This is a genomic window from Streptomyces sp. NPDC090106 (genome assembly GCF_044747265.1).
Classification (GTDB): domain Bacteria; phylum Actinomycetota; class Actinomycetes; order Streptomycetales; family Streptomycetaceae; genus Streptomyces.
Genome location: NZ_JBIVDS010000027.1, coordinates 1 through 55,125, shown reverse-complemented (window position 1 = coordinate 55,125; position 55,125 = coordinate 1). Strand labels below are relative to the sequence as shown.

At 68.4% G+C, this 55,125-nt stretch carries 51 protein-coding genes; 12 read left to right on the top strand and 39 right to left on the bottom strand.

The window, feature by feature from the left end; translation table 11 throughout:
- Positions 1 to 1,367: 1,367 nt before the first annotated feature.
- The 10 genes from ACIPSE_RS45240 to ACIPSE_RS45195 all read right to left on the bottom strand — a co-directional run bounded on the left by ACIPSE_RS45240 (position 1,368) and on the right by ACIPSE_RS45195 (position 12,096).
- Positions 1,368 to 1,967, bottom strand: coding sequence for a hypothetical protein (locus ACIPSE_RS45240; protein ID WP_401675652.1), 600 nt, complete (start codon positions 1,965 to 1,967; stop codon positions 1,368 to 1,370).
- Between the two features lie 161 nt (positions 1,968 to 2,128).
- Complete coding sequence (locus tag ACIPSE_RS45235; protein ID WP_401675650.1) at positions 2,129 to 3,025, bottom strand: hypothetical protein; 897 nt, start codon at positions 3,023 to 3,025, stop codon at positions 2,129 to 2,131.
- A gap of 13 nt (positions 3,026 to 3,038) precedes the next feature.
- Positions 3,039 to 4,229 (bottom strand): NlpC/P60 family protein, encoded by a 1,191-nt coding sequence (locus ACIPSE_RS45230; RefSeq protein ID WP_401675648.1) that lies wholly within the window; start codon positions 4,227 to 4,229, stop codon positions 3,039 to 3,041.
- Positions 4,230 to 5,018, bottom strand: coding sequence for a hypothetical protein (locus ACIPSE_RS45225; RefSeq protein WP_401675646.1), 789 nt, complete (start codon positions 5,016 to 5,018; stop codon positions 4,230 to 4,232).
- A 4-nt stretch (positions 5,019 to 5,022) separates the two neighbouring features.
- Positions 5,023 to 7,059: a hypothetical protein gene (locus tag ACIPSE_RS45220; protein ID WP_401675644.1), complete on the bottom strand. Its 2,037-nt coding sequence runs from the start codon at positions 7,057 to 7,059 to the stop codon at positions 5,023 to 5,025.
- 2 nt (positions 7,060 to 7,061) lie between these two features.
- Positions 7,062 to 7,673 carry a hypothetical protein gene (locus ACIPSE_RS45215; RefSeq protein ID WP_401675642.1) on the bottom strand — a complete coding sequence of 204 codons (612 nt, stop codon included), beginning with the start codon at positions 7,671 to 7,673 and terminating at the stop codon, positions 7,062 to 7,064.
- Positions 7,670 to 10,219, bottom strand: coding sequence for an ATP-binding protein (locus ACIPSE_RS45210; protein ID WP_401675640.1), 2,550 nt, complete (start codon positions 10,217 to 10,219; stop codon positions 7,670 to 7,672). The genes ACIPSE_RS45215 and ACIPSE_RS45210 overlap by 4 nt, the downstream gene beginning before the upstream one ends.
- A complete protein-coding gene (locus tag ACIPSE_RS45205) occupies positions 10,216 to 10,779 on the bottom strand; it encodes a hypothetical protein (protein WP_401675638.1) in 564 nt (187 codons plus the stop codon). The genes ACIPSE_RS45210 and ACIPSE_RS45205 overlap by 4 nt, the downstream gene beginning before the upstream one ends.
- On the bottom strand, positions 10,779 to 11,126 hold the full coding sequence (locus tag ACIPSE_RS45200; RefSeq protein ID WP_401675636.1) for a hypothetical protein: 348 nt from the start codon (positions 11,124 to 11,126) through the stop codon (positions 10,779 to 10,781). Before ACIPSE_RS45200 ends, ACIPSE_RS45205 begins: the two co-directional genes overlap by 1 nt.
- A gap of 85 nt (positions 11,127 to 11,211) precedes the next feature.
- Positions 11,212 to 12,096, bottom strand: a complete 885-nt coding sequence (locus tag ACIPSE_RS45195) for a conjugal transfer protein (RefSeq protein ID WP_401675634.1) — start codon at positions 12,094 to 12,096, stop codon at positions 11,212 to 11,214.
- Between the two features lie 279 nt (positions 12,097 to 12,375).
- Here ACIPSE_RS45195 and ACIPSE_RS45190 point away from each other — a divergent pair, with 279 nt between their 5' ends.
- A complete protein-coding gene (locus ACIPSE_RS45190; RefSeq protein ID WP_401675632.1) occupies positions 12,376 to 12,924 on the top strand; it encodes a helix-turn-helix domain-containing protein in 549 nt (182 codons plus the stop codon).
- A gap of 407 nt (positions 12,925 to 13,331) precedes the next feature.
- On the opposite strand, the gene ACIPSE_RS45185 is transcribed toward ACIPSE_RS45190, so the two are convergent.
- Entirely contained in the window at positions 13,332 to 15,602 is a 2,271-nt protein-coding gene (locus ACIPSE_RS45185; protein ID WP_401675630.1) for a hypothetical protein, read from the bottom strand.
- A gap of 179 nt (positions 15,603 to 15,781) precedes the next feature.
- On the opposite strand from ACIPSE_RS45185, the gene ACIPSE_RS45180 reads away from it, so the two are divergent.
- Positions 15,782 to 16,228, top strand: a complete 447-nt coding sequence (locus ACIPSE_RS45180; protein WP_401675628.1) for a hypothetical protein — start codon at positions 15,782 to 15,784, stop codon at positions 16,226 to 16,228.
- On the opposite strand, the gene ACIPSE_RS45175 is transcribed toward ACIPSE_RS45180, so the two are convergent.
- Together ACIPSE_RS45175 and ACIPSE_RS45170 are read right to left on the bottom strand one after the other, a co-directional pair.
- On the bottom strand, positions 16,225 to 16,806 hold the full coding sequence (locus tag ACIPSE_RS45175; RefSeq protein ID WP_401675626.1) for a hypothetical protein: 582 nt from the start codon (positions 16,804 to 16,806) through the stop codon (positions 16,225 to 16,227). The genes ACIPSE_RS45180 and ACIPSE_RS45175 overlap by 4 nt on opposite strands.
- Positions 16,807 to 17,422: 616 nt before the next feature.
- On the bottom strand, positions 17,423 to 17,896 hold the full coding sequence (locus ACIPSE_RS45170; protein ID WP_401675624.1) for a hypothetical protein: 474 nt from the start codon (positions 17,894 to 17,896) through the stop codon (positions 17,423 to 17,425).
- Positions 17,897 to 18,021: 125 nt separating this feature from the next.
- Here ACIPSE_RS45170 and ACIPSE_RS45165 point away from each other — a divergent pair, with 125 nt between their 5' ends.
- Positions 18,022 to 19,308, top strand: a complete 1,287-nt coding sequence (locus tag ACIPSE_RS45165; protein ID WP_401675623.1) for an XRE family transcriptional regulator — start codon at positions 18,022 to 18,024, stop codon at positions 19,306 to 19,308.
- On the top strand, positions 19,305 to 19,853 hold the full coding sequence (locus ACIPSE_RS45160) for a GNAT family N-acetyltransferase (RefSeq protein ID WP_401675621.1): 549 nt from the start codon (positions 19,305 to 19,307) through the stop codon (positions 19,851 to 19,853). Before ACIPSE_RS45165 ends, ACIPSE_RS45160 begins: the two co-directional genes overlap by 4 nt.
- An 80-nt stretch (positions 19,854 to 19,933) precedes the next feature.
- Here ACIPSE_RS45160 and ACIPSE_RS45155 read toward each other — a convergent pair whose 3' ends face one another.
- The 14 genes from ACIPSE_RS45155 to ACIPSE_RS45090 all read right to left on the bottom strand — a co-directional run bounded on the left by ACIPSE_RS45155 (position 19,934) and on the right by ACIPSE_RS45090 (position 28,612).
- Positions 19,934 to 20,266, bottom strand: a complete 333-nt coding sequence (locus ACIPSE_RS45155) for a hypothetical protein (RefSeq protein WP_401675619.1) — start codon at positions 20,264 to 20,266, stop codon at positions 19,934 to 19,936.
- A 143-nt stretch (positions 20,267 to 20,409) separates the two neighbouring features.
- Positions 20,410 to 20,820, bottom strand: coding sequence for an ATPase (locus ACIPSE_RS45150; RefSeq protein ID WP_401675617.1), 411 nt, complete (start codon positions 20,818 to 20,820; stop codon positions 20,410 to 20,412).
- Positions 20,817 to 21,119, bottom strand: a complete 303-nt coding sequence (locus ACIPSE_RS45145) for a hypothetical protein (protein WP_401675615.1) — start codon at positions 21,117 to 21,119, stop codon at positions 20,817 to 20,819. The genes ACIPSE_RS45150 and ACIPSE_RS45145 overlap by 4 nt, the downstream gene beginning before the upstream one ends.
- Positions 21,120 to 21,127: 8 nt before the next feature.
- Positions 21,128 to 21,601: a Pycsar system effector family protein gene (locus ACIPSE_RS45140; RefSeq protein ID WP_401675613.1), complete on the bottom strand. Its 474-nt coding sequence runs from the start codon at positions 21,599 to 21,601 to the stop codon at positions 21,128 to 21,130.
- Entirely contained in the window at positions 21,598 to 21,903 is a 306-nt protein-coding gene (locus ACIPSE_RS45135; protein ID WP_401675612.1) for a hypothetical protein, read from the bottom strand. Before ACIPSE_RS45135 ends, ACIPSE_RS45140 begins: the two co-directional genes overlap by 4 nt.
- Before the next feature lie 829 nt (positions 21,904 to 22,732).
- Positions 22,733 to 23,254, bottom strand: coding sequence for a hypothetical protein (locus ACIPSE_RS45130; protein WP_401675610.1), 522 nt, complete (start codon positions 23,252 to 23,254; stop codon positions 22,733 to 22,735).
- Between the two features lie 238 nt (positions 23,255 to 23,492).
- A complete protein-coding gene (locus ACIPSE_RS45125; RefSeq protein ID WP_401675608.1) occupies positions 23,493 to 25,712 on the bottom strand; it encodes an FtsK/SpoIIIE domain-containing protein in 2,220 nt (739 codons plus the stop codon).
- A gap of 77 nt (positions 25,713 to 25,789) precedes the next feature.
- A complete protein-coding gene (locus tag ACIPSE_RS45120) occupies positions 25,790 to 26,095 on the bottom strand; it encodes a hypothetical protein (protein WP_401675606.1) in 306 nt (101 codons plus the stop codon).
- On the bottom strand, positions 26,092 to 26,331 hold the full coding sequence (locus ACIPSE_RS45115) for a hypothetical protein (RefSeq protein WP_401675604.1): 240 nt from the start codon (positions 26,329 to 26,331) through the stop codon (positions 26,092 to 26,094). The genes ACIPSE_RS45120 and ACIPSE_RS45115 overlap by 4 nt, the downstream gene beginning before the upstream one ends.
- Positions 26,328 to 27,599, bottom strand: coding sequence for a DUF2637 domain-containing protein (locus tag ACIPSE_RS45110; protein ID WP_401675602.1), 1,272 nt, complete (start codon positions 27,597 to 27,599; stop codon positions 26,328 to 26,330). Before ACIPSE_RS45110 ends, ACIPSE_RS45115 begins: the two co-directional genes overlap by 4 nt.
- Positions 27,596 to 27,832, bottom strand: a complete 237-nt coding sequence (locus ACIPSE_RS45105; protein ID WP_401675600.1) for a hypothetical protein — start codon at positions 27,830 to 27,832, stop codon at positions 27,596 to 27,598. The genes ACIPSE_RS45110 and ACIPSE_RS45105 overlap by 4 nt, the downstream gene beginning before the upstream one ends.
- Entirely contained in the window at positions 27,829 to 27,999 is a 171-nt protein-coding gene (locus ACIPSE_RS45100) for a hypothetical protein (RefSeq protein WP_401675598.1), read from the bottom strand. Before ACIPSE_RS45100 ends, ACIPSE_RS45105 begins: the two co-directional genes overlap by 4 nt.
- Positions 27,996 to 28,280: a hypothetical protein gene (locus ACIPSE_RS45095; RefSeq protein WP_401675596.1), complete on the bottom strand. Its 285-nt coding sequence runs from the start codon at positions 28,278 to 28,280 to the stop codon at positions 27,996 to 27,998. The genes ACIPSE_RS45100 and ACIPSE_RS45095 overlap by 4 nt, the downstream gene beginning before the upstream one ends.
- Positions 28,268 to 28,612, bottom strand: a complete 345-nt coding sequence (locus tag ACIPSE_RS45090; RefSeq protein WP_401675595.1) for a hypothetical protein — start codon at positions 28,610 to 28,612, stop codon at positions 28,268 to 28,270. Before ACIPSE_RS45090 ends, ACIPSE_RS45095 begins: the two co-directional genes overlap by 13 nt.
- 258 nt (positions 28,613 to 28,870) lie before the next feature.
- On the opposite strand from ACIPSE_RS45090, the gene ACIPSE_RS45085 reads away from it, so the two are divergent.
- Entirely contained in the window at positions 28,871 to 29,629 is a 759-nt protein-coding gene (locus ACIPSE_RS45085) for a GntR family transcriptional regulator (protein ID WP_401675593.1), read from the top strand.
- Positions 29,630 to 29,741: 112 nt separating this feature from the next.
- Here ACIPSE_RS45085 and ACIPSE_RS45080 read toward each other — a convergent pair whose 3' ends face one another.
- The 4 genes from ACIPSE_RS45080 to ACIPSE_RS45065 are packed head-to-tail and all read right to left on the bottom strand — an operon-like array spanning position 29,742 to position 30,802.
- On the bottom strand, positions 29,742 to 30,017 hold the full coding sequence (locus ACIPSE_RS45080) for a hypothetical protein (RefSeq protein ID WP_401675591.1): 276 nt from the start codon (positions 30,015 to 30,017) through the stop codon (positions 29,742 to 29,744).
- On the bottom strand, positions 30,014 to 30,328 hold the full coding sequence (locus tag ACIPSE_RS45075) for a hypothetical protein (RefSeq protein WP_401675589.1): 315 nt from the start codon (positions 30,326 to 30,328) through the stop codon (positions 30,014 to 30,016). Before ACIPSE_RS45075 ends, ACIPSE_RS45080 begins: the two co-directional genes overlap by 4 nt.
- 43 nt (positions 30,329 to 30,371) lie before the next feature.
- Positions 30,372 to 30,503 carry a hypothetical protein gene (locus ACIPSE_RS45070; protein ID WP_401675587.1) on the bottom strand — a complete coding sequence of 44 codons (132 nt, stop codon included), beginning with the start codon at positions 30,501 to 30,503 and terminating at the stop codon, positions 30,372 to 30,374.
- A gap of 11 nt (positions 30,504 to 30,514) precedes the next feature.
- Entirely contained in the window at positions 30,515 to 30,802 is a 288-nt protein-coding gene (locus ACIPSE_RS45065) for a hypothetical protein (protein WP_401675585.1), read from the bottom strand.
- 731 nt (positions 30,803 to 31,533) lie between these two features.
- On the opposite strand from ACIPSE_RS45065, the gene ACIPSE_RS45060 reads away from it, so the two are divergent.
- The 3 genes from ACIPSE_RS45060 to tap are packed head-to-tail and all read left to right on the top strand — an operon-like array spanning position 31,534 to position 34,680.
- A complete protein-coding gene (locus ACIPSE_RS45060) occupies positions 31,534 to 32,406 on the top strand; it encodes a hypothetical protein (RefSeq protein ID WP_401675583.1) in 873 nt (290 codons plus the stop codon).
- 16 nt (positions 32,407 to 32,422) lie between these two features.
- A complete protein-coding gene (gene tpg / locus ACIPSE_RS45055; protein WP_401675582.1) occupies positions 32,423 to 32,968 on the top strand; it encodes a telomere-protecting terminal protein Tpg in 546 nt (181 codons plus the stop codon).
- Positions 32,969 to 32,979: 11 nt separating this feature from the next.
- The gene (gene tap / locus ACIPSE_RS45050) at positions 32,980 to 34,680 is read left to right on the top strand and encodes a telomere-associated protein Tap (protein WP_401675580.1); all 1,701 of its coding nucleotides are present in this window, start codon (positions 32,980 to 32,982) and stop codon (positions 34,678 to 34,680) included.
- Positions 34,681 to 35,843: 1,163 nt separating this feature from the next.
- Here the strand turns inward: tap and ACIPSE_RS45045 are convergent.
- Both ACIPSE_RS45045 and ACIPSE_RS45040 read right to left on the bottom strand, forming a co-directional pair.
- On the bottom strand, positions 35,844 to 36,944 hold the full coding sequence (locus ACIPSE_RS45045) for a hypothetical protein (RefSeq protein ID WP_401675578.1): 1,101 nt from the start codon (positions 36,942 to 36,944) through the stop codon (positions 35,844 to 35,846).
- 247 nt (positions 36,945 to 37,191) lie between these two features.
- Positions 37,192 to 37,644: a hypothetical protein gene (locus ACIPSE_RS45040; RefSeq protein ID WP_401675576.1), complete on the bottom strand. Its 453-nt coding sequence runs from the start codon at positions 37,642 to 37,644 to the stop codon at positions 37,192 to 37,194.
- Between the two features lie 352 nt (positions 37,645 to 37,996).
- Here ACIPSE_RS45040 and ACIPSE_RS45035 point away from each other — a divergent pair, with 352 nt between their 5' ends.
- From ACIPSE_RS45035 to ACIPSE_RS45020, 4 genes are all read left to right on the top strand, one after another.
- Entirely contained in the window at positions 37,997 to 38,638 is a 642-nt protein-coding gene (locus ACIPSE_RS45035; protein WP_401675574.1) for a plasmid partition protein, read from the top strand.
- Positions 38,635 to 39,567: a hypothetical protein gene (locus tag ACIPSE_RS45030; protein WP_401675572.1), complete on the top strand. Its 933-nt coding sequence runs from the start codon at positions 38,635 to 38,637 to the stop codon at positions 39,565 to 39,567. Before ACIPSE_RS45035 ends, ACIPSE_RS45030 begins: the two co-directional genes overlap by 4 nt.
- Before the next feature lie 218 nt (positions 39,568 to 39,785).
- Positions 39,786 to 41,138 (top strand): ParB/RepB/Spo0J family partition protein, encoded by a 1,353-nt coding sequence (locus ACIPSE_RS45025; protein ID WP_401675570.1) that lies wholly within the window; start codon positions 39,786 to 39,788, stop codon positions 41,136 to 41,138.
- A gap of 119 nt (positions 41,139 to 41,257) precedes the next feature.
- Positions 41,258 to 41,626 carry a hypothetical protein gene (locus tag ACIPSE_RS45020; RefSeq protein ID WP_401675568.1) on the top strand — a complete coding sequence of 123 codons (369 nt, stop codon included), beginning with the start codon at positions 41,258 to 41,260 and terminating at the stop codon, positions 41,624 to 41,626.
- 458 nt (positions 41,627 to 42,084) lie between these two features.
- Here the strand turns inward: ACIPSE_RS45020 and ACIPSE_RS45015 are convergent, their stop codons facing one another.
- The 6 genes from ACIPSE_RS45015 to ACIPSE_RS44990 form a co-directional block, all read right to left on the bottom strand.
- Positions 42,085 to 42,609, bottom strand: coding sequence for a hypothetical protein (locus ACIPSE_RS45015; protein ID WP_401675566.1), 525 nt, complete (start codon positions 42,607 to 42,609; stop codon positions 42,085 to 42,087).
- Positions 42,610 to 42,737: 128 nt separating this feature from the next.
- A complete protein-coding gene (locus ACIPSE_RS45010; RefSeq protein WP_401675564.1) occupies positions 42,738 to 43,292 on the bottom strand; it encodes a hypothetical protein in 555 nt (184 codons plus the stop codon).
- A gap of 808 nt (positions 43,293 to 44,100) precedes the next feature.
- Positions 44,101 to 44,568 carry a hypothetical protein gene (locus tag ACIPSE_RS45005; protein WP_401675562.1) on the bottom strand — a complete coding sequence of 156 codons (468 nt, stop codon included), beginning with the start codon at positions 44,566 to 44,568 and terminating at the stop codon, positions 44,101 to 44,103.
- Positions 44,562 to 45,470, bottom strand: a complete 909-nt coding sequence (locus tag ACIPSE_RS45000; protein ID WP_401675560.1) for a hypothetical protein — start codon at positions 45,468 to 45,470, stop codon at positions 44,562 to 44,564. Before ACIPSE_RS45000 ends, ACIPSE_RS45005 begins: the two co-directional genes overlap by 7 nt.
- Positions 45,471 to 45,684: 214 nt before the next feature.
- Complete coding sequence (locus tag ACIPSE_RS44995; protein ID WP_401675558.1) at positions 45,685 to 46,782, bottom strand: TniQ family protein; 1,098 nt, start codon at positions 46,780 to 46,782, stop codon at positions 45,685 to 45,687.
- A 196-nt stretch (positions 46,783 to 46,978) separates the two neighbouring features.
- Positions 46,979 to 54,346, bottom strand: a complete 7,368-nt coding sequence (locus tag ACIPSE_RS44990; RefSeq protein ID WP_401675556.1) for a DUF3560 domain-containing protein — start codon at positions 54,344 to 54,346, stop codon at positions 46,979 to 46,981.
- Positions 54,347 to 55,125 lie beyond the last annotated feature (779 nt).

The window sequence follows — 55,125 nt, the reverse complement described above, 5'->3', positions numbered from 1 at the left end:
CCGCACCGCGAGAGCGCGAGCCGGGCACTGCGTGCCCGGCTCCAACAGGCCCGCTGTGCGGGCCCGTTGGACTCCGGCCGCTACGCGGCCAGAGCAGGGGCCTTCCGCTGCGCTCCAGGCCCCGAAAGGCGCAGCGAGGAGAGGGTGGCCGGGGTGGTGGGGCAGGCGCGGGAGCGGAGCGCGTGCCGCCGGAACCCTGACTTCCGGTCAGGGTTGGATCCGTGCTTCAAACTTGGAGCCCAGATCTATACTGGACTGAGCACCTCTCACCGACACCATTCCTGAAGGTGCATGAAAAACACTTCGCGCTGAATGCTGGAACCGCTCGCCGGTGAGACTCTCCGTGAAAGTGCTTCTTTTTCTCGGGGTGGATGGATTCTGGAATGGCCCGGTATTGTCGCTGCACTTTCCCCGCGGCATTCCTCGGATGACCTGACCCCGCAGCATATCTTTTGACGGCCGTAGGCCGTTTCCATTGCCCCGCAGGGGCGGGCCCCGGCGCGAAGCGCCTTAGAGGGGCCCACCGCGATAGCGGCGGGCCGACAGGCCCGGTTTCTTTCCGTCCCGTGACCGAAGGTCACTTAAGGGGGCGGATTTCCATTCGGGGCCCGCGAAGCGGGACCAGGCCGCCCGTGGCCGAAGGCCACATAAAGGCGGCCCAGCCCGAAGGGCTGTCGATTGGCCGCGCATTTGGGCAACGAAAAGAGGGTGGCCGATGAATGGCCACCCTCTTTTCGTTGCCCAGTCGTTACCTAGGCGTTTCTGTCAGCCCGCCGTCATTTGGTCGAGCCAATCGGCGGGTTCCATCCCGTCTTCTGACTTGCCATAGGCCGCGATTGCGGCGCGGACCTTTTCCGCGTCGAGGCACCCAGAGTGCCGGAACATCGAGGGCGGGTTGCCGTTCCGCCCGCGCAGGTGTGACCAGTAGCGAGGGCCCTGCCACCCGCAGAGCTCGCACCGGAGGACCCAAGGGTTATCGGCCCCGGGGTATCCGCCGAGAGGAGTCCAGAGGAATTCCGCAAGTCCGGCCATTGCCTTACCCGCCGCCTCGATATTCCGAGGTGTTGCGGGCATCCTGGCGTGCAGAAGCGGCACGGGACCGACGAGGAGACCGGGCATTACTGCCTGCTCGTCAGTCTCAGGGTGCGGGACGAGCTGTCGCAGGTCGTACATTGCGACGAGGTATGCGGCGGAGAGTTCCTTGCCTGCGCTTCCGGCACCAGTTCGGATCTCTTCCGAATGCCCAACCGGGGCGGCGTACCAGGCGCCATGCCAACGGTAGATGCGGCCGATGTGGAATCCGTCGATGCGGACGGGGTATCGGCATTCCTGGTCTGGAGTGCCGAGGTGGTATCGAAATTCTCCGCTCACTTGGCGTGCTCCATTTCCGGGATGTAGAGACCGGCTTTCATGGCGTCGAGAACATCGGCGACGGCCCACTCAAAGGCGTTCAGGATTCCCGCCTCGAAATAGGAGTCGAGGGGTTCGTCGAGGTACTCGCCGAGGTACTCGTGAAGCCTCTGGCGAGCCTTGACCGGATCATCTACCTTGCCGAGCGTGCCGGTGTCGTCGACGACCCAGACCTCGAATCCGTCGAGGTCGATGTCGCGGCGGTCGAGGAGGTTTCCGCACTCGGGGCATCCGAACAGGCCGTCGGGCCGAATTCGGTAGGCCGAGAGGCCGCCGCATTGCGGGCAACAAATTGGGGTCACAGAAGTGAGCGCCTTTCGTGTGTGCTTCCGGGGCGTGACCCAGGAGGCCGCACGGCGCGGCGTGTGCTTTTCGGCCCGGTGCGCGCCGAAGGCGCAGGGCCGAAAACCCTTTTGCCGGTGCGCGCCGAAGGCGCAGGCAAAAGGGCGGTCCGCGAAGCGGACCGAATCGGCGGTGAACGCGCCGAAGGCGCCCGCCGATTCGCCCGGAGGGGCCGCCAGGCCCCGCAGGGCGGTGCGCGGCGTGCCGTGTGGCACCCTGGGCCACGCCCCGGAAATAAGGGCCCGTGAGGGCCTCTAAGGCGGTGTGGCGCGCCTCTGCTGCTCCCGCTGCTCCCTGGTGCGCACGGACGCTGAAGAAGACAGATGGGCCCCCTCCCAATCGGGAGGGGGCCCATCTGCGACGGCTGTTGCCGTGGCTATGCTGCGCCGCTCTCAATCCAGCCGACGACGGATTGTGCGCGTCGGCGGTGCTCAGGTGCGGGGAGGAAGGCGAGGAGGGTCAGGAGGGCGTCGGCAAGGTCACGGGCCGTCTCGCCATCCTGTTGGATGAGGAGAAGCCAGCTCCCGTGTGCGTTCCTGATCGTGCGGGCAGTCTCGCTCGTGTCGGGGGCTTTCGCCTCATGGCGACGCTGCGCCGTCTCGACGAGCAGCTCTGTCGCTTCTGCCCACTCGTTTGTGTGGGTGGCTGAGAGCAGGGTGAGCCAGGCGCGGACGCTCGCGATGTTGATGCTGTAGGCGTGGTGGGGGCCGTACTGCTGCTTGAGGGCTGTTTCGAGGTGCCCGGCTGTGGTGGCGCCGTCCGGGTAGGCGCCGGCTTGTACGCGAGTGGTGAGCTGCGCCCACAGGAGGCCGAACTCGGCAGGCAGGGAAGCACTCCAGAGGTCGAGGCCGGAGGCAGTCCGGGCGATCCGTTCGGGGTCTTGTCCCTTCCAGTCCGGGCGTTCTTCGCGGCGCATTGCGACCGTTGGCTCTCCTGCGTCGAGGAACTGAGGGACACGCGGCGCGGGCATGGGCGGCATGGCGGGTTCCGGCGCTGGTGTGGGGTGCGGGTGGCCGAGGGTCGTCACGGTGCCGTCCTCAGCGACGATCAGGGGCCATGCTGCGCCGTCCGCTTCTTTGGCGATAACTCGTACCGGTCGACCGGCAAAGGCGGCCTTGATGCGGATCTCGGCGAGGGCCGCTATGCGGGCCGCGGCGGGATCGAAGCCAGGTCCGGTGATCTCCTCGCCGTTGACCGAGGCGGCCCCGGTCGCGGTGACAGTGATTGTGTAGATCGGTGTGAGGGGAACGGCGGTGGGTTCGATTTCTGCCATGGCTGTTCTCCGCTCATCCACCTTTGGGGAAATAGGGTGGCGCCCATCCTAGGTAGGTTGCCCCCCACTTTGTTTCGATGTCCGTTGCCGGAACTACGTCAATATAGCCCGGATTGACAATGTCATTGCTCGCGATTTGTCCATCTCCTAGATAGATGGCGACGTGACCAGCCCTTTGCCCGGTGTCCCAGTACATTAGGGCGCCCGGCGGTGGGTTGCGGTCCTTGTCGTGCTTCATACTCGCGGGCATTTCCTTGTAGTGGTCAATCGCGTAACCCACGCCTGAGTAGGTCCACCCGTACGTCCTGGCCACGAATGCCAGGCATGCGCGATACCAGGTGCCAGCGCCGAACTCAGCTTCGTGCTTGGCCCACGCGATGGCGTCCGCGGTGGAGCGGGGGTTTGCCACCTCTGCGGGCCAATCCGCGGCCCCGTCATGGAAGGGATCTCCGGGCGTTCCGTCCGCGCCGTCCTCGGGATAGCAGGAATCTTCGGCCTGGCCGTCATCGCCGTTGGCGTCGTCGTCGGCCTGGCCGTCGTCGACTGCACCGTTCTTGGCAGGGCGGTCGAGGTCGATCCCGGCCTCGTGCGCGATCTGGCGGGCTGCGGTCTCCTGACCGGCGTAGAGCTGCTCGTACTCTTCCGCGGGATGCTGGACGGCTGCGGCAGCCTCCCACATCTGCATGGACTCCCAGCCCGGAATGTCTGTCAGGCCGTCGATGCCGGCGGCGGAGTCTCGGTCTGAGCCGAAGAAGAACATTCCCGCGGCGTACTTGGGTTTCATGATGTCTTCCTTCGACCCCCATCCCTGCGATGGCCGCTGCTGGAAAAGTCCGAGCGAGTCGGCGTGGCCGTAGTCGATGTTCAGGAGCGTGCTCTCCTGAAGTGCCGTCATGAGGGCAATGAGGGTTGCCCGTCCGGAGAGGCCGCCGCTTTCGGCTACGTCGTCGATCGTCTCAGCGTTGGCTATCTGCTGTTCTCTGGTGTCTGCGTCGCCCGGGTTCTGGGCGTCGTCGCCGTAGTCCACATCGGGGGTTCCGCGGTCGCCGCACGAACTGCCGTAGGCCTGTCCCCCGCCGCCGCCGATGGCGCCGACGAGGAGCAGGCAGACCGTGAACACGACGAACGCGGCTCCCATCAGCTTGTACTTGAGGAGTCCTCCGCCTCGCCCGGCGATGGCGAGGGCGAGCTTTCGTGCGTCCACCTACAGCCCCAGGATTCGGGACACGCGCCACCCATCTTCGGTGGTGGTCAGTTCGAGGTTCAGCTCGTGCGTCTCGCTGTAGTCGGTGTATCCCTCAATGTCGACCTTCGTTGTGACCGTCCGCCAGACCCGGAGGGGTGTGTCGATAGGGAGGTCATCTCCGGCGGGCCCGGCTTTGGCCGTGCGGACGGTCGCGACTCCGCCGCGGCTGACGAGCTTGCCCCAAGAGGGGTCTTCCTGACTGGCGAGGTTGTTCGTCAATGCAGGGGTGAGATAGGGCGCGGCTCGACGGATGGATGCTGCGTGGTCCTTGTCCTGTGGAGGATTACGGGTGAGGTAGAGCCGCACGGCTTCCTCGGCGACGTGGTCCGGGTCGCCGAGGTCGACCGTCGTAGACGGCGACGAGCTCGGCGTCGCCGAGGTTGGAACCGGGCTGGCCGCAGGTTTGCCGTCGTAGCCGCTGGGGGCCGCTGTGGCTGTGGCGGTGACGTGGGTTCCCTCGTTGGTGCTACCGCCGAGGAGGCTTGGCCATACGTACTTGGTCACCACGCCGGCACCGAGGAACACCGCAACAATGATCAAGGCGACGGTGGGGCGGATGGGTTCCCGCCGCCGCTGTTCGCGCACCCACTCTTTCGCGTCTTCACGGACCTGGTGGCGGTGCTCTCTCTTGGCTTCTCGTCGTTGCCCGCGGCGGCGGCTGATCTTGCCGATTTCATCCGGGTATTGGTAGGACGCCAGGATGTCGCGCCACTCCTGGGGGGTGCGCTCTTCACTGTCCTTGGCCATTGGTTCACCCCCTATTGGTGGTCGGGTTGCGGCGAGGTGTTGCCGGAGGCTCGCGCCGGGTGGGTGCAGTGACTCTGGCTGGCGGAGCGGTGCGGGCCGGTCGTGGCGGTGGTCCATTGGGCGTCGACCGGATGACCGTCGCAGGGATGACGCGGATTCCGCCGTCGGGACCGGCCGCCGGCGCCTGCCGGAAGGCGTAGTTGGGATCGCCGTCGGGACGCATTGATGGTGAGCCTCCGCCTGTGGGGCGATGGGGTGTGGGGGTGCCGGTCGGCGCTGGGGGCAGGGCGGGACGGGTGTGTGGGGGCAGGGGACTGGTCGCGCCTGGCTGACCGTCGCGGGTAACGGTGATCAGGGGGGCATCCGGGCGCGGGCTGCCTGTCCGGCCAGGAGGGAGGGCTGGGCTCGGTCGGCCGGGTGGCAGCGTGGGCCCGCCAGGTCCCGGGGTGGGGCCTCCGCCAGCGGGCCCGGGAAGGGGTCTGGGCAAGGGGGGCCGGGGCCGGGGCACGCGAGTGACGGTGATAGTCGGGTCATCGCCGCCGCCACCGGGCGGAAGCGCGGGGTTGTCGGGCCCCCCGGGGCCACCAGGTCCAGGGCCGGGAGGAGTGGGCGGGCGCCGGCGTCGCCGCGGAAGCGTGATGGGAGGCTGCGGGATGCCGAAGCCTCCTCGTCGGCGTCGCGTGCCGGAGTTGGAGCCGCGTCCTCTGGTCAGCAGGGCCGCGGCCATCATGCCGTTGGTGGTGCCGCGTACGCCGAAGATCTGCGCGACAACCGCCCTGAAATTCGCGCCGACGACGGCCACGGCGATGCTCAGGCCTGCGGAGGGGAGCCAGCCGTATTGGCCAAACATCGTGGTGGTGGCGGTCTGGAGTGTCAGCACCGCGCCGAGCGTCATGGTGGCGATCGTCGACTCAAGTGCGCGGGCTAGGAGTTGGTCGAACCAGGCGAATCCCCATTCCCGGGGCCGCCCCGGGATCACCCAGAGGCACGCGAAAATTACGCCCGTCAATAGAAGCATGAGGGCGCCGAGGAGGCTTGCCAATGAAGTGAAAGCGAGCATGAGAATCAGCGCGGCAAACAGGAGGATGGAGGCCAAGGAGGGAAGGACGACCATGATTCGACCGACCGGGCTGTGTCCCTGACGCCATGTCACGCTTCCGTCGCCGACGGCTTCCGTGGTGACAGTTTCTTGCAGCCACTCTTTACGCTCTTGCTTGTCGACTCCGATGTCGAGTAGGTCAGCCCCGTATTTCTCGCAGACTTCAAAGCTTCCAAAGTTGGCTACGCACCAGGGACTTGCCACGTATGCACGCCACACGGCGTCACTGGATTTGCGGAGCATGTTGTCACGGTTGTTTTCCGTGAACTTCGGATCGTGGTCCATTTTAAATGGATAGTCTTGGGTGCCGTCGCCGAGGCCTTCGGCTGTGGCGTTCATGGTGATTGTGGCGCCGATTTGCCGGACGCTGTCGAGTCCAGCTACCCAGACTTGAGGGCTGGTCAGGAGCGACATGGAGACTACTCCGGAGACGAGGACCCACGAGATTTGGGACAGGCCTCCGCCTCCGCCGCCCTTGCGGTGCTGCACAAACGCGATCAGGCCGCCGACCGCGAGTGCGCTCGGGAGGAGGGTTGCAGTCAACCCCTTGGCGGCACCGCCAATGCTGTTGGTGATGGCATTTTCAAGCGCGGGAATCGTGGTGAGCTGGAAAATCCACTGCACGATGACGACGCAGGCTTGACCGAGGGCGGCGATGATTCCCATGCCGACATCGGCAACGAATTCGGCCATCGGGTCGAGGAAGTCCCACTCTCCGAAATCGGAGTCGAGTTGCCACAGATTCGGGTTTCCGTAGGTCTCGTAAAGGGTGCCTTCCCCCTGGGGAACCTTGCTGTCAGGTGACGGCATCAGGTCGCCGATTCCGGCGGGGTCGATGTCTGCGGCGTGTGCGTTGCCCGCGATCAACATCACTGTGGTGACCGCGAACAGAACCGGGATGACCACGTTCCGCATGCGCGGCAGGTGGCTATAGACGTGCACGGTTACCCCCCTGACAGGGCGGTGCGGACCGGCGAACCGTGGCCCGTGTCGCCTGCTTGTACGTCCTCGTGTTGGTCGACAAGCCATCGCCCGCCCTCGTCGACCAGGCGCAGCGCGCGGCGTGTGGTGGTGGCGTCTTTGCCCGGCCATTGCACGGTGTAGGTGATCAGCACGCCGTACCCGGCCGGGTGGTCTCCGGCGGCCGGAACTTGCACGACGCCCGAGGCGGAGACGGTACCGGTGGTGGCTCGGTCGGGGCCGCTAGGCGAGCTGGAGGCGATCGGGTCGGGTGTCGAGCCGTCGGCGTAGGTCGGCGGCGAGTACGACGGTGAGGGACTCGTCGGGTTCGCGGCCGGTGCATCCTCGGGAGTGTTGCGCTCGACGCAGTCCGCGACGGAGCCGTGCCTCAGCCGCGGTGTGCTCAGGTCGCACGCAGTGTGCCAGTCAAGGGAGTTGGCTGCGGACTGGTAGGCGCCGGCCGTCTTGAGGACTGCGTCGGTGGTCGCCTTGTGCGACCCGTTCCCCTTGTCGCTGTCGCTGCTCGACGAGGAGCATCCGGCCACGGCCAGGATGCTAGCGGCGAGGACGCTCATCGCTGCTGCCTTGCGCGTCATACGTCCACCTTTTCCATGGTCACGGGGCCGCTGGTGGGCTGAGTCGCCTTGGGAGAGGTGTCGAGGAGTTCCAGGAGCTCATACGACGGCACGTCCCACTGGACCGTGGCGCAGTTGAATCGGCGGTCTCGAATCACGCTGTGCCCGTGCCTGATCTCTCCATCCGGCAGGAGCCCGATGGACTGAATCAGTGCCCGGGTGTGGGCGTCCTTGGGCAGGCCGAGAAGCTCGGCTAGGGCGTCTTGTTGATCCCTCGTGGTGAGCTGGAAGCCAACCACTGTGTTGAGCTGCTCAATGACGCCAACAAGTTGGAGGATGCTCTCCGGGTCCTGCGTGTCGAGCAGCATCCCCGTACGCAGGGCTCGACCAACTCGGGCGACGTACGACAGGAAGTTCGCTCCTTCCCGAGTCGCCGTAAGAACGTGGACCTCTGGCACGCACACGGTCTTACGCAGGCCGCGCAGGTCTCGGCGGCCCGCGGTCGTGACGCCGTAGGCAAGCATCGAGTGCATGAGGGCGACGGAGAGGCGTTGCATGGGGGTCCAGTCGCGGCGGCCTGCGTCCGGTCCCGGCAGGGAGAGGCCAGGCATCTGCACGACCCAGATCCCCGGGGCCGGTACGAGGGGCGGTGCACCGCCGACCGGGCGACCCATGAAGGGTGCGCCCAGACTGTTTTGGCTCAGCTCGTAAAGAGCGTCGCCGGTCTCGCGGGCGAGCTGATCGTCACTGTGGCGCAGGTGCTCAATCACCTTCCACGTTGCGGGCTCGCCGCCGCTGATCACCTCGTTCACGGCGCGGGTGATGGGGGTCTCGGCGCCCCGCTCGCGCAGCCACTCCGGAATGGCGATCGAGAGTTGCGCCGGCACCTCGCCGCGGGCGACGTCGATACCTTCGGCGGCAAGGAGACTGAACAGGTCGGCAACTCCGGCGAACTGCGGGCCGGTCTCGATGAGGTGCGCTGTCAGGCCGTAGCGGCGGGCAGCGGTGACAACTCCCCCGAGGTCGCCTTTGAAGTCGAGGGCCAGGCAGTATCCGCCGCGGAATCCGGCGTCGAGCATAGACAGCATCATTGCGGTGGTCTTGCCGCGGCCCGACCTCCCGCAGTAGAGGGTGGTTGTCGCGTCGCCTCGATCGGACCCCGCTGTGACGTCGTTACGGAAGACGCCGGGGGTAGAGCCGGTGAGGTATCCGACGATAGGGCCGTGATCGTCACCGACCTTGGCGCCGCCCCACCACCAGGAGCCGGAAAGTGCGGTGACGTCTCGTGTGTGGCCGAGGTCGGGCACACGGATTTGATCGCCGGGCTGCGACTCAAGCCACAATTCGCGCTGCTCCTCCTCTCCGATAGTGACCTCGATACCGAGTCCGCCGTAGTGGGTGATCACTGCGTCGATGCGAGCGCGTAGATCATCGAGGGAGGTCTCGCTCATCACGACCAGGCGCGGGTGGTCCTCAACTAGCGTGACGTCCTCACGCCGCATCTCGCGGGTGAGTTCGGCCATGACCTCTTCGGTCTCTTCAATGTCACGGCCGGGGTCCTCGGCGGAGGCGCTCGCGGCGCTGCGGCGCTGTTCCTTGGCCAACCGGCGGGCTTCGTCGACCTTTTTGAGCGCGTCACGCTTGGGCATGACGCGGAACCGGACCGAGGCTTCGGGGGATACGGGGAGAATCAGCGCGGACGGATCGAGGTCGGGGTCGAGGTCGTCCTCGTCTACGTTCGGCACATAGTTGATCTCGCTGAGAACCCTCAGCCACTCGCCGTTACCCGGCGCTTCCATGATCTCGGGGAATCCGGTCATGGTCAGCACTGACACCCAAGCCGCTGTCTCCCCGTGGGCGTTGACCACGCGGAGGTGGTCGGGGTGCGGCAGAATCCGGCCCCGGGTCAGCGCTGCCATCTGGGCGCCCATGATGACGCCAGCATTCGCGGCGGGCAGCGGGGCTGCGCGGTGTTGCTCGCGAGAGATCATCCACGCGAGCATCTCGACACTCGCGGGCTGCGCCTTCCAGGGGGAAGACTCCAGTCGGCGGCCGAGGCGTCTCATCTGCGCGTCGAGCCGGACTAGCTCTCTGTTCTTGATCGACGAGTTGAGGCCGAGGCCCTCTTGAATGCCCTTGCGGGAGGCCTTGGCCGCCTGTCCGGCCCGCTCGGTCAGGCGGACACCCAGAAGCAAGTGCCGGGAGGGCAGGCCGATCTGTTCCAGGCGGCTGACACGCAGGCTCGCCCATTCGTCCCACGCGCCGGCCGTGAACAGTTCAGCGGCCTCGGCCTTGTAGTCCTCGGCATGCAACGGTGACCACAGAACCCGAAGGTGGCAGTCGTGCCCGGCCAGCGTTCGAGCCAAAGCCGCGTTTGCGCTGTCGAGCTCAGCGTCTCGGGCTCCCTCGCTCATGAGGTCCGTGTTCGAGGACGCGAGGACGTACCAGGCTTCTGCATGGCTGGTGGTCACTACCAGGCCGTCAGCGAGAGCGACGTACTCCGGTGCGGCGGCCGACCTGTCGCCGCCAAGGCCAAGGAAGTTGCCGATGCGCTGCGCGATCTTCACGTGGTCCCTCTCTGCTTGAGTGCCCTGCGTCCGTACGCCCTGACGACGGCATCGGGGCCGAAGAGTCGGGGGCGGGCTGCGAGTCGAATCGGTGCACCGGCTCCCGTCGGCGCGGACTGCTCGGCTCCGAGCCACCGCTCGACGAGGCCGCCGAGGGGAGATTCGAGGAGGATCTCGAACTTCGTGGACCATCGGGCCCGGCGGCTGATCCACTCACTTCGGGATGCTGCCCGTCGTCCGCCGCAGATGATCGGCCGGTGGCCGAGGACGAGGTATCGGAAGGCGATCGACCACCGAGTGATGTTCCATCGTCGGTCGACGACCCGGGAACGCTGCGTGCCGTAGACGGTGGTGATCAGCGGGGGCAGGAAGTAAGCCGTAAAACTGATCTTGCTCGGGAAGCCGAACAGGAACAGCAGCGGAGTGACCCACAGGGCGTAGAGGCAGAGACCGAGGACGAGGGCGCGGCGGGGCGCCCCCTCCCCCAAGTCGAGGCCCATGAGCTCGTGCTGCTTGGTCTCTAGCTCGAAATGGCGTGTGTACGTGTGGCCGCTACGCATCAGCCCATGACCTTTTCCCAGACTGCGCCAAGGACGTCCTTGGCGTCGTCGGGAAACCAGACCAGAGCGGCAACGAAGACGGCTCCGACGCCCATCGTCACCATCTCCCCCCATTCCTTTTTGACGAAATGCCCGAAGGCGCGAATGGCCAGGAACGCGCTGAACAGGTTCCCAACAACGATCAGAATCCAATCCTTGAGCTCGTCTCCGGTCGTGAGATCTGCCGCAAGAAAGGCAACGGCCGCAACCTCTACCCGGTAGGCGTGGGGCGCAACGGACGCGAGCCGGGCCCTGAGCCGCACCCGGAGGGCAGACTCGGCGACCCGTTCGCGGGTGTGTGACAGCACGGGCGGTTCCCCCTTGTACGTGAATTGACATGTTGAGCTGCACCTATGAGGGCTGCTCATGTTCTGTGAGCTGGGCGCATGCGGGCTAGAGCGATCCGCCGAGGACGTCTGACACCTGCCACCGTTCGGCGTCCGGGCTTGAGACTCGGGTGAGATGGACTCGATAGACCTGGTCGACCGTGGCACCGCCGAGAGCCCAGGTGACGTGTGCTGTCCCGGTGCGGTCGTCGCCGCTGCCGGTGTCGGCGGACCAAGAGGTGAGGGCCTCGTACTGGATGCCGACCGGCAGCGCTGGAACCTTTGCGCCTGGTGCAGTGACTGTGTCGACGTCGCCGCCGGCGTACGCCGAGAAGAACGTGTCAACCGTGTCTTCGGTTGCGGTGCTGAGGTCCTGATCCGTGTTGGCGGCTGGCAGGTCGGGTGCCTCTGGACCGGTGGCCGGGATGCCGACAAGGCCGGGTTGCCCAGTGACGACGATGCGCCCCGCCGTCTCGACCACCGGCACGTCAAGGCCGATCCATCGGGCAGGCTCCTCGGTCGCCTTCTTCTCTGCCTTCTCTGTCGCCTCTGTCTTGATCAGGGCATCGACCCGCACGCGGGCCTGATGCCCCCTGCCGGTGGTGACTGCGCCGGGCTGAACAGCCAGCACGCTTTGACGTCCGTGGCCGTCCCATCCCATGGCGGTATCTGCCCCGGCGGGCAGTACGGATGCGAGGAGTTGCTCGCGCTCCTCGGCTTGCGTCTCGTCCCATCCGAGGTACGCACGGGCGAACCGACCAGCGACGGCCTGCGCCTCCTGCTCGGGGTATGCCTGCTTGGTCTGTGCGGGCTCAGCCGCGGGCGTCTCACCCTTGGACGGGGCAACCCATGAGCGAACTCCTGTGACAGCCGCGAGGATCACCACCAACCACAGCAGGCCCCGGCCGAATCTGCGAGCGAAGACGACGCCGGAGTTTTCATCCTCGGGCACCCAGGTGGTGACCGGTTGCGAAGGAACTGCCGGGGGCGGCGTAGGGGCGGGCGCTGCCGCAGCATGCTGCTTGGCGAGTTCGGCCCCCGCCGTCTCCCACGGATTCAGCGGAGTCGGGGAGGCATCATCACTCTGTCGAGGGACACTTGTCTGTGTTGCTGCGCCCGCGCCTGTTGACTCTGGCAGCCCCGCGATTCTCCGGAAGACACCTGCGACCGACGGCACCCCAACCTCCCCCGTTTCCAAGCGCTTTCGCGCGCAGGTGACCGACCATATGCCGTGAGTGATCACAGCGTCAAAGAAGTTCGTAACCGCGGGCAACCGTCTGTGCCGAACCTGTGGCACCCTTCCGGCGGCCGTGATCAAGGGTGGCTAGAGTGCCGCCCCGAACCGACAACGAACGGGGGGCACGAACGGGTGCGCATACGCCGGGGAGAGCTGCGAGATCTGCGGATCTCACGCGGGTGGACACAGGATGAATTGGCCTCATTGGTCGGTTGCTCGCGAAGCTCTGTCGCCACATGGGAGACGACTGGTCGCCCTCCCCGACCGAACCGGCTGAACCTACTTGCCGGAGTTCTCGGGGTTCCGGTTTCTCGCCTCATCGAGCCCGGCCGCTCTTCGATTCTTCGCCGTCTGCGCACTTCGGCTGGACTACTGCAAAAAGACGTTGCATTTCTGTTGAATGTGGGAGCGCCAACATACTGCGACGTCGAAACGGGCCGCCAAGAAATCCCGGAAAGGTGGATTCCAATTCTGAGCAAACGTTACGGCGTTACGCCAAACACGATACGGGACTTACCGAAAAAGGACGCAACCAGCAGCTGAGGCGGGGATAGGGATCTGCGATTCCTATCCCCGCCTCACCTTCCCGTCACTCTACCCCCGACCTTCACGAAACCCTCTCCGGAGACCTATTTGCCTCCGCTTGGCGATTTCGACGGGTATTCGGATGCCGCCGATCAGAGTCACACCGAGAGGCGCCTCACGCACTCCAGACGCAACAAAGGGGTTGCCGTCGACTATTCGATCACGCCGATGAGAAGGATTACCCCGTAAGCCCTCATGGATTGAATAGCTCATCTGATGTGCAGCATGATCCGAGGAGAGCGGGCGCCGTCTCGACTTGCTCACGGCCGCAGTGAGCGGAAAACCTCCCTTGCAAGGAACACCTGACCTCACCTTCGAGCTTTCCTCTTGCAGTGGCCGCATGTAAGGTCTCGACCGGCCGCCCCTCAGGAACTCGACGCTCCCTCTTCTCCCTTATCATCCGCTCTACGAGGAGCGGTGTTTTTCCTCTCTTGCCATGCCACCCATTCCGCATGCCAGGATCTGAGTTCGTCCTCGCTGTAGTAGGACGTCTGGCCGTCGCTGACGCCCTCGGGAGGATTGATCCCGCGTGCTGAACCGCGCTTGAAATATGTTCGAGTGGTGGATGCCTTCCACGGGAGAATGCCGCGCTCGTATGCGGCGGCGAGGCTGTACGTCTCGGGGAGCTCCTCCTCCTGGTCCTCGACCTTGACGAGCTCCGACCCGGCGCCGGCGCCAGTCGCGCCCGGTGTCGCGTCGGCTGTCGCAATGGCTGCTGTCGTGCGCTGTGAGCTGGGATTACCCACTGTGATCCCCCGTGCTCCCGCCGAAGCGACAGCAGGCAAGCTGGACGGGCCGTACTTGCCTCCTGGCAGAAAGTTGCCCGTGGCTGCGGTGGCGTTCACCTCGTCGAGTAGTTCGGGGGTGATCCATGGCGCGAGCTGTCCTGTATCGAACCAATCCGGGGCCGGTACGCATTGGGATAGGAGTTCTCGAACCTGGGGTGTGATGTACGAGGGCTGAATCTCAAGCACGCGGACGTGATCTGAACCGGGGTCTTGCCGCTGATCCGTGTAGGCCCCGCGCCCGGGAATGCTCGTGTCGTACGAGATAACGGGGGTGCTCTGCCCAAAAGCGACACTCCAAGAAATGCGGTCTTGTTGCCCGACCGTCATTTTTGTGCCGATCTGCGCGCGCTCCATCGTGCCACCGAAATAGGCGTTGGCGAACTGCTGCGACCCGACAACGACGCGATGATCAGAGGAACGCCCTGTGAGGAGGGTAATAGAGAGCCAGTCGAGAAATGGGGGGGTGCCCTTCCCTTTGAGGCCGTACCGCCACCACGTGTATGCGAGCTTGATCAAGGTGGGGAGCTCATCCACGACAAGAGTTCGCGGAACGAGTTGGGCACGCAAGGCCGGATCGGCTCCCTTTTCCACGGCTGCTTCGGCCGCCATCGCAGACGTAAGGAACTCGGCGAATGCTGCCACACATTCACGTACGGTCTTGTGAATCCGAACTCCGGAAAACCCTTCCGCTTCAGCGAGAGAGTTCCTCTTGGTGTCGAGGATGTCGATAAGTTCACCGTGCTGACGCGCATGGACGACCGGAATATAGAGGACCGTCGATTTACCCGAGCCGGTCGCGCCTGCCACACCCCAATGTGGTGTTGCGGTCTTTGTGTGAACCTCTACTTCAACGATCCTGTCGCCGTCGATGGCAAGGCCGACGAACACGCGGCGAGGGTCACTCGTCGATTTCCACGGGACGTATTGAGGAAGGACAGGCTTAGGAACAGGTTTCGGCTTCTGAGTCCACCGTACGTAGTGCTCTCTTTCAGTCCGATTCCATTCCGGAATCCATTCGCCGGGAACTCGCAGTTCGACAATCCGTTCAATCGCGGAAACACCTTCGGGACCACCTACCCAGCTAACGGGCAGACGGAGGACGATCTCGGCGCCGTCGGCGTTCATTTCGTCAGGGATCGACAGCCATCTCGCGCGAGGTTCCTTGTCCTCCATTCGGAGGATTTGACGGACTCCGGCCCACACGCCAGGACCGTAGATTTGTCTATCTGTCCATACCGGTTGTACGCGCCACAGCGCGAGCCCTGATGGTCCGGTGAACGCTGCCAGATACGCCGTCACTGCGACTGCAATAAGGGCGAGTTGCGTCTCGTGGGGGTATCGCCAGAGCCCCCAGCCGACCAGCAACGGCAGGAGGCGGACCACAGAGCGCACGGCATACGGCCATCGATGCCAGAGACTCAGGACACGCCACAGGCCCTCCAAGGCGCCGAACAGGGCCCGGACGGGGTCGAGTACGAACCTGGCGCTGCCGGGGCGGTTGGATTTGTCGAGCGAGACACCAGCACCGCCCTGGGAGGCGTCTTTGCCGAGTTGGTCAATCGGCGTCTCGGTGGCCCGGTCGTCCGGCAGCGGGGCGCCGGCACGCCACCACGTAGCTTCGCTGCGCGGTTCGGTGACGAGCTCGCGCCCGGCGATGTACCGGGCGATGCCGCCGACTGCCGCGCCTATCCCCCTCTCGATGGAACGGTTGAACTCCGCACGCTGAGCGGGCGTTCCCTGCTGAGCCATTACCGCGACCACGACCAGCAGTCCGAGGCCCAGGCCGCCAAGGCTGAGGCCGCCGCCCGGGAGCCTGTCAACGAAGTCCGGAAGGGCTTCGGCTTCCACTGTTCCCCCTATCTGTCGGCACCCCTTGGAGAGGGGGCGCGTCTTGATCCTCGCGCACGACGCAGACAGCAGGACGCGGGTACTCCCTCTGAGACGTGTCCAGCCCCACCGCCCGGGGCGGTGGGGCTGGACACGGGAACGTTGACGGGATCATGGGGACGGGCCGCTAGGCTCCCGGCATGGACCGCCCTTTCGTGGACGAGACAGGAACCGGCGCGGAGGCCACGGAGTGCGAGCCGTTCGCGCGGGACGGCCGACCGGTGTGTGATGTGTGCCCCTCGCTGCGACTCGCAGGCGGCCGGTTCGACGTGGTCCCCCGGCCGTCTCGTGACTGCCCGTTCGACCCGTTGAGCGGCCACCGATTCACCAGGGCCGGGGTCCCGGTGTGTGTGCATCCGGAGCGGGTCGGCCTGCCCCCAGCGCCCTATGCCAGCAATGCTCTCCCGCTGCCGTGGGAGACCCCGCCGCCGGTAGTGGCGGCCGAAGTCCCCCTGTGGGTGCGGACGATGCTGGACGCGGCACCGCCTGAGATCTGCGAGGACGTGATCAGACAGGCCACTGCGATTCTGCTCGCGTCGAACCCCGAGACGGACATCACGGCCGTGCTGCGTGCCGCGCTCAGCTAGGCGGCGACGGGTTCGAAGGTCAGGCGGTGTTCCCTGCCGGAGCGCTCCATGCCGATGCTCTCGTAGAGGGCACCGAGCACTCGGCGGCGGCGAACCACCTCTTCGTGATCCAGCCAGTACCGGGCCGGCGGCTCTCCCCAGGCCAGGGAGTAGCACGTGTGCGTGTAGCTGTCGCTCCGGTAGTCGGTGTGCTCCTGGTCGGTCTGGTGGATGACGGAGACGTCGAGCGAGGCCGCCATCCGCGCGACCAGCTGTGCTTGGGCGAGCATCGCGTGCGTCATCTCGTCGACCGGGACGGCGATCGGGATCTCGGAGAGCTGGTCGTCGCCGGTGATCTGGTGCACGGCTGCTTTGAGGGCCAAGGCCCTCAGGCCCTCTTCGAAGAGCTGCGGTGCGTCGGTCTCCAGGTGCCATTGCTGCACGACCGGGAATCCGGTGAAGCACTGCCAGTCTTCGGAGTACTCCAGGGAGGCGGCCCGGAACGCGTGGAACTCGGAACTGTTCCTGATCTTGTCGAGGATGCTCCTCGCCGTGTCGGCGACGACGGCGGGCGCGGGCAACAATTCTGCCTGTGACATGCGGTTTCCTTCCTCGGGTGGATCGTCTGAAGGGGCAGCCCGCTATGGGGGTCGGGGCTGCCCCGGGCCCGCACGGCGGCCTTGCCCTCGTGTCGCGTGCGGGAGTTCGCGCCGCCCCGGGCCGCAATGGATTAGGCGCAGGGTCCGCGGCCCGGGACGGGGCTCTGACCGGCGGGGCCGGGGGCATGACGTCATCCCCGGCCCCGCCGGGGTCTATGGGGTCATGCCGTGTGCTTCGGTCTGGGTGTCCGGACCGTCCGGGATCGAGACCGGCGGCGGCGCGGCCGTTGCCCGCGGGGCCAGGATGACGAGCGGCGGCGTCAGGCCGAGGGCGGCAAGAACGAAGAGGGCGCGGCCCGGTCGCGACGGGCGGGCGTGTGCCCCGCTCACCGCTCCTCCGTGGAGTCCGTGTCCGGTGTCATGGGTGCGGGGTTGGCGAGTGAGCCGGGCGCCGTGGTCCACTCCAGTCCTCCGCCCGCTGGCATCAACCACGCGACCGGCTTCGTCTGACCGTGGCCGACGTCAGGGGCAATCGCCCGCAGGGTTCCCCGCCGTCCGGTTGCGGTGTCCTCGACGCTTCGACCGATCCACTGGTGTTCGCGGTGTAGAAGGGAGCTCACTTGTCCTCGCCTCCGGCTGCCGCAAGGGGCGCCCACGAGTACCGCACGTGAACACCAGCGTCGTGCAGGCGGCTGATCTCGCGATGCCGCAAGTCGGTGGCCGTGTACGGGGCGATGCAGGCGGGCCACCGGGCGATCACGACACCGACCGTGCCGGACGCCGCGCGCTCCCGGACCTGGCACCACCCCTCGCGCTGGCCGGGGTCCGGTTCGCCGTATGGGTCGATGATCACCTCAGTGATCGTCAGCCCCCGGTCCTGTGCGTAGGCCATGCCCTCGGTGCGGGCGCGTTCCGCGGCCAGAGAGGACGTCGGTTGCGCCCGCTCGACGCACACATAGAGGAGGGCCGCAGTGGGGTCCGGTGCCGCGGAGGTCTGTTGCGCAGGTCTGGTCATCGTCGCCTCGGCGCTCGCAAGTCGTTGCGCCGCGTCGTCCGCGCGGGGGAACGCGGGCGACGCGGTGCCGTACACAACAGCTAACCGACGGTCACCACCTCGCGGCCATGACGAAGTTCGCCGAGTTGGTCGCGGTCCGACTGACGAATTGACGAGCCCTTTACCCTTCGCGGGAGCCGCGATTCCCTTACCGTGGCTGCATGGCGGACACCACAAACGACGCCTTAGCCGCGTGGATGTCGGACCACCAGATCTCGCCCGGGGAACTGGCAGACGCGGTCAACGACGTGATCCTCGACTTCACGGGCAAGCTGGGCAGCGTCTCGGAACGCACGGTGTTCCGCTGGCTGTCGGGTGAAATCCGGTGGCCTCAAGAGCGGCAGCGTCGAGCTTTGGAAACCGTCGCAGAACTCCCGGTCACGGCTCTAGGGTTCGTGCCTCGGAGGCGACGCGCCGCCACCCCTGCAACGCCTCCGGAGGACCCCTCAGTGCACCGCCGCCGCTTCGTCGGTGCGGCAGCCGGCACCGCCGCTGGCGCCGTTCCGCTACTCGCCACCTCCGCACCACGCCCGTCCCGTGTCGGCACATCCGACGTGATCCGTCTGCGTGACAGCGTCGAGCTCCTCGTCGCCCTCGATGCCCGACGCGGAGGACACACCGCCCTCGAACGCGCCTCGCTGGCTGGCGCTGCCGACGCTCTCGACCTACAGCAGCGCCCCGCCACGCAACGCGTAAAGGGGCGTCTCTTCGCGCTCGCCTCGGATTTCACCGCAACCGCCGCTTGGTCTCTCATCGACGCCGGGCACCCTGTCCGCGCCGAACAGCATCTCGACCGCGCTCTCGCACTGGCGGGCATGGCTCAGGACCATGAAATGGTCATGCAGTGCTGGAATTTGCGGGCGATGCTGGCCCGCCAGTGCAAGAAGTACGGGGAAGCAGTCGCCGCCGCACAGGCAGCGCAAGCGACCCGGGCGGCCCGCGGGAGTCGCTTTCATGCCTCGCTCGCCCACGCCCGGACGGCTATCGGCCTCGCTCACGCCGGGGACAACCGCGCGGCCCTGCGCTCCCTGGGACGAGCCGAAGACGCACTCACCAAGGCGGATCTGACGGAACCGCGGGCAACTTGGATCTCTTTCTACGGCCCCGCGGAACTGCACTCCCTTACCGCGATCGTCCGCGATCTGGTCGGCGATCCGGCCGAGGCTGAGGCCGCCTCCTACCGGGCCCTCAGTTCCCTACCCAAGTCGTACCGTCGAAATAGGGCCTACACCACCGCGCGCCTTGCCCTTGCGCAGCTCCACCAGGGTGACGCCGAGCAGGCCTGTACCACCAGCGCCGAGATTTTCACCATCATGGCCGGGGACGCTCTTCCCGGCCGCATGCGTGCCGTCCTCGGCGACTTCCATCGTGATCTGATCACCCTTGCCCCGCCCCGGGTCGCGCACGAGTGGGCCGACCGCTACCGGACCGATTGGAGTACTGGATGACCACCACAGCCGTTGAGGTCCGCCGCTTCGGACACTCTGATCTGTCCCAGATACGACAGACCCTCTTGGATGTGCACCAGGACGCGTACGCCGATGACATGACCGACTTTGACGAGCGGTTCCCCTGGTTCGTCGACCATTGGGGCAGTAACCCCGGCTTCTCGTGCGTGATCGGCTATGACGGCACCGAACCCGTGGGATTCGCCTACGGGGCCCCCGCCGCCTCGGGGCGTGAGTGGTGGCGCGAACACCTCCAGGAAGCGCCGGACGATCCATCGACGTTCGCCGTCTCAGAGCTGATGGTCCGTCCACAGTGGCGCAAGACCGGAACTGCTGATCGGCTGCATGCCGCATTGCTCTCCGACCGCGCTGAGGCCCTCGCTGTGCTCCTCGTCGACCCCGACCATCCCAAGGTTGAGGCGCTCTACGTTGGGTGGGGATACACGCGGGTCGGATACCGCCAGCCCTTCCCTGACAGCCCGAATTTCGCCGTCATGGTGATGTCTCTGCGGGCAGGCGCACGGAACCACAACGGGGACACGTAAAGCGCGGGCCCTCGGTTGAGAACCGGGGGCCCGTTGTTGTACGCGCGCCTGCAAGGTCGAGGGCTGTTACTGGGCGGAGCTCAGCGTTTCGGCGCGGCGCCCTGCTCGGAGGCCGCGAGGTTGCCCCTCGTCTTCCCCCGCAGCCGGGCGAGCGTGAGACTGCCATGGATCAGTGCAGTTGCCAGGACGACGAGGAACCATCCGCCGTAGACCAGTCCACACAGCAGGGCGCAGACCACTACGACTACGCAGAGCGCGAAGAGCGGCGAGTAGACGAGCGGGTCGGGGCGCACGTTTCGAAGGATGACGGCCCCTCCGCTCGCGACGACACAAGCCAAGATGCACAGCGCAACACGGGTCAACGTGAAGCGCAGCGCGGTGACGGCGTCCCGCGCTTCCCCCCGGATGATCATTCAGCCTCCCTGTTCAGCATTCAGCCTAGGGGCGCTGACAGCAGAGCGGACAACGGGTTCGGCGTACACGCCGAACTGCGGAGCGCCCCGCCCCATGGTGAGCGGGGCGGGGCGCTCGGTCCGGGAATTGCGGCAGGCGTCATCTACCGCTCGACGACAGGCCTTTCGATGTCGCGGTCTTCGCTCACGACCTTGACCTCGTGCATCTCCTCGTGGTGCTGCATCACGAGCCACCGCACCATTGCGGCTGAGCGGTGACGGCCTCCCGCACAACCGACGGCGACACGGACCGGTCCGGCGAGCGGGTTCGAGCGGTAGGCGTCCACGGCGGCACGGATGGCGAGACCGAGCTTACGGATACCCGGGGTGTTGAACACCGCGCGCATGACGAGTTCGTGAGTCGCGGTGAGCTCCCGAAGGGTCGGGTCAAGGTGCGGGTCCTTGAAAGGTCGCATGTCGAATACGAGGTTGGCTTCGGGCACCGGGCCGTGAAGGTAGCCGAACGACTCGTAGATGACGTCAGCCGGTGCCTCGCTGGAGTTCAAGTCGGTCACGGTGTCTTTCCCTTCGTGGGCGTGGTGCCGGCGCGTGCGGCGGCTCGGCCCTGGTCGGTGATTCGGAAGACGTGCGGGTGTGTCCGGTGGTCGCCTTCGGGGTCGGAAGTGCCTTGGATATGGCCGCAGTCGTCGAGGGAGTCGGCGAGACCTAGCTCTTCGAGGGCGGTCTCGTCAGCGCGCGTGAGCCACACGATTTCGCCCGAGGGCATCTCAATGCGGGGCAGGATGCTGCCCTTCGGGTGGGTGGCGGCGGCGCGGAGGGCGGCGAGTCGGCGGGGGGTCAGGCGGGGGTCCATAGCGCGGTTCAGCTCATTCCGACGAGGAGAGCGAGGACCAGGAGCACGATGGATGCGCTCGTGATGTCGATTGCGAGGCGCAGCGCGGCGTACTTTCGTTCGGCGACCTTCGAGAGGGTGACGATCCGTTCGGCGCGCTGGTCGACTGTCACGTCCGCGATGACCTCCTCGGCGGTGCATGCCGCCCAGTGCAGGTATGAGCCGCGAGGGCGTCCGGCGCGTGCGGGACGGACGGATGCGAGGACGACCAGGATTGCGGCCACCAGGCCGACGGCGCCGAGGCCGACCAGGATGGCGGCGATCGGGTCGAGATGACGGCCGGGAAGTGTGCCGACCAGGACGGCCAGGGGCAGGCCGAATGCAGCCAATAAGGCGCCTGCCTTGGTGTCCGTTCGGGCGATTTCGGCAATCACATCGGCGCGGGCCTGTGTCAGCCCTTCGTGGGCAGCAGGGCCCACGGCCGAGGAATCGGGGTGCGTCACCGTACGTCCTTTCCACGGGGCCCGAGTCGGCCCGGCGCCGACACCCGGCGGGAGGGCTCGGCTGCGGCTTCACGGTCCGTGGCGGGCGGGGCGGCGGGCCTTTCGGTGGGGATGTCGTCGAGCTTCGCCAGGCGGTACTTAAGGGCGCGGGTGGCGGCCCTGTCGAAGCGAATCCATCCGTAACCGATCGTGCCGTGTTCATCCTCGGCGTAGACGACGAGAACGGCGCCGCCGTCGATATCAGGGTCGAGGTTGAACCGGACAACGGTTCCGGTGATTTCCTGATCAGGAACGGGCTTCAAGGGGCCTCTCCTTCACTGTGGTGCGGCAGGTTCACCATGACACGAGTTGCAGTGATACTGCAAGTGAAACTGACAGTTCAACTGCTTCTAGCCATGCCGATAGCGGATGCGGCGCACATTCACGCAGGTCAGAACGCGATGGACCCCCGAGGAGTCCGGCCGTCGGACTCCTCGGGGGTCCCCGGTTGCGCAGAGATTCAGCCCTCGCCGCCTCCGAGACCGCTCATCTTCCGTTCATGACGGCGCTCGCCGTACGCTCCGGCCTCGCGGACACCGTCACGTGCCAGGCCTACGCCCTCACGGCCGAGGTCAGCGACCGACCCGACAGCCGAGGCCCCTGCCGCGGCCACTTGCCCAGCGGCTCCGGCCACGGCGGCGACGGCGCCAAAGGCGGCGGCAATAGCGCCGCCCGTCGCTCGCCCCGCCGGCATCGCGGGCCCGGCTGCGGCAGGGGTGCCGCCCTTGGCTGCCGCTGCGGCCGAGGCCTTAGCTGCGGCCGATCCGCCACCCTGCCCCACGGAGACTAGGACGCCCTCAACCGTCCTGCCTCCCGGCAGGTGCATTCGGAAGGATCGGCCGGGCTGAGCCTGCGCGATGGTCGGGAGCTGCGATGAGGTGAGGTCGTCGACCGGAAAGAAGCATTGAGGGCGGCGACGGCCGAACTGCCCTTCTCCGCGGGCGGCTTTGTGACTCTGCCCGCATGTGGCGTTCACGGTGGAGCCGGAGGCGATGAGGGTCACCTCCCGTGGGGCGCTTCCCCCGGGGCAGGTAACCGGATTACCTCCGATGCGGAGTTTCCGGATCTTGAGTGTCTGCGTCACAGCTCCCCCTACGGGTTGGTGATGGTGGCGGTGGCGGTGGCCTTGGCGCGGCCGAGGAGCCCCGCCCTGGCGGTCGCGGTGGCGGTCGCGGTCTGGGCTCCGCGCGACCGGCGCGGCGCGAAGACGGCGAGAACAAGGGCGACGACGAAGGCCAGGACGACCGCGAGCTTGGCGAGCAGCAGAAGAACTGCGACAAGCTCGGCGGCGGCCTCGGCGAACACCTTCGTTGCGAAAGCGGCCATGGCCAGGGAGGCGGAGGCACTCAGCAGAAGGAGAGCCGTCGTCTTGGCCCAGGCCGGAATGGCGGCGGCCGGGGCGGTGGCGGCGGCCGGGGCGGTGGGGGTGTCCATGTACTGGAAGATCACGCGGCCGTCGGGGGTATGGACTGCTACAACGTCCGCGATCGGTGCGGCAACAGCCTCGGCGCTCGTCTTGATCACGATCGGGCCGGATGCGGCCGGAGGGGTGGGCATCGGGGCGGGGCGATGAACGAGGGCGGCTTCGGCGTAGCTGCGGGCGGTGTCGTTCATGATCGTTTGCGCTCCTCGGTGTGGCTCGTCTGCGTGGGTTTCGGGGTGTCGGGGCGGTGTCCGGGGGGTGAGGTTCGCCCGCGTTTGTCCAGGTATGGAAGGTGTCCGGGACGTGTCGGACAGCGGGTGGGGGGTGTCGCTTGGGGACACCCCCCACCGAGGGGCGACACGTCCGGGACACGTCCTCACCTGCGGTTTTGCGGCGCGGACACCTTCCCGGACACGTCACTTCGTCCCGTTATGCACCGAGTACGAGGTTGAGGTCTTCTCGGCGGAACCCTCGGCCTTCGGTCCCGCCGAGGGTGGTGACCTTGACGCGGTCGAGCGTCCGGCCGGAGCCGTCGAGCGCTTCCTCGATCTCACGGCCGAGGCGGACGCCAACGCGTGATGCCCAAGCCCGGTCGCTCTCCCCGTCGCGCTGCCCCCAGCCAGCTGCCGGGGTCTCGTCGTGCAGCAGTCGGGCGATGTCCGTGCTGCCGAGCTCGTCGGCTCCGGCCCGGTCGAACGCCGCCCGCATCTGGGCGAGGATGCCGACCACGGAGAGCAGGCCAGATGCGGCGTATCCCGTGAGTGTGCGGGCGGCGATGCGCAGGGCGCGGCCTCGGGCGCAGATGTGCGTGAAGTGCTGCGGGCTGATCCAGTCGGTCATGATCTTTTCGGAGCCGGATTCCTCGGCGAGGATGCCGACGCCGATCTGACCGAGACCGGCAGCGCTGTGACCGCGCTTGGCTTGGCCGTCACCGAGGATCATGTCGGACGACGTGTCGTCCACGGTGTGCACGCTGTAGCGCTTCAAGATCACGTCTCGGAAGTCGGTCGGGACGCTCTTGGCGCTGGGACGCTGCGCGGCGGCGATGATGATCAGGCCGCAGGCTCGGCCGCGCCGAATCAGCCGGGCCAGCTTCTCGACGAGGGCCGCGAATTCCTTGAGGCCGTCCTTACGGGCCAGGACGACGCCGAAAGCCTCCTGAATCTCGTCAATGAGCAGCATCAGAACGGGCATGTCGTGACTCTCGGCCATCTCGGGCGTGAGCCTCATGTCCGGCCGCTCCGCCTTGGGCATGCGCCGGATCGTGGCGAATCGGCTGTCCATTTCCTCGATCAATTCGTCGATGAGTGCAATGAACTCGTCGACCGAGGCCGGGTCCGCACCGATGATCACTCGGTGGGCGATCTCTTCGAGCTCCTCCCAGTCGGCGCCGCCCTTGAAATCGGCCAGCAGCATGCGGCACTGCGGGTCGAGGGCACCGGCCGCCGCCGGCAGACGCATCGCCGATGTCTTGCCGTAGCCCTGAGCTCCACCGAACAGCAGCGAGGACCAAAGGACTTGGAGGGTTTTGCGAATGCCCTTGCGGTTGGCACCGAAGGGAACCCCGTCCCAGATGGACCACTGCTTTGCCTCGACCAGCGGCGAGAGAGGAGCTTCGCCGGAGAACGGGACGCTGTTGGCCACCCAGAGGATGACGTCGTTCGGAGTCTCCCCCTCCTCGATGTCGAGCCGCTCCAGCGGCAGACCGAGGGCGCCCGCGAACTGCTCGGCCCGGTTCTTCAGGGCCTTGCAGACCAGGCCCGCCGGAGTCTTGAACGCCGTCGTGGTGTTGCCGAGCTCGTCGCGGGTTGCGAGACCCACGGCCTTGATTTCCTGCTCCGCCGTCATGAGCTTGATGTCCCGCAGGGCTCGCGTGATCCGCTCGTCAGTGACGGGACCGGCGTGGCCGAGGTCGACGGCGTTGTCAAGGACGGCGAACTCGGCGTCGGGGGTGCGGCGGATCATCTCGCGGCGGCCGAGGAAGTACAGGACGCCGAACACGGGGATCAGGGCGGGGGCCAGCAGGATCAGGCCCCAGGTCTGCCCCAGGGCGACGAGCGCGGCCGTGTAGGTGGTGAAGCCCGTCGCGGCGTAGACGGTGACGGCCTCGCGCCGGCGCTCCCGGGCTTCCTTGCGGCGGTCGGCCCGGAGGTCGGCGATGTGGTGGGGGTCGGCCTTGACGCGGCGGACCTTGTCGGCGATCTCGCCGAATTCGGTTGCGAAGAGGTACGACCATGCGTCCCGCAGGCCGACGCCTGCGCCAAGGACGGTGATGTGGATGGTGCGCCACAGGTAGACGGGGCTGCGGACGAGGTGGAAACCGACGCGGTTGGCCAGGACCGCACGGCGCTGCCGCCACACTCCGGGGTCGGTGAGGGACTCGGGGATGATCGGGCGCAGGCCCCAGGCCGCGCGCTCGTCCTCATCGACCGGCTCCTCGTCGAGGTATTCGAGGACGGCCCCGGTGGCGTCGTCGAGGTCCTTGTCGAGCCGGATGGTGCCGGTGAACTGGTCGGGGACACCGGCCGGGGTGCCGTGTGCGGTCTCGCGGGCGGCGTGGGCGAGGTGGTCGCGGATCTCGGGCGCCTCGAACCGGGACGCGTGGTCGATGCCCGCCTCGGTCTCGTCGCGCTCCATGCTGGTGGTCATTGCGGGGTGTTCCTCTCGGGGGACGGGGCCCGGCCGCCGGGGGAGGACGGCCGGGCGTTGCGCGGGGTGAGGCGGGATCAGGGGGTGGTGATGGCCCGGCCGAGCTGGGCCAGGGCGAGGTGGAGGCGGGCGCGGGCGATGGCCGATGCGGCGGTGATCGCGGTCCCCTCGCTCAGGTCCGTACGGGCGGCCTCGGCGGCGCACCACGCCTTCGTGACGTGGGGGTGAGACGGGTCAGCCGTCTCGAACTCGATGTAAACGAGGCCGAGTTCGGCGTGGAGGTGGGCGAGGTGCGCGTGCCCGCCCTCGGTCTCGGTGTCGGCGTGCTGGGCCTGTTCGGCGGCGATGAGGCGGAAGACGCTCCGGCTGTTGTGGGAGGTCACTTGGCGGCCTCCTTCTTCTCGGCGTTCTTCTTCTTGGTGGCGTTGCGGATGGCGAGGGCCTTGGAGGCTCCGCGGATCGCCTTCGGACCCCAGAGGATGAGCGCGACGAGGAAAGCGCCGATCAGCGCTGCGGGGCCCCACCCGTTCTCGGGGGCGATCCGGATCAGGGTGTACGTCCCGACGGGCACGGCGAGGATCAGCGCACGGGGAGGCTGGTGTCCCTTGGTGGTGGTCATCGAGTGGTCCCCTCTTCCTGCTGGACGTGGTCCCGGAGTCGCTTGAGGTAGTCAGTCGCGCCGCCATGGACGGCCTTACTGACGCTTGCCACGGACAGGTTGTGTGCGCCGCCGAGGGCGTCGGCGAGGGCGCGAACCTTGTCGAGGTCGTCCGCGTCGAGAGGCTTCTGCGGGGTCTTGGGGCGGGTCCTCCCGCCGCCCTTGGCAACCGGTCGCTTCCCTTTTCGCCCAAGGGTTCGAGGGGTTCGGCCGCCCTTGGTCGGGCCTCCCTGCGGGCCGCCGCCGGCGGGTCTGGCAGCGGTGCCGTCGGGGCCTCCGTCGCCGCCGAGAATGTCGCCGAGCAGACGCTCGACGGCGATTGCCTCCGCGGACATGCCAGCGGCTTCAGCAAGCTCGATGTCTGCCTCAACCCGGCGGGCAAGGACGCTCGCGGTGATGCTCAGGGCGGCGCCGTGGCGGTCGCGCCACGCGAGGCGCCATGCCTCCTCGTGGTCAACCGCGCCGTACGGGTAGGCGGCGACGATGTCCTCATACCGGCGGTACACATCGCCGAAGCGGCGGCGACGGCGGCGTTCGTGCTTGCGCCGGAGGCGGGCCTCCCGGCGCTGCGCCATGGTGCGCGTGCCCTGACCGTGGCGGCCCCAGCCTCGGACTTCCCAGAAGAACACTCCGCCGAAGCTGCTGGCGGCCAGGACCCAGCCGAGCCACTCCGCGCCCGGAGCGTGCGTCCAGTTGATGAGTGCGGCGAATGCTGCGCAGGCCCACATGACGATGCGGAACCGGAGGGTGGGACGGCCCTCGGCCTTGGCCCGCTCGCCGGAGACGGTCGCGACCCAGGCGCCGGACTCCAGCATGACGCCGAGGCACAGGCAGATGAAGAGCGGAAGGCTCTCGCCGCTCAGCGCTCGGAACTGGAAGTACAGGGCCGGGATGATCGAGGCGGCCATGACGATCCCGGCGCCGAAGGTGTCCCCCGCGTTGCGGGCCCTGGCGATGAGTTCGGCGCGGCGCTGTCGGCGGTCGGCGCGGCGGGTCTTGCGCCTGCGTTCCGTCTCGGCGCGGACGCGGCGGGCCTCCTCGCGGTCGTTGTTGCGGTCCTGCCGCTCTTGCTCGCGCTCGGCCAAGCGGTCCTGCCGCTCTTGCTCGCGCTCGGCCAAGCGGTCCTGGCGGTCCTGCTCGCGGTCGTCGGCTCGGTCGTGGCGGTCTTCCGCGCGCCGGTCTTGGTCGGCCGCCCGCTTCCGCTCGTAGTAGTCGGCGAGGTCGGTCACTTGGTGCGCTCCTTACGGCGACCGCGGCGCCAGCAGGCGCACAGGGGGCAGGTGGCATACAGGGGGCGGCGGGAGTCGGTGAATACGGCGGCAATGACGGCGAACGCGGTCCGGTGACCGGCGCCGAGCGCGAGCGTCGCGAGGATGGCGAGACCGACGAGGACCACCCGGGAGGTGACCAAGTGGTGTGCGGCGGCGGCCAGTTGCGCACCGATGCGGCGGGAGGTGGTCATCGGGCGGCCTCCGGGCGCGTGTACGGGACGAGCGCGGCACGGTCGGCCCGACGCGTGGCCTCGGTGGCCCGGAGGGCGGCGCAGCGGGCGGCGTTGTCGGTGGCGGTCCGTCGGCTGCGGAGCGTGTCGGGGGCGACGGTCCGCGCGGCGGTGGACGAGGTGCTCATGTGGTGGGGGGCGAGGTCGGGGCGGCCGGGGCCGTGACCTCTGCCGCGGTCTTCACCGCGAGACGGGCCAGGATGGCGGCTCCCGCGAGGAGGGCGGCGGCCTTGGCCACGGTCACGATCGCCGTGAAGAAGACGACCAGGACGGGAGCCACGGCGTAGGCGAGGCCGACGAGGGCCAGGACCAGGACCAGGAGGGCGCCGCGGTTGAGCCGGTCGACGAGGTCCAGAGCCGTGCGCAGGGTGCGGGTGGTGGTGCGGCGGCTGATGATCACGCGGCCCACCCCCCGACGAACTCCTCGTCGGCGTCGGCCTGCGTCAGCTCGTCCGCGAGGACGAGGAGGCGGCCGTACGAGCGGGGGACGTCGATGACCCCGGCGTCGATCATGTCGACCAGGGCGGCGGTTCGGGTCATCTCGTCGGTGAACGCGGCGAGCAGGGCCGCCGTGCGGTCCTCGTCGCTCAGGTCCTCGGGGATGTCGTACTCGTAGCCGAGGATGAGGTCGAGGTCGAGGCCGATCACGGCGGAGAGGTCGAGGCGGGCCTCGGTGTCGAGGTGACGGGCCGACGCGGCGATTCGCCGGACGGTCGCGGTTTCGGGCATGGTGGTGCTCACGCGGAATCAACTCCTTTGCGAGTTGCCCGCCTAGCGGCCCCTGAGCGTGGACGAGACGCACCGGGGCCGCGCCCCTTTGGGGCAGCGGGTCACGGTCCGGCCGTTTCATTCCTAGGAATGACCGGCCGAGAACGACCATGCCATCCACGCGCCCCACTGTCAACGCCATTCCTAGGAATGGGGAATTTCGGCGTGCCGGCGTGTGCTCTACTGAGAGCACCAACGGGAGGAGCACAGGGGATGACCCCTAAGTGGCAGATGCTCGCCGACGAGCTAGCCGAGGAGATCCACGCAGGAACGCGGGCACCCGGTTCGGCGCTGCCGCACATCACTGACATGGTCGAGGCGGGCAAGGGCTCGAAGGCCACCGTGCACAAGGCGTACAAGGAGCTGGAGGCGCGCGGGCTCGTCCTCGCCCACCGAGGCAGGGGGACGATCATCCTCGACCGGTCGCACTCCCGCGTGACGCTCGACCGGTACGAGGGCACGCTCGACCCTGGGGCCACCGTGGGGCCATGGGAAGCCGACGCCGCCCGGCAAGGCCTCGACGGGCGAACCGCGGCCGGGACACCGGCTGTTGAGCACCTCGATGCTCCACCTGACGTCGCCGAGCTCCTGGGCGTGCATGCCGGGGCGCCCGTCGTCTGCCGCCGCCACCTGGCCATGATCGGAACAGACGTCGTCGCGCTGCACGAGGACTGGTATCCGCTTGAGGTCGCGCAGGCCGCAGCACTCGACCACACCGAGTCTGGCGGGAAGCCCGTACTTGGCGCACTCGTAGGCGCCGGCATCTTCCCGGCCGAGGCCGCGGAGTTCATCACCGCAGAGGACGCCAGCCCCGACCAGGCCGCCCGCCTCGGCCTGGCGCCGCGCTCGTCGGTGCTCCTGATCGATCGGATCACGCGCGACCGGACAGGCCGCATCGTGGAGCTCGCGCGCTTCATGGGCACCGCACACCGTCTGAAACTGGCGTACAGCCCTCTCGCGCTCAGCATCAGCGGCCATGCCGACGCGTAACGACGGCGCCCGCCCCCGGCTTATGGGGGGCGGGCGCTCGTTCGTTCCTGACCGAATCAGGCGGGCAGGCCCTGACCGGACGCCGCCGACCGGGACCACGCCAGGGCCAAACTCACGGGCCGGACACAATGGCCACGATCAGCACTTCTCGCCGATCTTCGTCAATGCGATAGAGGACGCTCGTCCAGGCCGGACGCTCCTCGACAGCCAGTAGCGCGGTGTAGAGGCCGCCGACCCGATCCGGATACAACTCGCCACGCCCGTAAGGCGTTTGGGCGAGGAGCTTCTCGAACCCAAGGACGGCGGCACGCTCTTCGATTGTGGCCGTGGCGAGTCCGGCCCGGCCGGTCTCGCTGTAGACGACAGACCAGAGGGCACCGTCGCTCACCGGCCCGCCCCCGGGGCGCCACCGAGGATCTCGTCGGACGTGAAGCGCGGGGTAGAGGAATCGGTGCTCGCGGCCACGGCGGCGAGAATCGTCGGATGCGTGCGCATGACGAGCCGGTGCCGCCACTTGCGGACGAAAGCGACGTACTCCTCGGGGTCGTTCAGTTCCAGCTCACCGAGTTCGGCCTCGAAACTCTCGCGATCCGCGGGCGAGGCTGCGCCGAGAGCGGCACGGAGTTGGGTCACGGTGCGCGGGCCCGCGTGGGCCTGAGTGCGGTACGGGTCGGGCCTGTCGGCCGGGGCTGCGGTCATGTCCCCTGGTTCCTCTCAGGTGGGGCGGGCGGCGGGCCAGTGGTCAGAGCAGGCCAAACAGCAGTGGCGTTGACATCAGCACGAACAGAAGTCCGCTGACCTTGAAGGCAGCCGACTCCCTGGCTACGCCCGAGGACCAGACAAGGGCACCGACGGCGAGCAGGCCCAGGCCCACGTTCGTAAGCATCAGGCGGCCTTGGGCTTACGGCCCGCCGCCCCCTTCGCGGCTTCACGCTCCTTGGCTGCTTCCGCGAGCCACCCGGGGTGTTCGGCCTCGATGACGTCGCGGAGGTACTGGCCGGTGATGCCGGCCTGGCGGGCGACAGCGCTGAGGTGGCCGTACTTGGTTGAGGCCATGGCCTCTTCAACGGCGCACGCGAGGAGTGCGGCCTTAGCCACCCGCGCTTTCGTCTCGGCCTGTTCTGATTCGTCTCGCAGCTCGGCAAGAGTCTTCGTGTTGTCGTTCTTCGCCATGCTCCGAGGATGACACGAACACAGTGGCACTTCAAGTGAGGCTTGCAGTTGCACTGTAAGCGTGCAAGAGTGTGCGCTGATCGGAACGACCAAGCGAACCGGTCTAGCAGTCGTTATGAGTCCGGCTCACAAATGGTGAGGTCAACGCATGGGAAACCTGGCGAACTACGCGAGTTCGAGCGAACAGATGTTGAGGGTCACCGTCGCGGCTCTCATGCGCGCATGCGGCGAGAACCAGACCAAGTTGGCCGCGAGTCTCAGAATCACGCAAGGGCAGCTCAGTCGGAGGCAGAGCGGGCGCGCATCGTGGTCACTGGGGGATCTTGACCTCCTGGCGGCGCACTACAGCGTCCCGGTTCCGGATCTGTTGTGTGGGCCGACGCACGCCGTGAGCAAGCTGCCTCACGTGCGATTGGCCGCAGTGATCGGGGGGTCTCAGGAGGTCATCGCGGTCTAGCCGGTGCCTTCAGGCCGCAGGCCTGTCCCCCTCCGAATTCGCTCCATCCATGCGAAAAGCCCCTCCGGGGAGTTCGGGAGTTTGCGGCTCCCGCCCGTCGAGGCCCTCGCGTGGACCCTGCGTTAGGTCTATTGCGGAGTGTACCCAGACCCTTCCGGGTACCACACCGCAGAGGCCAGAAAGGCCAAATGTAGCTGTGGCAACACACCGTGTTATCAGCCCTGATGAATGCGAGATGTGCATTCGGGTCTTCGGTGCTCTGGAAGATCACCAATTGGCTTCCCCTGAGACCTTCCTCACAGCCGATCAGCTCGCACAGGTGGTCGGCCTCAAGAGACGAGCCACTCAGTACCACCTTGCCCACCTGTACGCTCACGGCCGCATCGACGAGGACAAGCGGACCCCCATCACGAGCGGGATCGGTCAGCCTTTGCTGCCCGGCGCGCAGGAGTGGGCCCGCAGTGTCGTTGCTCCCGACCCGACGTGCGCGCGGTGCCTGATCGCCCTCGCCGGGATCGGGTGGGACGGGCAGGTCAGCCAAGAAGAGTTGGCCAAGATCGTTGGCGTGAGCCTGCGCACCATCGAGCGCCACCGGCCGCACCTGGTGTTGGCACAGCTCGTCAATTTCCGCCCCGTGACGGTTCGCGCGGCCGGAACGTCCGGGCTCGTCACCGGCCGCCACCCGGACCGGTTCACCCTGATGTCGGGACTCCCCGCCGCGCGGCTGGAGGGTCAGGCATTCGACGAGGCGCCGGCACGTGCCGCGGGCGTCGTCGACCGCGTCCGGTGGTTCGTCAGCGTGACCGACACGGAACGGGACAATGCGATCAAGTCGGTGAGCTGGTTCCTGCGTGCCGGATGGCCGGAGGATGCGCTCCTCAAGGCCCTCGACTCAGCCGAGGACCGGCAGGCGTACCGGCCGGGCGGCTATCTGTCCGTACTCCTGCGGAAGCTGCCGGTCGAGTACATCGTCCCTGCGCGGCAGTCGTATCGCGGTGAGTATCCGGAACGACAGCAAGACTGCCCCGTCTGCGACACGCCTTTCAAGACGAGGGCGCCGGGCAAGGTGCTGTGCGGTGGCGCTATCTGCCTGACTCCGGAGAAGGCCGTAATCCCGCCCGGCACCACCATTCACAGGATCGCCTGAGGGGAGGCACTGAGCCATGGGGAAGATCATTGACGCACTGCGGGCCCGGATTCAGACTCGGAGCCTCCCGAAGACTGCAAGGGGGCAGTTCAACGCCCTGATGCGCAAGGAGAAGGGAAACACGGCGAGGGTGGCCGAGCGTCTCGGCCTCTCGCGGCGGCAGGTGCAGCGGTTCGCCAAGGGCGATCGGGACATCCGCAAGAGCAAGGCGGAGACGCTCGCCGCCCTCCGCCGGGAGGTGTCGCGGGATCACCAGCCACGCGTCACCGCGAAGGGCATCAAGGACGCCAAGAGCCGCGGCCTGACGATCGAGACCCGCGCGAACTTCGGCTTTCACGCCGCGGCAGGGTCGACGGACGACTCACGGATGAGGCGACTCACGGAGGGCGTCCCCGATGAGCTCCTCGACGACCTGTTCGAGGCCCTGAGTAACGGAGACGAGGAAAAGGCGCAGGAGATCGCGGGCGAGGCGCTCGCCATGGAGTACTTCCGCGACGGCGGAACTCGGGCGGGCGGGCTCGACGTCACGTTCGGCGATATCGACTACATCGACTTTCACTGAGAGGGGACGCCATGACTGAGGTTTCGTACACCGCACCCCTGGCCGTCCTCGAAGCGGTCGGCAACGAACTGCGCGCTCACCTCCCCAACGGACAGACCGCCGACGTACCGGCGGATGTCACCGACCTTGCCACAGCCGCCGAGTGGGCCCTCGCGTACGGCTTGGGCGCCCCGGGTCTGTCTCGGTACGACGAGCCCTCCGGCCCGCTCCTGGTGCTAGACGGGTCCGCGGTCGAGGCCCTCGGCCTGCCGCTCCAGCTCGACGACCGCCGGAACCTCCGGGTCACCGAGGATCACCCCGCGGTCAAGGCCGTGGACGCGGCGGGGTGGACCCTGAGCCGCGCCGGACTGGGGGCCTGGTCTTTCCTGTTCAAGGATCGCGCCGAGGTGCGTCTCGCCGTCATCCCCTGGGGGGCCCTCTCTGATCATCTGCGATGGGGCGGGCTCGCCGAGGTAGCCACGAACCCGGGCGCGCTCGCGTACGCCCTCGGCGTGTATGCCGAGCGGGTCATAAGCCCGACCGGCTCCACTGCGGGGTGCGGTATTGCCCTGATGACCGCGCTTCGGCCCCCGACGCGTGTGCAGTTCGACCGGGGCACCGGGAAGATGCGGCGGGTGCCGGTCGAGGGCTCCCTCTCCAAGCCGGTTGCCCCGGCCCCGCCGGAGGCCCCGGACGATCATCCCCTCGCCGTCGAGCGGACGAGGGACCAGCGCACCCCCGAACACGTCATGTTCGAGGAGGCTCTCGCCTGGTACCGCAAGCCGACCGAGGCCGAGGCCGCGTTGCCGTACGTCGTAGGGCTCGACATCAACACAGCCTTTCTCGCCGCGTCGAGTCGGCTCCTCGTCGGCCTCGGTGAGGCGGCCTACACCGACGGCCCGCGCTTCAACAAGAAGATCCCGGGGGCGTGGCTGGTCGACCTGTCCGGCGCTGTGCTGCGGACGAAGGACCCGGCCACGAAGGAGTGGGTCGAGCTGCCGGCGGACTTCCCGTCGCCGTTCACGCCGAACGGGCAGGCACCGACCGGCCCGGCCTGGTACACGACGCAGACCCTCGCGTACGCGGTCGAGCTCGGGGTCGAGGTGCGCCCCGTCGCGGGGTGGCTGCGGGATGAGCCCTCGGGCTACTTCGATCTCTGGTATGGCCGCCTGCGTTCGGCGTACATGGACACGCTCGCCGACCTGGGCGTCACCGAGGACATGGACGAGGCGGCGTTCCTCTCGGCTATGGCCACGATCAAGCAGCGTGACCCGGAAGCCGTCGCCGTCCTCACTGCGATCAAGCAGACGGCCAAGGGCGGCATTGGCAAGATGCGTGAGAAGCCGCAGGGCAAGCGCGCCAGCCGGAACGCTCCGTGGCCTGCGCTCAAGCGGCCGACGTGGCGTCCCGACATGCGCGCGGCGATCGTCGCGGCGGCCCGGGTCGGCGGGCACCGAAAGATGGTGAAGACGTGGGTCACCACGGGGGCCGTGCCGCTCGCAGTGCTGTCGGACTGCGTCGTCTACGCCTCGGCCCACCCGACAGCCCGTGCGGTGGTGCCGCGCAAGCCGGACGGCTCTCCGATGCCGGGCGGGTTCCGCCTCGGCCCGAACCCCGGCTACTGCAAGGAAGAGGGCGTGCAAGGCATGGCGTGGTACCTCGAAACGGGAGGCGCCGGGGACAATCCCGCGCGGTTTATCAAGGGTGGCGACGCCGTACGGGACGGCGAGTGATGACGGCGCGGGAGATGGCGCAGGCCTCCGACACTCGGCCGCCGGAGGCCGACGCGTAGGCACCGCCCCAACACCGCCCCCTGTCCATCCCTTCCGGGCAGGCTCACGAGCTGGGGATCGCGGGCGCGGCCGTGACGGTCCTCGGCGGGCGGGCGTATGTGTCTCTGGCCGGGGAGGTCTGGTCGGACTTCGAGGTACCCCTCGACGGGACGCGCGGCATCGGGGACCAGCTCGCGCGTCTCGCCGACATCTACGACCCGGCCCGCCGTACGGCCGTGGAGCTCGTCGAGGACCAGGCGGCGGAGGAGCTCGCGGCCGTCGAGGAGCCGGTCGAGGAGGCCGCGGCCGAGGACGTCGTCGAGGACCAGGCGGCGGGCGAGGCCCTCGCCGGTCCGGACCTCGCGGTGCCGGCGGCGGTGCGGGCGGCCGAGCTCGGCGCCGTCCGGCCGGGACGTCGGGGGTGTGCCGGTCCGCTGTCGCGCGGGTTGTCGCGCGCCCCCCTGTCGCGGGCTGCGACCTGCGGTGACTCCCCCGCTCCCCCGACGCTGCGGCGGACGCGACAGCTCCCCGCGTCGCCAGGTCACCCGTACTGGTGGACTGCCGCGCGGTGCAACGCCGAGCTGCCGGTGATCGGGCACCGTGAGCGCATGCGCCGCCCCTTGATCTCCGTCACCGTCGCCGCCCTCGCACTGTTCGCTACCGGATGCGTGTCCGTCCCGGCGGCTGACAGCAAGCCACACGCCCCGCACGACCGGCCCGCGGCACGTATCCGGGCCGCGCTGCCGAGTCCCACCGAAGCCAGTCAGGCTCCGGCCCGCGCGACGCTCACGCGTACCGGCCCGGCGCCGTCGTCCTCCGCCCCAGCCCGGCGGCATCCTGCCCGCGCTGCCGAGGCTTCCGCTTCGGCCGCCCGCCGAGTGGTACCGCCGTCGCGTTCGCAGGCGCCGGCGCCAGCACCGAGGAGTCATGTCCGACGGGCTCCGGCACAGGCCGCTCAGCCGACACCGATCCGGCCGTCGTCCCGCCGCTCCGTCTCGCGCCCGGAGTACCGGCCGCCGACGTCGTCCGGGTACGACATGCGTACGGTGTGCCAAGCGGCGCAGGGGGTCACCGATCCTTCGCTTGTCAAGCTGTGCGACAGCACTTATGGGCGCTAAGCCCCGTCACGGAGCCATCCATCGGTCTTTGTCGGAGCGGCGGACGAAGCTGTCGAGGATATGCGTCAGGGCAGGGTCGGCAGGCCGGTCGGCAAGCCAGTTGTGCAACTGCGGCCGTAGGACAGTCGCGCGCTGGGTGAGTTCGGCGTACCAGGTCTGCGGGTGCTCCAAGCGCGCCCGGTGAAGCGACCAGACGGCAGTACCGACGCTGCGCGCGAGGGCGGCAAGTACCGCTTGCCGAAGGTATGCATCCCGGTACTGGTGCGCGACCTTGGCGGGGTCGATGCCCGCACGAGATGAATCGTCGAGGAACGATCTGACGGGTTGGCGGTCGACGAGGCGTATGTCGGCGTCGCTGCCCCTGAGTAAGTCCTCCAAGGCGACGATGGCGTCGTGGTGGGCGAAGGTCAGGGCAGGGTCATCGACGAACTCGCGAAGCGCTCGCCCGTCCAGCGTGTTCGGCTGGTCCAGGTGCAGGGCGTATCCGTGTTTGCGGGCGGTGTGCCGGTCATCGGCCGCCGCGCAGTAAAAGAGGTAGTGACCGTGGAAAACAGCGTTCGGGTAGGCCGCAGTCAGCATCTCCTGGACGCTGCCCTTGAACCCGGTATCGACGAGGGCGAACTCCGCGCCGTCGCGGTCGAGGTAGAGGTTGCTGTCGTCGGCGTATCCAACGAGATCTGTCCAGATAGACGTCAGTTCCTCGCGATGGGGCCCCGGCTTGCGGAAGCTGTCGGCAAGCGGATCGGCCCATGGTTCGGCCACCGCAAGGGCCGCGTCCGCGGTGCGGCGCGAGATGTGCAGCTCTCCGCAGTAACGATTGTGAAAGAGCGGGTCGAGCTGCTGTACGACGTCACCGAGGCAATAGCCATCGCGTCCCAAGAAGATCACACGGGCCCGCGGGTTGGCGGCGACCATGGCGTGCAAGTTGATCAGCATGTCCACCGCGTTCTTGATCACGAATGGCGCGATGTAGCGATGGGCAACAGTGCAGGCAACTTCCACGGCCCGTAGCTTGCGAGGGGTATCCACGTGCAGCACGGCGCAGAACTGTGCGAACTCACGTGGGCTGAGCCCCAAGGGGTTAGTCCAGCGGGCGCGCGCGTCCACGGCAGCGCCTAACAGGTCACCGGCTTGGGGCGCGGGTGGGCGATTGGTACGGGGCATTGATGATCCTTCGGTATGGGTTCTCATGCCTCCCGATCAGGACGGCGACCGTCGCCCGGTCAAGGTGGAGCGCCCCGGAGGGCGAACGACCTTGACCGGGCGGCGGCCGTCGTTCACGGTCGGGGAATGAGAGCACTACCGAAAGATCGTCCATGCTCCGTACCAATCGCCCACCCGCGCCCCAAGCCGGTCAGACTGCGATGATCACAGTCAGGATCGCGCCGGCAAGTGCAATGCCCACGTGAAGAGCGGTCCATATGTAGTGCAGGCGGATTCGGTACAGCCGCGGGTGCCTTCTGATGTGGCTCTCGCGTGCAGTCTGCCGGTCCGTCTCCAGGCCGAGGCCTGGGCATAAGGCATCGAGACGACGGCGCATGAGCTTGGCCTCATGCATGTGCAGGGCATACCGCTCCCGGAATTTCATGCTGGCCACGGTTCCGTAGGAGCCCAGTATGGTGAGCCCGACCGTGACGGCCAGAGACGAGCGGTCCGTGACCCCCTGGTGGACCACCAGCCCGATAGCGCCGGACGCCACGATAAGAACGATGTTGGTCAGCGTGGCCCTCTGGTTCTCCGACTGTCGGGCCTGGTTGCGTTGCTCCTGCCAGAAGTGGAGCAGCACATCATGTTGTTCATCGGCCATCCGGTCCCCCTCCCGGTGACGCGCGCGAACGCATCGGTCTTGAGCACTGTCATCAGAGAGATACCCACTCCGCCAAGTCGGCCTTGACCAAAGCCGGAACAGGTGGCGTCTCCGGAGTCTCGTCCGCCTGTCCCTCGGTGGTCTTGTCCTGGGTGGCGGCGGGTGCCGATTCGAGGGCGGGACGGAGCGCCGGGCGGCGCAGGGAGTCACAGATCCCTCGCTCGTCGAGCTGTGCCGCAGCATGTACGGCCGGTAGAACCTCACCTCTCCCATGGAGAGCAAAGCGTCAATGTGGGTACGGCGAGGGCCCAATCAGTGAGTGGACCATGGTCGCCCCAGTACCCTGCGACTCATGTTCATTGCCACTGTCTCCCCCCGTTCCACGGGGAAGTCCACGATCATGGCGTGGCTGCTGCATGCCCTCCATGACCGCGGCTACCCCGTGACCGGGTTCGACGCCGACGAATCCAAGCAGTTGTATCGCTGGTGGGAGGCAAGGCCCGAGGGGTCCTATCCCTTCGAGCTGCACCTCCTTCCCTCGACACGGTTCCACGACGAAGCTCCGCGGCTACTGCCGGACGGACACATTGGCGGCGTGGACTGCGGTCACCTGGAGAATCACGCGGGCATCGGTTGGAGCGTGCTCAGAATCGCGGACCTCGTCATCGTCGCCTGTGCTGCGACGAACGGGGACATCGAGCGCATGGAAGAGCTCCCGATGGATCACTTCATCGATCAGGTGATCCCGAAGCGGGCAGACAAAACGAGGCCCGAGACGTGGGTGTTGCTGTGCCGTGTCCAGCCCAGCAGTATCCGGCAGCCCAAGGGCATCCGCAAAGGCCTGGTTGAAGACGGCTGGAACGTCTTCACGACGGAGATCCCGGCGATTCAGATTTATGCGAGCACGGGCGAGGGCGTCCCGATCAAGGCGGCCGGGACCGCATTCGACGAGCTCGTGACTGAGATGGAAAAGCGAGGGCTGATCACCAAGTGAGCAAGACGGCAGATCCCGACGAGTTGCGTCGGCGGCGGCAGGCGCGGCGGAGCCAAAAGCGCGAGGGCCCTGACTCAGCCGACGGCTCGACCCCGATGGAGTTCGCACAGGGCCGCCCGCAACCGATGTTGCGCGTCGAGGACCTCCCGGACGCTGTCGACGCTCCCGAGGCGCATGGGCCTCTCAGCAGCGACGAGCAAGAAGCCTGGGAGACGTGCAAGGGGGCGTTTCAGCAGTACCACCAAGCATGGTGGGTAGCTGCCAAGGCATTGGACATCGCGCTTCGGGGACGCCTCTGGCGTGCGGAGTTCGACACCGCCGAGGCGTTCATCGGCGTGGTGGCGGACATGTCGACCTCGAATGCGTACAGGCAGATCGCGGGTGCCGAGGTGGCCGCACTGCTCGCCGCTCCCCCAAAAATCGAACTTGAATCGAACGATCTGTCCCGCATGCGGGACTCTGCGGAGCGGGAGCCCGCGGCCGAACCTCTCGTGATCAGCCAGCGGGCCGCTGAAGCCCTCTCGCCCGTGAGGAGCGACTACGGGGCCTCGGTTGCTGCCGACGCATACCGCACGGTCGCCGAGGTGACCGGCAAAGACAGGGTCAGCCAGAAGGTAATCATCGGGATCGTGCAGCAGCTTCCGCGCAAAGAGGAAGAAGAGCTGAGCAAGGACGAGCTCACCGAGCGAATCCGCTCACTGGCTGCGGCGCAAACAGGCAAGGACGCCACCCCCAAGACGTCCGCCGTCGACTCGATCGGAGCGTTCCTCAAGTACGTGGACGTCGTCAAGACGTTCGCCGAACGAACCGGCGGCATGGCGGCGGCCTACGAGGAGGCGGCGGCCGTCGACAAGGACAGGGCGGATGAAATCGCCTCGGCCATCGGACGCCACATGGCGCATGCAGCAAAAAACTTCCCGGACGTGTAGTCGCCAGCGAGGGCCCGTGTTCTGCGACGTGAACGCAGAACACGGGCCCTCGGCATTCACTCGGCGGGCCGTCACGACGGACACCAGTGATCACGCTAGGGACGACCCGACGGATACTTGCATGATGATGACGCGCGGGACGGGGGTGTCTGGTGACTGACCAGACGACATACGAGCGGACTGACCGGCTAGACCAGGAGGAGCCCGAGGGGCGGTGGATGCCCCTCGCCGAGCTCGCCCTCAATCCTCGCAACCCGAGGAATGACGGTCTCCCTGACGATCTGTCCGACCTCGACGGCATCCGGGAGCGTCAGCTCCAAAGCTGCCTGGCCATCACGGTTGAGGCGTACCTCGCGCTGTGGCCGACGGATCACGATCGCTTCGACGACCGAGTGACTGCCGTGATCATCAACGGCAACAGGCGTCGCCGGGCCGCCTCGAAGTACGGTCGCGACAAGCTGTTCGTCGTCACTGACGACACGATCGCGACGTCGAGGGCTGCCGTGATGAGAGCGGCATACGACGAGAACGTAGCGCGGCGCGACTTCGATCCGATCGAGGAGGCCCTCGCCGTCGTCGACATCGCGGCGGAGTACGAGACCGCCAAGGAGGCCGCGACGGCGCAGGGATGGTCTCAGTCATGGGTCTCTCACCGAAAGAACCTGCTCCGACTGCACCCCGAGCTACAGGAGGAGGTACGGGCCAAGGCCCGGGGCGGGGACGGCCTCTCAATCAACGTCGCCCGACGCTTGGGCGCAGTGAAGGGCATCAGCAGCATGGAGCTCGACGAGCAGCGCCAGGCGCTCGCCGAGCTCATGCGCGGCGACGCCGAGGCGAGTCAGGAGCAGAAGGCCGCTCGGCTCAGGGCGCGCGCGGAGCGGCAGCGGCCCAAGGCTGAGCACCCCTCTGCCTCCGCCCCGCAGATGCCGGCCGAGGCGGAAAACGACGCGGAGACAGCGGACACGATCGTGGCATCCTCCCCCGCCGAGGTTGAATTTTCCGCGGAAAATTCAACCGGCCCGGTGGTGCCCGAGCAGCGGCCCACTCCATCAGCGGAGGGCGAACTCGAAGGGCAGGGCAACGCTGGGCAGTATCGGCCCGAGGCGCCGCGCCCAGACCACGTGCCGATCACGCTTCACGTTCCGGCCGGGGTGGCGAGCACCTTTCAGCGGGTCGCGGACCATCTGTCACAGGGGCATCGTGTGCCGGTCTCCGTCGAGGACGTTGTCGGCATGGTGGCCACCTTCGCGTCACGCACGGGCTCCCCTCCCCTCGCTGCCCTCTCCGACCAGATCGAGAGCCGCTACGGCATACAGCTCGGCGACGGGATCACTCGGTTCACTTGGCGCCTCGCGGACGGTGGGGGCATGCGGACAGTCGAGCGGCACCGCCAAGGGCACCCGCCGTCCGGGGGCGTGTATCCACGGTGTGCTGCACCGACGGGCCCCGGCCGTGAGCCCTGCGACCATCGGGTGATCTGGAAGGTTGAGGACGGCGAGCGCGGGATCTTCTTCTACTGCGGCGCCGACCTCCCGTCAGGGGACACGCCCCCTGGCGTCTGGCGTCAGTGATTCACCCGCAGGCGGCCCCGGAGTCTCGGAGCTCCGGGGCCGCCTGCCTTCGGTCCCTCAGCGGAGTGATCACGCTGGGCGTCCCGTGACCGGTATCGCTGGTCGGGGGTTGGCCCGGCATGCGATCCACAACCACCAGCCCTCGCGCAGCGGCCGTAGTCGCGGCCGTCCTCAGCGTGCTACTGGTCACCGCGCCCTCGGCCCCAACGGCAGTTGCCGCGCCCGCAGCCGCGCCGTGCGCATCGAAGTGGAAGGCGACCAAGCGCGTAGCCGTACGCAGACCCGCATGGAACGAGGGGCCCATCGCGACGACGCGCAGCCCGGTCGTCGGGCACCTGCGCAAGGGCAAGATCGTGCGGTCCTGCGTGGTCGGCGTCGGACGGGACTCCTGGTCGGAGTACAGCGAGTGCGGCGGCGGCCGGCTGTGGCGGATCGTGCCGGGCGGGCAGGTTCCGGCGAGCTGCCTCAAAAGGGTCAGGACGAACTAGCTTCCCGTCGCAACGCTCGGCGGCCCGTCGGTGTCTCTGCACCCGGCGGGCCGTCGTCATTGAGGCCTCAGCGCTGGGCAGCGCTCCGGGGCTGAGGGCGCGGCATCTCCCCCAGGGCGGACGGGTCGATGTCTCGCAAGGCGCTGTGTCCGCGGCGTAGACCTGGCTGCGGCCACGGGTACAGCCGGACCGACGTTTGAGTGTCGCCGCGGAGGTCGACCTCGACCTGGTACATCACCCGTCCGTCTGCCCAGTCCTGTCGGGCCATGACTGGCGCGTACCGCCATGCACTGTGTGCCCAGACGGCAAGTGCGGGCCGGTTGCCGCGGGGATAGGTGGTCACCTCCGGCCGTGGCCCGTCCTCGCTACGCCATGGCCGGGCGGGGACGGGTTGGGTGGTCTCCTCGGTTGTGCTCACGAGTCGAGCGTACGCAGAGATCGCCGGTGGGGATGCATCGTCAGTCGTCGGTCGGGATGGGGCGGCCGACATCGACGAGGAGTTCGGCCGGGATGCCGTCGCGAGCCCATTCCATGGCGAGGGTAGAGCCCATTCCTTCGGCGGCGTACAGGAGTGGTCCGCGCTCGGCCATGATCTGTGTAGCGGCCTCTGCGCGCACCGGGATACCGAGGTACGCACGGCCGGGGCGGGGCCACGTCAGGTCACGGACGGCACCTTCAGGTGTGGAGCACCATGCGTGCTCGACCGGATACACGAGATCCCACGCCATGCCCTCGACATAGGCGAGCTCACCCTCGGATGCCCACGCCCAGCTCACTGCCTCGGTGTAGCACCGACCGGGCTCGCCGGGTGGGGTGCCGCCGCCCGGCCAGGGAGCCGGATCGAAGAGTCTGCCGTACGCGAGCAGGAGTCCGGACAGTCCGGCGTGCCGGAAGCCCGGGAGGAGGCCGCGCATCTGGGCGTCCACGCGGAGGTGGTCAACGAGCCACCGCTCGGCGTCGGCGGTGGTGGCGGTGTCGGTCATGGATGGGTGTCCTCCTGATGGTGGGGCGTGCACCGATCGAGTGTCGAGTCTCCTCTCCGTCGTGCACTCCGCGGAAGGTGATCGGGGACCGAACCCGCCACATGTGCAGGGAGCGTGCCGCGGTGCCGTCATGTCGGGCGGGACGTGGCCCGCCCCTCGTCGCGCGCTGCGTCCATGGCCACGGCGAAGGTGTTGTCACGACGACGCCTCTGGTAGACGGCTGGGGTGGTGATGCCCGCGGTTGCCGCTGCGGCCTTGACGGTCGCGCCGGCCCTCAACGCGTCGAGGAACTCGCGCACGCGTTGGGGGGTGAATCGCACCTGTCCGATGTAGCCGTACGGCGCCGAGGCCGCACTCACGGCGTCGCACGCTGCGGCGTACAACGGATCGGATCGCCATCCGCCCGGATGACCGGCACCGATGATGAGCTCGGCCCGACTCGGCGTCAGCCCCAGGGCCAGCAACCGAAGATAGTCGGCCCGCGCCAGACGCGCGGCCTCCTCCGGGGCATCCGGATTACGTCCGGCAAGCGCAACTACGAGCCGTGTGTCAGTAGCGGCGGTGGCCCATACTGCGGCCCGCTCCACCCGTAGGTCAGTGACGGCGTCATCGAGGGTTCTGCCGTTGCAGAGGGCCGCAACAAGGCGGTCCGATGCATCGCGGGTGAGCGTCGCTGTCGTCATGGGCGCACTCTACGAATCTCTCGCCGCCGTCGGCACCGCGCGGGGGTGCACGGCAAGCGGTGCATGACGATCCGCCGTGCACCCTCGACCGTGTCCGGAAGGAACGTGCAGGCCTGCACGTCGACCCTTCGATACCGGAAATCCGCAGGACGTACCGAACCCGCCAAGTGGTGCACCCCTCTGCCACCGAACCCGCCAAACCGTGCACCCCTGGCCGATGCACGGTCCGGGATGACTGCCATCACTCGCCCCCTATCAGGCGAAACGCACAACCCGAGCGCCGATAGCCAGGACCGAAACCGCCAAGTGGTGCACCCATGCCCTAACCAAGCACTATGCCGATCTCTCATGATTTATGAGCTGGAGACATGCGCACACGACACGACATGCAGCCTTACTTGCAGTTGCACTTGCAGCAACACTGCAACCGTGTGATGGTGGTGCTCCTCGCCGACCAAGGGAGACCAGCAACATGCAGTGTTGGGCCAACACAGACAGCAACAACAACCTGTTCCACGCCTTCACCGGAGAGAGCGGAACGTCCTTTCGCGCAATGTGCAACAAGGCCATCCGCCCCGCCGACCGTCACCGCCGCGGAGACGTCCGCCTCTTCTCCCTGGTTGAGGTCAACCGGTTCCCGATGTCACACAGGTGCGAGGGGTGCACGGTCAAGGTAGACGCCCTCGCCAAGACGGCCCCCCGGACGTAACAGCCGCAACGCCCGGCCTCTACCAAGGAAGCCGGGCGCCAGCCGAGGGCCTCGCCGCACACCGCGGCAAGGCCCTCGGTTTCTGTCGGGGCTGCGCTTCTACAGCAGGTCTACGGGCTCAATCCAGCGCGCAGAGGCCATCCACCCGGACCGGGATTCGAGCGCCGCTTTCATCTCGCCAGTGGTCGGGTGACGGACGTCCGCCAGCCAGACCACTGCCATCTGCGCTCGCTGACGGGCAAGGTTCCACCACAGGGGCGGGGGATCGGCGAGTTCCATCACAACGTGCACCTCTCCCTCAGCGCCCGGCTTGTTGAGTGCCAGGAGCACCGGGCCGGTGGCGTCTTGCCAGAAGTGCCACGGCCCGCCGTCGGCCGATACCTCTTGGCCAAGCGGAGTGAGTGAGGCATACGCGGGAAACCGCTCGATCTCTTCCTCTCCGGCGCCGCCGTAGGGCGAGAGCACGACCGCCGCCATCATTGCCCCGCCGACGGGGAACGCGGTCGGCTGGGCGATCAACTGCGGCACGTTCCGTTGAGGCTGCTCGTGTCCCTGAATGTTCACCATGACCGCGGCTCCATGAGGGACCAGTCGTCGGCCGTGGACTGCGGGTCGAGGTCAACGGCCGGCACCCGCGAGGGCGGGCCGAGCTCGTTCTCGTCGGGGCCGTCGTCGTAGTCCTCGGAGGGCTCGATCGGGTCGACGTCGTCCCGTGGTCCGTCGTCGAGGCCGTCCTCCTGGTGCTCCTCGGCGAGCGGCTCCTCGTCGGCCTGGTCCGCGGCGGCGTTCCATTCCTCCTCTGGGGTGGGGTGGGTGTCGGGGTCGAGCTCGTCGCCGTCGTCCTCCCCGAGCGTGCTGTCGGGGAAGTTGGGATGCCTGATGCCGTCGAAGATGACGATCACGCGGTCATCGGTCCCGGTGCTGAGGGTTCGCTCCGTCCCGTCGAGCTGTGCGCGGGTCCGGACTTCGCCCCATGGGATCTCGGTCAGCGTCACCGTGGTCTCGAAGGTCTCGCGGCAGCCCTCGCACTCGTATGTGTCGTACCAGGCAGTGAGTTCAAACATGCTGCCCGGGTGCCGGTCGACGTGGATAAGGCGCCCGTCGCACTGCCCGTCAGAGAACTCGACTTCGCATGTCTCGCCGTGATGGCACCGGATGCCCGAGCACCGGCACGGCGCCGCGGGGTCCTCGTTCGGGCGCCACACCGCCTCGGCGTGCGCGCGCTGCGCGGGAGTGGCGGTTTCGGGGAGTCCGCGGATGCCGAGCTCTTCGGCGCGGATGCCGAGCTCGGTCTCGGCGGCGGTGGGCTGGAGTACGTACACAACGGCGGCCGGGGCAGACGGCGCGTCGGTGGTGGCGGATTCGGCGGCGGCCTCGGCCCGTACGCGCCGCAGCGCATCTTGGTAGTCGAGGCCCTCGGTCTCCTTGAGAGCCCAAGCCGCTTTTTGCTCGGCGTTCCTCTTCGGCATGCGATGCCCTCCCGGCTCCGGGCGTCGGCCCCCACGCGGCCCGCCCGGACAGGACGGATCGTCAGCTCTGGAACGACCGGCATCCCTTGGGACCTTCGTACCGTCGGCGCCCGTGCACGGCGTGGGCGTGCGGGCAGCGGTAGGGGCGTAGTCGCGCCCTCGGGACGAGGGTAGCGGAGCCACCGACGGCTGAACGCCGCTCAGGGCGACCGCCCTACTTCTGGGGCAGGCCGGTGCACCTGCCGTACGGCACCCATCGGCAGCTCGGCGCGCGCCCGTTGCATCGCTCGCACGTGGCTGTGGTCGACGTCAGGGGCAGGCCGTAGACCCACATGAGGCAGGACGGGGCCCGGTGAAGGCCGTGTTCGGCGGCGTGTTCGTGGAGGGCGGGGAGTCGGTTCCACCGCCGCTCGGCGGCGGTACGGCCGCGTGGCTTGGCTGCGGCTTCGGCCGTGTGCTGTTCGAGCCAGTAGTTCAGCGGCTCTCGCTCGCGCCGGGTGAGGGTGCCGGCGGCGGCGAGCTCGGCGACGATCTCGACCCAGCCCTCGGCCGAGGCGCGCGGTTTCCGACGGTGTTCCTCCCATGTCCACATGTGCTCGGCGAGGGCGACGGCCAGGGGGTAGACGACGACCGGCGCGGCTCGGCGGCGGTGGCGGGAGAGGCCGAGGGCGTCCTCGTCGGCCCGCCACTGTTCGGCGGCCACCTGGCCGTGAACCCACCACCACAGGGCCACTTGATGGGCGTCGGCGAGGAGGGCGTCACCGACGGGGCCGAGGCGGTGAACGAGGTCACGGTGTCCGTGCAGGGCACGGGCGAGGTCGGGGACGGGGCCGGTGTCGACGAGGTAACCGGCGTCGTCTCCGGCCATCCACCGGCGCCCGCACCCGCACGGCCGCCATCGGTTCCCCTCGGAAGCCAGCCATGCCCCGGGTTCCATGCACAGCGGGCATGCGGGCATCGGCGAGGAGCCGAACCCGTCTGGCCACACATCGAGTTGGACGGCTTCGGCGAGCCGGTCGGGGTGGGCGCCGGGGAGTGCGCGGGCGAGCTGCTCGGGCTCGCGCTCCACCAGGGCGGCGAGCCGGTCGAGGGCTGCGGGGGAGAGGCGGACCTCGTCTCGTTGCGGGGAGGGGCCGTCGTCGGGGAGTTCGGGGGCGCGACCGGCGAGGGTGTCGAGGAGCGGGCCAACGCCAAGGCCGTTGGCCGTCGCGGTGCGCAGGAGGTACGACAGGTTCGTTTCACCGTGGATCAGGGGGACGCGGAGCGGGAGCTCGGCCGCGGTGAGCGGAACGGGCGCCGGGGCGGTGGTCATGGCGGCACGCTCCCACACGGCACCGACAGCGGGTGCACCGTTCGGGTGATGCCGTTTGCAGACGTCGAGCTCGCGAGGGGTCGTGATCACTTTGTGTGATCTTCGGGCGGGCCTCTCGGCGCTCGCCTGTCGGGTCCTGGTCGCGGGTTGTATCCGGGTCGGGGTGTCGGAGTCGAGTTCCATTGAAGTGAACGCGTCAAGTCCCCGGAAGGGCGGCACCACCGATGCCGCCCGGCCTACATGATGTGCCCCTGTCAAGTTTGACGTAAGCCGGCACCGCCCGGGGCCGGGGCGAGCGGGGGAGGGGCGGCCCCCGCTCCCCGTCCTTCGGCGGGTGCCCCGCCCACCCGCCGGGAGGCTGTCGCGTGCCCTGTCGCGTGCCCTGTCGCGTGGCGCCCTGTCGTGCACTGTGACCTGCGCGTACACCCCCGGCCCCCCGGGTCTCCGCCCGGCGCGACAGGGCGCCGCCGGTAGGGGTCCCCGCCGCGGCCGGGCGCGGCTCGCGCGGGCCCGCGCCCCCTGCCGCGGGGCCCGCTGCGGGGGCCGTGGCAGGCGTCGCACCGACCGGTGCGAGCGGACGGTGCGGCCGGGAACGATCGGCCATCGTACGACCGGTGCGGCCGTCGTGAGGGACGCACTCGCCGCGCTCGCGGGAGGCGGGAACGGCGGCCATCTTCGGTGCCGGAACTTGCAGCCGGTGGGGACCGCGCTCCAACATCAGCCGGACCGGCGCCGCGGGCAGCATCGGGGAAGTCTGCACCGAGGGCATGTTCACGTCTGTGATGCGCGGGGAGTCCGGCGTTCCGGCCTTCTCGGTGAGTCGGTCCTCGACGGCCTCCCGCTGCTCGTTCGTCCACAGGTTCACGGCGTACGCGTACAGGGCCCGCTGATAGGCCAGCGCCCGCCGGTACCAGATACGCCGGGCACGGGAGAGAACGGCGCCGGTCACGGCCATGCCCATGAACGGCGACACCGCGTCCGCCGCCTGCTGCGCCTTGTTGCGGATGCCCTCCCTGCGCCCTACGTGCTGCCAGGGGTAATCCCAGCGGAAGCCGACAAGCGCGCCGAGCTCGGCTTGACTGAACGCCCGGCCGCCGGACCCCTGGGGTTCGTCCGCACGGCGCCGGGTGGCGCCGTACCACGTGGCGGTGACGCACTGCGCCACCTTGTCCGCGCTGAACGAACCGCCGCCCTTGGCCCGGCCGGTGACGGGGTCGACCGGCCGCGCGCCCCGGGTGTCGACCCACAGCCCGGATTCCCACCCGAGGGCCTGAGCCACGGTGAGCGAGGGAAGCGGCGCACGGCCGCCCAACAGGTCAACCCGCGTGGTCAGGTCCGGGCGGGTGGTGGGGATGGGGCGCCGTGCGCCGTCGCCCCACATGGCCCGCTCGGCGGCGGCGACGTCATCGGCACGGACCACGGATCGCGCCCCGTCGGGCTCGCCGTCCCGTACGGCGATCATCCACGTGCGGACGCGATGGGAGGCGGCGCCGTAGGTGGCCGCGTCCTCGACCTGGAAGGACACCCAGTCGAATTGCAGGGACTCGCGCAACTCGGTCTGAATCGCCGCGCACAGCGGGGCGGCGGCCTTCAACAGGTTGTCCGACTGCTCCATGGTGACGGACGCCAGGATGCCGCCCGCCTTGATCATGGCCATGGGCCACAGCAGCACTTCAGCCATCAGCGCCGTGCGCTCGTCGGCGCACGTGTCCATGGCCAGCCGCCGGAACTCGTCCGGGGTGCACCCGGGCGCGGCCGTCCCTTCCATGCAGTGCTGCGTGTGAATGTGGTGGTGACACCCGTCGCAGTCGGCCGTGTCGTCGTGCTCGTCGCACCAGGCTTCCCACTCGCCGTCATAGCCGGACGGGTCCCACGCGGCCTCGCCGTCGTTCTCGGCGTCGGCCTGGTAGGCGTACTCGTGGGGGCCGCCGTAGTCATGGCAGACGTCTTCCACCTCAAGGTGCCCGAGGTACTCCGAGGCGTGGAACAGCAGGTCCATGAACCGCTCGACCTCTGCCGGTTGCACACCGCTGCGCTTCCCGCCGGTCGAGATCGTCGGGCAAGGCGTCGACAGGTGCAGCCGCTTCACCGACGTCAGCACAGGGTGCCGGGGGTCCAGCGTGCGGACGTCGGCGCAAATGATCGTGTACCCGGCGGCGCGCGCGGTCGCGGCGGCGCCCTCGTTGATCTCGATCCCCACCGCGTCCACGTCGGCCGAGTCGTCGCCCCCCAGGGCGAGGCGCTGCCCTTCCGACATGCCGCCGGGACCGTGGCACACGTGCACCATGCGTTCCGGGCCGCCGTCGGCCGGGCGCCGCGCCCACCGCGCCGGGTAGGGGTGCGCGAACGCCGTGCAGGTGGGGCAGTCGGCGCACTCACGGCCGTCGGCGCACGTCGTGCAATCGGTGTCGCACCACCAGGAGGCCGCGCGCATGGCGTCTTCGTTGCCGTGCGCGGCAACGAACGCGTCCCGCAGAGCTGCACCGTCCACCGGGGCTACACCTGACGCGTCCGCGTCAAGTCCCCGGAATTGCGCCACCGGTCGAGGGGCGGTGACGCCCGGCACCGCGCCGCCGTCACCCTCCCATGCCTCCTCGATCCCGGGGTCGGACACACCGGCCGGTGCCGGAGCGCTCACCGGCGCCGCCGGCGGAACCGGAGCCGGGGCGGCCTGGTGCTCGGTCAGCTCCCGCGCGTCGGCCGCCCTCTCGGCCTCTGCCTCGTCCGGGGTGGGCTCCGGGGTGACGTCGCGCGGGTCGGCGGGGATCGGCTCACCCGCAAGGGCGGCCCGCATCTGCTCAGCCGACATGCGCCCGGTGACACCGTCGCTATAGGCGGCCGTGTACGTGTAGGCGCCCATCCGGCCCGCCGCCTGAGCCGCCGCACGGGTGACAACACGGCACCCGCCAACCGCACCCATCGCGCCGCCATCGAACGCCGCGAGAATGTGCGGGATCGTCACCGACTTCGCGTTAACCCGGGTGACCTCGTACCACGTACCCCGGTACCGGACGTAATCGCCCTTCACGAAGTCGGCCCGACCCCACACCTTGAAGCCGCGCCGCTCCGCCTCCTTGATGGTCTCCGCCCAGTACGTCAGCTCTTCGTCGTACTCGGCCAGACGGCGCGTCAGCTCCTCCCGGCGTGCCTCGGACGGCGGGCGCCGCCACACATCAGCCGCACGGCCCTTGTCGTCGACGCCGTCCCGCTCCCGCAGCACACCGCGCCGTTCCGCCTCCAGCTTCTCGATACGGCGCAGCGTGCGCCCCGGGTCCTTCCGGTAACGCTCGTAGGCGTCGGCCGCCGCCGCACGGGATGCCCAGTAACCGGCCCGCTCGCCCTCGGCGATGCTCTTACGCATCGCGTTGTGCATGCGCTCCTGGTCCCTGCGGGCGCGCCCCTCCGAATGGTGGCCCACCAAGATCGGCTGCCCCATCCAGAACCGTTCGGCGATCCGGTCCGAGGTGTCCCGCGCCGACTGCGACGATGCCGCCGCGCGCCCGGCCCTGTCCGCGAACCGCTCCGTCCGTTCCTCGGCCGCGTCCACGCGGGCGGCCTCCCGCTCCGCGAACGACATGCCCTCTTCGATCACCACGGCGCACGACAGGCCGAGTGCGCGCACCGCGTCCGCGGCCCGGTTGATCTTCCAGCAGTCGGCGCCCTTGTAGCGGCTACCCCGGATGAAGATCCCGGGGGTTCGCCGGTAGGTCCAGCCCAGCGGGCGCAACGCTTCCCACACCCCGTCACCCTTGGCGGAGCCCTCAACGGTGGTGCCGTCTTCGTGGGTGTGCCGAATGACGATGTCCGCCGCCGTCTCGGGCACCTCCCCCGAGGTCACTTTTGAAGTGTCCGCGTCAAATTCCCGGGAGAACGCCCCTTCCCCACAGGGGGGCGAGTCTCCATTTGAAGCGTCCGCGTCAAATCCCTGGGGCTGCGCCACCGGGCGAGGGACAACGACCCCCGGCACCGCGCCGCCCTCTGCCTCCCACACGTCCGCCCCGGACGGGTCGGACACCACGTCAGGCGCGGCCTTGCGCGCCCGCGTCACGGCCTGGCGCTCCCGCAGCAACACCGAACGGCTCTTGCGCTGCCGCGCGCTCCACACCGCCTCATCACGCCCGCACGGCCACGCGTGACGGCATTCGTGCGGGTAGTAGCCGCACCCGGCGAGCGGCGCACGCTCGCCGAGTGCGACCGGCGCGGGCACGTCGTCACCAGATGCCGGCGGGAAGGGCTCTCCGTGTTCGTCCCGCTCGACCGCGCCGCCGTCGCTCTCCCACCCGTCCACCCCGCCGGGGTCCGACACGACGTCGGGCAGCGCGACCGGCGCCGTGTCCTCGACCAGGACACCGCCCACCTTGCACACCTGGGCAACCGTCGCGTTCATCGCGTGCAGCGTCGGAATCTTGCCGACCGGCGCGCCGTTCACCCATGCCCCCGACGCGTCAACGTCGTACCGGCCCCCACTCCACACCGCGCGCATCTCCCCGAGATTCTTGCCCGTGGGGGTACCCGCCGCCCGCACCGTCACCGTGACCCCGTCCGCACTGCGCTGCACGGCCACCGTCCACCCGTTCCCCGCCGCCGTGTCCGCCATGGCCACGGCAGCCATGGGCAGCCACACCCCCGGCGCCGCCTCGGTCTCCGCGATCACCTCCGCACCCGCGTAACCGCCCTGCCAGTCCTCCAACGTCGACACCGACGGCATGCGCCCGGTCTCGGTCCCCTTGGGCGCCTTCCACGGCTGCACCAGGGGCCTGACCGACGCGGACGCCTGCCCCTTCTCCACCCCTGCGGTACGCCCGTGCTTGTTCTTCGTGGGCAGGTCGGGCCCCTTCAACGCGCGCCCCTCATCCCGCGCGGCCACAGCATCGGCCAACAGGTCCACGAACGCCCGACGCTCCGCCATCCCGGGCGCGTGTTCCATGTCGGGCGCGTGCTCGGCATCGGCGGGAAGCTCGAACATCACCGCCGTACCGCCGTCCTCGGACAGCCACACGCCACGACCGGCCGGAACGTCACCGGCCGCCGCACGGGCCAGGAACCCGCGCGCCGCCGCCGCACGCTGCCCCGGTTCCCCCGCCTCACGTTCCAGCGCGGACAGCTCCCGCTCACACCACCGCACCTCATCCCGCGCACGCGTCCGCCGCGCGTCCGCCGCATACGAAGCCTCACGCGCACGCCCCGACCACTGGCCGGACGTCTCGTAACTCACCCAGACGTGTTCGCCGAGCACACCCGCCGACTGGCGTACTTCCTGGTGAAGGTCGTACGCGTCACGGCGCCACGCGGCGCACTCCCGCGCGGCCTCCTCCGCCGCGGTGAGCCGCTCACGCGCCATGGTCAGCGCGCGCCGCGCACGCTCCGCAAGCCACGAACGCGACACCCGCACCGTGCCCTCGTACGGGCCACGGAACGCGGGCGGGAACACCCCGCCCCCCTTGCCGTGGCAGATGACCGGCAACACTCCAACCGCGCCGCCGTCGGCCTCCCACCCGTCCAACCCGCCGGGGTCCGACACAACGTCGGGCAGCACCGCCGGACTCTCCACCACGACCGGCGCACTCTCGGCCGGAGCGGTGTCCGCCGCCTCGGACGCTTCCCCCGAGCCCTTCTTTGACGCGTGCGCGTCAAGTTCTCGGGAAAACCCCCCTTCCCCGCGGGGGGTCGAGTCTCCATTTGAAGTGTTCGCGTCAAGTTCCCGGAGTTCCTCCTCCTCCGCACGGTCAGCGTCGCCGGTCGGCCCACCCTCGGGAGCATCGACCGCGGCCGGAGCGCCGGTCGGCGCGCTCTCGCCCGCCACCCGGGCCACAACCCACACGCCAGACTCCGACGTCCCGTAGTCGACGCACACCCGGGCGTGCCCGCGGCCCGGAACGTCGCCGATCACCTCGGTACCGTCGACCAGGCACGCCCCGGACCCATCGAGCCGCACCCGGACAACCCGCACCCAAGACCCGCGGCCCGGAACGCTCACCAGCGACCCAATGGGCAGCGTGGCGCGCGCGTCCCCCTCGACCTTCCGAGACTCGCCGAGTGCGTACCCGCCATCGATGCGGGCAGCCTCGGCACGCTCGCGCTCCCTGTCCGCCTCGCGCTCTGCCCAAAACTCCGCCTCGGTCGCGTACTCCGCGTACGCGAACAGCTCACCCGCACGCCGCGCGTACGACTCCGCAGCGTCCGCCAGAATCCGGGCACGCTCGGCGCACTGCCGCGCGTACTCGGGGTCATCCTGGGGGGTGTCCCATTCGGTGTACCGGACGCGGTAGGCGCACGCGTCCGCACGATTCGCCAGCCGGTCAATCCGCCGCAGCGCAGCGCGAACAGTGTCCGCCTCGGCGTCCGGCAGAGCGTCAACCGGCCGCGCGTCGTACGCGCTGCGGGTGTAGCGGGCAACGTGCGCCGTGACGTCGTATGCCTCGCTCGCACGCGACAGGTGCCCCTCTGCGATGCGCACGAACGCGCGGCACTCCGCCGCCGCCTCTTCCGCCGGACGCTCGCACTCGCGCTCACGCGCCGTACGCTCCTCCGCCGCCGCTACGGCCGTACGCCGTTCCTGCGCTCCCGCGTCGACCGTGGCAACGTCGTATCGGGCAGCGTCCGCCAGAGACTCAAGAGCTCCCGACTCATCAGCAACCAGCGAGAGTTGACCGGCCGAAACCTCCCACCCACAGTCACTCGCCAACAGGCGCCCGATACGGACGTCTTCCGTGTCTTGGTGGACGCTGCCACGGTCGGCGAGCGTTGCGGCCATGATCGCGCGGCACCCGCACGAACCAAAGTTCATGTCCTTGCGGCCGTTCCCATCCACCCCGGGGATGATCAGGCATTCGCACTTCCGGCACACGCTTTCGGCGCGCGACTCGCACGCGTCGACCCATTCCCAAGCCTTATCGGACGCGTCCTCAATCCGGCCGAGGCACTCGCGCGCGTCCTCCTCCGCCTCGACCACAAGCGTGTTCCAGTCGTCACACACCGACTCCGCGGCGTAGTCCCCGCGGGCAGCAACCGAAGCGTCAGACAGCGTCCGGCGCGCCCGGAGCACTCGGCGCAGCAACGATGCGCCTTCCTTGACCAGACCGGACGCGGGGCGCGGGTCTTCACTGCTGTACTTCCGTGCCTTGACCTCCGTACGGCCGATCAGACCGGCCACGTCCTCACACTCGGTCCATGAGTGCTCGACACGCGCCACGGTGGCGGCATCGTCCGCCTCGGCCGCCCATTCCTCCGCATCCTGCGCGAGCGACTCGGCACGGTCGGCGAGCGTACGAATCTCCGACGCTGCCTCCCGCGCGTCCTTACCCGCGGCAACGGCCGCACCCATGGCAGACGTTCCGCCGTCCGCCATGGCCGGAGCCTCGGCAACCGGCGCACCCTGGTCAACGTCCGTGACCGTCACGCCGGGGGCGCCGTCCGCCTCGGTCCGGTAGTAGGTGAGAGCCGCGCGGTAGCCGCGCGGGTTCGACACCGACCACTTACCCGCGCGCCACGTGTACCGCTCCGAACGGGAGTCAGTAGGCGCAGCGATAACCAGCGTCCACGCGTCGCCGTCCCGCTCGACCATGGCACCCCACCCGCGGCCGGTAGCCGAGCCGGCCAGCGCGCCGAGGTTCCGCGGGGCGCCCGCGGTGAGCGCTGCGGCAACGGGCATCGGGGCGGCTGTTGCAGTCATTCGGGCCTCTTCCGTTCGTCCGCCGCGGCTCGTCCTCGGCGGTTGGTACGGTGCCCACCTTACGGGAGTTGCAGCACAACTACAAGTTGCACTGCAAGTTTGACTGCAACTCTCGGAGCGACCGGCGCGCACCGACCGACCCCGCGGCCCGAACCCTGTGGAAAAGGTGCGCATTTGATGGCGGGTTGGGTGTCGACCAGGGGAAACGACCGTTTCCGGCTCCGAATCCGCCACCAGCGCACCCGGAGCCGTAAGGGGTGAAACTTTGGTGGTGAGTATTACTCGAACAGGCGCAAGGAAACTGACGGGATGCCAGTGATCGTATTTGCACTGGTCAATACCGAACCCGCCAAACCGTGCACCCCCCGAAGTTCGTTCGATTTCAAGACTGTGGAAAAAGAGCGCACCAAATGGCGGGTTCGGATCACTCCTCCCGCCCTCCGGCGAGGCTGACAGAGCCTCAAAAGTGGTTCTGACCTGCGATTTTGATGAGCTCTTAGGGGGGTGCACAGTTTGGCGGGTTCTACCCAGTTAGAGAGGCTCAAACAACCCGCAGGCAAAAGACATGATCCGCGAAGCGGATCATTGCGCCCGCGAAGCGGGCGTTAAGTGATCGGCGAAGCCGATCACTCGTTGTAGTCGGCGAAGCCGACTACAGACCCGCGCGCGGG

Coding starts and splice junctions, on each gene's coding strand:
- ACIPSE_RS45235 (WP_401675650.1), bottom strand. CDS start 3,025: ATGGCAGAAATCGAACCCACCGCCGTTCCCCTCACACCGATCTACACA.
- ACIPSE_RS45225 (WP_401675646.1), bottom strand. CDS start 5,018: ATGGCCAAGGACAGTGAAGAGCGCACCCCCCAGGAGTGGCGCGACATC.
- ACIPSE_RS45215 (WP_401675642.1), bottom strand. CDS start 7,673: ATGACGCGCAAGGCAGCAGCGATGAGCGTCCTCGCCGCTAGCATCCTG.
- ACIPSE_RS45205 (WP_401675638.1), bottom strand. CDS start 10,779: ATGCGTAGCGGCCACACGTACACACGCCATTTCGAGCTAGAGACCAAG.
- ACIPSE_RS45180 (WP_401675628.1), top strand. CDS start 15,782: ATGGACCGCCCTTTCGTGGACGAGACAGGAACCGGCGCGGAGGCCACG.
- ACIPSE_RS45175 (WP_401675626.1), bottom strand. CDS start 16,806: ATGTCACAGGCAGAATTGTTGCCCGCGCCCGCCGTCGTCGCCGACACG.
- ACIPSE_RS45165 (WP_401675623.1), top strand. CDS start 18,022: ATGGCGGACACCACAAACGACGCCTTAGCCGCGTGGATGTCGGACCAC.
- ACIPSE_RS45160 (WP_401675621.1), top strand. CDS start 19,305: ATGACCACCACAGCCGTTGAGGTCCGCCGCTTCGGACACTCTGATCTG.
- ACIPSE_RS45155 (WP_401675619.1), bottom strand. CDS start 20,266: ATGATCATCCGGGGGGAAGCGCGGGACGCCGTCACCGCGCTGCGCTTC.
- ACIPSE_RS45145 (WP_401675615.1), bottom strand. CDS start 21,119: ATGGACCCCCGCCTGACCCCCCGCCGACTCGCCGCCCTCCGCGCCGCC.
- ACIPSE_RS45130 (WP_401675610.1), bottom strand. CDS start 23,254: ATGAACGACACCGCCCGCAGCTACGCCGAAGCCGCCCTCGTTCATCGC.
- ACIPSE_RS45125 (WP_401675608.1), bottom strand. CDS start 25,712: ATGACCACCAGCATGGAGCGCGACGAGACCGAGGCGGGCATCGACCAC.
- ACIPSE_RS45115 (WP_401675604.1), bottom strand. CDS start 26,331: ATGACCACCACCAAGGGACACCAGCCTCCCCGTGCGCTGATCCTCGCC.
- ACIPSE_RS45105 (WP_401675600.1), bottom strand. CDS start 27,832: ATGACCACCTCCCGCCGCATCGGTGCGCAACTGGCCGCCGCCGCACAC.
- ACIPSE_RS45100 (WP_401675598.1), bottom strand. CDS start 27,999: ATGAGCACCTCGTCCACCGCCGCGCGGACCGTCGCCCCCGACACGCTC.
- ACIPSE_RS45085 (WP_401675593.1), top strand. CDS start 28,871: ATGCTCGCCGACGAGCTAGCCGAGGAGATCCACGCAGGAACGCGGGCA.
- ACIPSE_RS45075 (WP_401675589.1), bottom strand. CDS start 30,328: ATGACCGCAGCCCCGGCCGACAGGCCCGACCCGTACCGCACTCAGGCC.
- ACIPSE_RS45065 (WP_401675585.1), bottom strand. CDS start 30,802: ATGGCGAAGAACGACAACACGAAGACTCTTGCCGAGCTGCGAGACGAA.
- tpg (WP_401675582.1), top strand. CDS start 32,423: ATGGGGAAGATCATTGACGCACTGCGGGCCCGGATTCAGACTCGGAGC.
- tap (WP_401675580.1), top strand. CDS start 32,980: ATGACTGAGGTTTCGTACACCGCACCCCTGGCCGTCCTCGAAGCGGTC.
- ACIPSE_RS45040 (WP_401675576.1), bottom strand. CDS start 37,644: ATGGCCGATGAACAACATGATGTGCTGCTCCACTTCTGGCAGGAGCAA.
- ACIPSE_RS45035 (WP_401675574.1), top strand. CDS start 37,997: ATGTTCATTGCCACTGTCTCCCCCCGTTCCACGGGGAAGTCCACGATC.
- ACIPSE_RS45025 (WP_401675570.1), top strand. CDS start 39,786: ATGCCCCTCGCCGAGCTCGCCCTCAATCCTCGCAACCCGAGGAATGAC.
- ACIPSE_RS45020 (WP_401675568.1), top strand. CDS start 41,258: ATGCGATCCACAACCACCAGCCCTCGCGCAGCGGCCGTAGTCGCGGCC.
- ACIPSE_RS45015 (WP_401675566.1), bottom strand. CDS start 42,609: ATGACCGACACCGCCACCACCGCCGACGCCGAGCGGTGGCTCGTTGAC.
- ACIPSE_RS45010 (WP_401675564.1), bottom strand. CDS start 43,292: ATGACGACAGCGACGCTCACCCGCGATGCATCGGACCGCCTTGTTGCG.
- ACIPSE_RS45005 (WP_401675562.1), bottom strand. CDS start 44,568: ATGGTGAACATTCAGGGACACGAGCAGCCTCAACGGAACGTGCCGCAG.
- ACIPSE_RS45000 (WP_401675560.1), bottom strand. CDS start 45,470: ATGCCGAAGAGGAACGCCGAGCAAAAAGCGGCTTGGGCTCTCAAGGAG.
- ACIPSE_RS44995 (WP_401675558.1), bottom strand. CDS start 46,782: ATGACCACCGCCCCGGCGCCCGTTCCGCTCACCGCGGCCGAGCTCCCG.
- ACIPSE_RS44990 (WP_401675556.1), bottom strand. CDS start 54,346: ATGGTCGAGCGGGACGGCGACGCGTGGACGCTGGTTATCGCTGCGCCT.